This window comes from Clostridium simiarum, from assembly GCF_018919175.1.
Lineage (GTDB): Bacteria > Bacillota > Clostridia > Clostridiales > Clostridiaceae > Clostridium_L > Clostridium_L simiarum.
The window spans coordinates 1-57,671 of record NZ_JAHLQL010000001.1 but is presented as its reverse complement, the minus strand read 5'-3'; the positions used below and the strand labels follow the sequence as shown (position 1 = coordinate 57,671).

At 29.8% G+C, this 57,671-nt stretch carries 59 protein-coding genes, 1 pseudogene and 1 riboswitch (1 of these 61 running past the window's edge); of the genes and pseudogenes, 6 read left to right on the top strand and 54 right to left on the bottom strand.

What is annotated here, in order from left to right; genetic code table 11:
• The 18 genes from KQI89_RS00290 to KQI89_RS00205 form a co-directional block, all read right to left on the bottom strand.
• A protein-coding gene (locus tag KQI89_RS00290; RefSeq protein ID WP_216455449.1) for an ABC transporter ATP-binding protein crosses the window boundary here: on the bottom strand, positions 1 to 1,628 show its 5' portion. 97 nt of this gene lie to the left of the window's left edge; only the first 1,628 of its 1,725 coding nucleotides appear in the window; its start codon is at positions 1,626 to 1,628; its stop codon lies beyond the left edge, outside the window.
• A 582-nt stretch (positions 1,629 to 2,210) separates the two neighbouring features.
• Positions 2,211 to 3,482: a M14 family metallopeptidase gene (locus KQI89_RS00285; protein ID WP_216455448.1), complete on the bottom strand. Its 1,272-nt coding sequence runs from the start codon at positions 3,480 to 3,482 to the stop codon at positions 2,211 to 2,213.
• Between the two features lie 62 nt (positions 3,483 to 3,544).
• On the bottom strand, positions 3,545 to 4,051 hold the full coding sequence (locus tag KQI89_RS00280; protein ID WP_216455447.1) for a GNAT family N-acetyltransferase: 507 nt from the start codon (positions 4,049 to 4,051) through the stop codon (positions 3,545 to 3,547).
• A gap of 21 nt (positions 4,052 to 4,072) precedes the next feature.
• Complete coding sequence (locus KQI89_RS00275; RefSeq protein WP_216455446.1) at positions 4,073 to 4,513, bottom strand: hypothetical protein; 441 nt, start codon at positions 4,511 to 4,513, stop codon at positions 4,073 to 4,075.
• Positions 4,514 to 4,558: 45 nt separating this feature from the next.
• On the bottom strand, positions 4,559 to 6,361 hold the full coding sequence (abc-f, locus tag KQI89_RS00270; RefSeq protein ID WP_216455445.1) for a ribosomal protection-like ABC-F family protein: 1,803 nt from the start codon (positions 6,359 to 6,361) through the stop codon (positions 4,559 to 4,561).
• A 663-nt stretch (positions 6,362 to 7,024) separates the two neighbouring features.
• A complete protein-coding gene (locus KQI89_RS00265; RefSeq protein ID WP_216455444.1) occupies positions 7,025 to 7,675 on the bottom strand; it encodes a glycosyltransferase in 651 nt (216 codons plus the stop codon).
• Positions 7,676 to 7,765: 90 nt separating this feature from the next.
• Positions 7,766 to 8,161 carry a ribosomal maturation YjgA family protein gene (locus KQI89_RS00260; RefSeq protein ID WP_246582924.1) on the bottom strand — a complete coding sequence of 132 codons (396 nt, stop codon included), beginning with the start codon at positions 8,159 to 8,161 and terminating at the stop codon, positions 7,766 to 7,768.
• A gap of 81 nt (positions 8,162 to 8,242) precedes the next feature.
• A complete protein-coding gene (locus KQI89_RS00255) occupies positions 8,243 to 8,815 on the bottom strand; it encodes a xanthine phosphoribosyltransferase (protein ID WP_032121188.1) in 573 nt (190 codons plus the stop codon).
• A 92-nt stretch (positions 8,816 to 8,907) separates the two neighbouring features.
• Positions 8,908 to 9,008, bottom strand: a riboswitch (purine riboswitch).
• A 73-nt stretch (positions 9,009 to 9,081) separates the two neighbouring features.
• The gene (locus tag KQI89_RS00250) at positions 9,082 to 10,467 is read right to left on the bottom strand and encodes an MATE family efflux transporter (RefSeq protein WP_216455443.1); all 1,386 of its coding nucleotides are present in this window, start codon (positions 10,465 to 10,467) and stop codon (positions 9,082 to 9,084) included.
• A gap of 300 nt (positions 10,468 to 10,767) precedes the next feature.
• Positions 10,768 to 12,111: an ABC transporter permease gene (locus KQI89_RS00245; RefSeq protein WP_216455442.1), complete on the bottom strand. Its 1,344-nt coding sequence runs from the start codon at positions 12,109 to 12,111 to the stop codon at positions 10,768 to 10,770.
• Positions 12,112 to 12,129: 18 nt separating this feature from the next.
• Positions 12,130 to 13,491: an ABC transporter permease gene (locus tag KQI89_RS00240; RefSeq protein ID WP_216455441.1), complete on the bottom strand. Its 1,362-nt coding sequence runs from the start codon at positions 13,489 to 13,491 to the stop codon at positions 12,130 to 12,132.
• On the bottom strand, positions 13,481 to 14,161 hold the full coding sequence (locus KQI89_RS00235; protein WP_216455440.1) for an ABC transporter ATP-binding protein: 681 nt from the start codon (positions 14,159 to 14,161) through the stop codon (positions 13,481 to 13,483). The genes KQI89_RS00240 and KQI89_RS00235 overlap by 11 nt, the downstream gene beginning before the upstream one ends.
• A gap of 330 nt (positions 14,162 to 14,491) precedes the next feature.
• Complete coding sequence (locus KQI89_RS00230; protein ID WP_216455439.1) at positions 14,492 to 15,517, bottom strand: ABC transporter substrate-binding protein; 1,026 nt, start codon at positions 15,515 to 15,517, stop codon at positions 14,492 to 14,494.
• Between the two features lie 31 nt (positions 15,518 to 15,548).
• Positions 15,549 to 16,364: an ABC transporter permease gene (locus tag KQI89_RS00225; RefSeq protein WP_032121182.1), complete on the bottom strand. Its 816-nt coding sequence runs from the start codon at positions 16,362 to 16,364 to the stop codon at positions 15,549 to 15,551.
• Complete coding sequence (locus KQI89_RS00220) at positions 16,354 to 17,103, bottom strand: ABC transporter ATP-binding protein (protein WP_032121181.1); 750 nt, start codon at positions 17,101 to 17,103, stop codon at positions 16,354 to 16,356. Before KQI89_RS00220 ends, KQI89_RS00225 begins: the two co-directional genes overlap by 11 nt.
• 450 nt (positions 17,104 to 17,553) lie before the next feature.
• Complete coding sequence (locus KQI89_RS00215; RefSeq protein WP_187117366.1) at positions 17,554 to 17,718, bottom strand: hypothetical protein; 165 nt, start codon at positions 17,716 to 17,718, stop codon at positions 17,554 to 17,556.
• 80 nt (positions 17,719 to 17,798) lie between these two features.
• Positions 17,799 to 18,029, bottom strand: coding sequence for a hypothetical protein (locus tag KQI89_RS00210; protein ID WP_216455438.1), 231 nt, complete (start codon positions 18,027 to 18,029; stop codon positions 17,799 to 17,801).
• A 204-nt stretch (positions 18,030 to 18,233) separates the two neighbouring features.
• Complete coding sequence (locus tag KQI89_RS00205) at positions 18,234 to 18,524, bottom strand: peptidase associated/transthyretin-like domain-containing protein (RefSeq protein WP_032121179.1); 291 nt, start codon at positions 18,522 to 18,524, stop codon at positions 18,234 to 18,236.
• Between the two features lie 317 nt (positions 18,525 to 18,841).
• Between KQI89_RS00205 and KQI89_RS00200 the strand changes: the two genes are divergently transcribed.
• Positions 18,842 to 19,708: a cation diffusion facilitator family transporter gene (locus tag KQI89_RS00200; protein ID WP_216455437.1), complete on the top strand. Its 867-nt coding sequence runs from the start codon at positions 18,842 to 18,844 to the stop codon at positions 19,706 to 19,708.
• 98 nt (positions 19,709 to 19,806) lie between these two features.
• Here KQI89_RS00200 and KQI89_RS00195 read toward each other — a convergent pair whose 3' ends face one another.
• From KQI89_RS00195 to KQI89_RS00140, 13 genes are all read right to left on the bottom strand, one after another.
• A complete protein-coding gene (locus KQI89_RS00195) occupies positions 19,807 to 20,316 on the bottom strand; it encodes a GNAT family N-acetyltransferase (RefSeq protein ID WP_032121177.1) in 510 nt (169 codons plus the stop codon).
• Between the two features lie 259 nt (positions 20,317 to 20,575).
• Complete coding sequence (locus tag KQI89_RS18105; RefSeq protein ID WP_425514059.1) at positions 20,576 to 20,713, bottom strand: DUF1846 family C-terminal domain-containing protein; 138 nt, start codon at positions 20,711 to 20,713, stop codon at positions 20,576 to 20,578.
• Between the two features lie 165 nt (positions 20,714 to 20,878).
• Entirely contained in the window at positions 20,879 to 22,387 is a 1,509-nt protein-coding gene (locus KQI89_RS00190) for a DUF1846 domain-containing protein (protein WP_216455436.1), read from the bottom strand.
• 272 nt (positions 22,388 to 22,659) lie between these two features.
• On the bottom strand, positions 22,660 to 24,321 hold the full coding sequence (locus KQI89_RS00185) for a ribonuclease J (protein ID WP_216455435.1): 1,662 nt from the start codon (positions 24,319 to 24,321) through the stop codon (positions 22,660 to 22,662).
• A gap of 308 nt (positions 24,322 to 24,629) precedes the next feature.
• Positions 24,630 to 26,057 carry a serine hydrolase gene (locus KQI89_RS00180; RefSeq protein ID WP_216455434.1) on the bottom strand — a complete coding sequence of 476 codons (1,428 nt, stop codon included), beginning with the start codon at positions 26,055 to 26,057 and terminating at the stop codon, positions 24,630 to 24,632.
• An 809-nt stretch (positions 26,058 to 26,866) separates the two neighbouring features.
• A complete protein-coding gene (locus tag KQI89_RS00175; protein ID WP_216455433.1) occupies positions 26,867 to 27,349 on the bottom strand; it encodes a GNAT family N-acetyltransferase in 483 nt (160 codons plus the stop codon).
• A 523-nt stretch (positions 27,350 to 27,872) separates the two neighbouring features.
• Positions 27,873 to 28,151: a CD3324 family protein gene (locus KQI89_RS00170; RefSeq protein ID WP_246582923.1), complete on the bottom strand. Its 279-nt coding sequence runs from the start codon at positions 28,149 to 28,151 to the stop codon at positions 27,873 to 27,875.
• A gap of 480 nt (positions 28,152 to 28,631) precedes the next feature.
• The gene (locus KQI89_RS00165) at positions 28,632 to 29,525 is read right to left on the bottom strand and encodes a hypothetical protein (protein WP_216455431.1); all 894 of its coding nucleotides are present in this window, start codon (positions 29,523 to 29,525) and stop codon (positions 28,632 to 28,634) included.
• A gap of 19 nt (positions 29,526 to 29,544) precedes the next feature.
• Positions 29,545 to 30,141 carry a GNAT family N-acetyltransferase gene (locus KQI89_RS00160; protein WP_216455430.1) on the bottom strand — a complete coding sequence of 199 codons (597 nt, stop codon included), beginning with the start codon at positions 30,139 to 30,141 and terminating at the stop codon, positions 29,545 to 29,547.
• Between the two features lie 604 nt (positions 30,142 to 30,745).
• On the bottom strand, positions 30,746 to 32,122 hold the full coding sequence (locus KQI89_RS00155) for a sensor histidine kinase (protein WP_216455429.1): 1,377 nt from the start codon (positions 32,120 to 32,122) through the stop codon (positions 30,746 to 30,748).
• Complete coding sequence (locus KQI89_RS00150) at positions 32,106 to 32,795, bottom strand: response regulator transcription factor (RefSeq protein WP_216455428.1); 690 nt, start codon at positions 32,793 to 32,795, stop codon at positions 32,106 to 32,108. Before KQI89_RS00150 ends, KQI89_RS00155 begins: the two co-directional genes overlap by 17 nt.
• A 121-nt stretch (positions 32,796 to 32,916) precedes the next feature.
• Entirely contained in the window at positions 32,917 to 35,250 is a 2,334-nt protein-coding gene (locus tag KQI89_RS00145; RefSeq protein ID WP_216455427.1) for an ABC transporter permease, read from the bottom strand.
• On the bottom strand, positions 35,219 to 35,905 hold the full coding sequence (locus tag KQI89_RS00140; protein ID WP_216455426.1) for an ABC transporter ATP-binding protein: 687 nt from the start codon (positions 35,903 to 35,905) through the stop codon (positions 35,219 to 35,221). Before KQI89_RS00140 ends, KQI89_RS00145 begins: the two co-directional genes overlap by 32 nt.
• Before the next feature lie 388 nt (positions 35,906 to 36,293).
• Here KQI89_RS00140 and KQI89_RS00135 point away from each other — a divergent pair, with 388 nt between their 5' ends.
• On the top strand, positions 36,294 to 36,764 hold the full coding sequence (locus tag KQI89_RS00135; RefSeq protein ID WP_032121165.1) for a pyridoxamine 5'-phosphate oxidase family protein: 471 nt from the start codon (positions 36,294 to 36,296) through the stop codon (positions 36,762 to 36,764).
• Between the two features lie 178 nt (positions 36,765 to 36,942).
• Here the strand turns inward: KQI89_RS00135 and pfkB are convergent, their stop codons facing one another.
• Positions 36,943 to 37,848: a 1-phosphofructokinase gene (gene pfkB, locus KQI89_RS00130; RefSeq protein WP_216455425.1), complete on the bottom strand. Its 906-nt coding sequence runs from the start codon at positions 37,846 to 37,848 to the stop codon at positions 36,943 to 36,945.
• A 380-nt stretch (positions 37,849 to 38,228) separates the two neighbouring features.
• Between pfkB and KQI89_RS00125 the strand changes: the two genes are divergently transcribed.
• Complete coding sequence (locus tag KQI89_RS00125; RefSeq protein WP_216455424.1) at positions 38,229 to 38,576, top strand: four-helix bundle copper-binding protein; 348 nt, start codon at positions 38,229 to 38,231, stop codon at positions 38,574 to 38,576.
• A 158-nt stretch (positions 38,577 to 38,734) separates the two neighbouring features.
• Here the strand turns inward: KQI89_RS00125 and KQI89_RS00120 are convergent, their stop codons facing one another.
• Both KQI89_RS00120 and KQI89_RS00115 read right to left on the bottom strand, forming a co-directional pair.
• Positions 38,735 to 39,136, bottom strand: coding sequence for an SRPBCC family protein (locus KQI89_RS00120; protein ID WP_216455423.1), 402 nt, complete (start codon positions 39,134 to 39,136; stop codon positions 38,735 to 38,737).
• A 14-nt stretch (positions 39,137 to 39,150) separates the two neighbouring features.
• Complete coding sequence (locus tag KQI89_RS00115) at positions 39,151 to 39,621, bottom strand: pyridoxamine 5'-phosphate oxidase family protein (protein WP_216455422.1); 471 nt, start codon at positions 39,619 to 39,621, stop codon at positions 39,151 to 39,153.
• 218 nt (positions 39,622 to 39,839) lie between these two features.
• Here KQI89_RS00115 and KQI89_RS17980 point away from each other — a divergent pair, with 218 nt between their 5' ends.
• Positions 39,840 to 39,923, top strand: a complete 84-nt coding sequence (locus KQI89_RS17980; protein ID WP_343216338.1) for a putative holin-like toxin — start codon at positions 39,840 to 39,842, stop codon at positions 39,921 to 39,923.
• Between the two features lie 264 nt (positions 39,924 to 40,187).
• On the opposite strand, the gene KQI89_RS17870 is transcribed toward KQI89_RS17980, so the two are convergent.
• The 5 genes and pseudogenes from KQI89_RS17870 to KQI89_RS00090 form a co-directional block, all read right to left on the bottom strand.
• Complete coding sequence (locus KQI89_RS17870; RefSeq protein WP_281418263.1) at positions 40,188 to 40,322, bottom strand: hypothetical protein; 135 nt, start codon at positions 40,320 to 40,322, stop codon at positions 40,188 to 40,190.
• A gap of 128 nt (positions 40,323 to 40,450) precedes the next feature.
• Positions 40,451 to 41,029: a hypothetical protein gene (locus tag KQI89_RS00110; RefSeq protein WP_216455421.1), complete on the bottom strand. Its 579-nt coding sequence runs from the start codon at positions 41,027 to 41,029 to the stop codon at positions 40,451 to 40,453.
• A 248-nt stretch (positions 41,030 to 41,277) separates the two neighbouring features.
• Positions 41,278 to 41,913 carry an HAD family hydrolase gene (locus tag KQI89_RS00105; RefSeq protein WP_216455420.1) on the bottom strand — a complete coding sequence of 212 codons (636 nt, stop codon included), beginning with the start codon at positions 41,911 to 41,913 and terminating at the stop codon, positions 41,278 to 41,280.
• Positions 41,914 to 42,369: 456 nt separating this feature from the next.
• Positions 42,370 to 42,966, bottom strand: a pseudogene (locus KQI89_RS00095) (DJ-1/PfpI family protein).
• Positions 42,967 to 42,994: 28 nt separating this feature from the next.
• Positions 42,995 to 43,522 (bottom strand): flavodoxin domain-containing protein, encoded by a 528-nt coding sequence (locus KQI89_RS00090; protein WP_216455419.1) that lies wholly within the window; start codon positions 43,520 to 43,522, stop codon positions 42,995 to 42,997.
• Positions 43,523 to 44,168: 646 nt separating this feature from the next.
• Here KQI89_RS00090 and KQI89_RS00085 point away from each other — a divergent pair.
• Entirely contained in the window at positions 44,169 to 45,119 is a 951-nt protein-coding gene (locus KQI89_RS00085) for a ketopantoate reductase family protein (RefSeq protein WP_216455418.1), read from the top strand.
• 97 nt (positions 45,120 to 45,216) lie between these two features.
• On the opposite strand, the gene KQI89_RS00080 is transcribed toward KQI89_RS00085, so the two are convergent.
• From KQI89_RS00080 to KQI89_RS00010, 15 genes are all read right to left on the bottom strand, one after another.
• Positions 45,217 to 45,381 (bottom strand): dTMP kinase, encoded by a 165-nt coding sequence (locus tag KQI89_RS00080; RefSeq protein WP_216455417.1) that lies wholly within the window; start codon positions 45,379 to 45,381, stop codon positions 45,217 to 45,219.
• Positions 45,382 to 45,602: 221 nt separating this feature from the next.
• Positions 45,603 to 46,067, bottom strand: coding sequence for a GNAT family N-acetyltransferase (locus KQI89_RS00075; RefSeq protein WP_216455416.1), 465 nt, complete (start codon positions 46,065 to 46,067; stop codon positions 45,603 to 45,605).
• Positions 46,068 to 46,685: 618 nt separating this feature from the next.
• Entirely contained in the window at positions 46,686 to 47,150 is a 465-nt protein-coding gene (locus KQI89_RS00070; protein ID WP_216455415.1) for a YbaK/EbsC family protein, read from the bottom strand.
• Positions 47,151 to 47,273: 123 nt separating this feature from the next.
• Complete coding sequence (locus KQI89_RS00065; protein ID WP_246582922.1) at positions 47,274 to 47,723, bottom strand: NUDIX domain-containing protein; 450 nt, start codon at positions 47,721 to 47,723, stop codon at positions 47,274 to 47,276.
• Positions 47,724 to 48,006: 283 nt separating this feature from the next.
• Positions 48,007 to 48,855 carry a PhzF family phenazine biosynthesis protein gene (locus KQI89_RS00060; protein WP_216455414.1) on the bottom strand — a complete coding sequence of 283 codons (849 nt, stop codon included), beginning with the start codon at positions 48,853 to 48,855 and terminating at the stop codon, positions 48,007 to 48,009.
• A 248-nt stretch (positions 48,856 to 49,103) separates the two neighbouring features.
• Complete coding sequence (locus KQI89_RS00055) at positions 49,104 to 49,583, bottom strand: GNAT family N-acetyltransferase (protein ID WP_216455413.1); 480 nt, start codon at positions 49,581 to 49,583, stop codon at positions 49,104 to 49,106.
• 132 nt (positions 49,584 to 49,715) lie between these two features.
• The gene (locus KQI89_RS00050; RefSeq protein WP_216455412.1) at positions 49,716 to 50,399 is read right to left on the bottom strand and encodes a DinB family protein; all 684 of its coding nucleotides are present in this window, start codon (positions 50,397 to 50,399) and stop codon (positions 49,716 to 49,718) included.
• Between the two features lie 304 nt (positions 50,400 to 50,703).
• On the bottom strand, positions 50,704 to 51,129 hold the full coding sequence (locus KQI89_RS00045; RefSeq protein ID WP_216455411.1) for a GNAT family N-acetyltransferase: 426 nt from the start codon (positions 51,127 to 51,129) through the stop codon (positions 50,704 to 50,706).
• Positions 51,130 to 51,509: 380 nt separating this feature from the next.
• Positions 51,510 to 51,899: a VOC family protein gene (locus tag KQI89_RS00040; RefSeq protein WP_216455410.1), complete on the bottom strand. Its 390-nt coding sequence runs from the start codon at positions 51,897 to 51,899 to the stop codon at positions 51,510 to 51,512.
• Between the two features lie 870 nt (positions 51,900 to 52,769).
• Positions 52,770 to 53,234 carry a glyoxalase/bleomycin resistance/dioxygenase family protein gene (locus KQI89_RS00035; RefSeq protein ID WP_216455409.1) on the bottom strand — a complete coding sequence of 155 codons (465 nt, stop codon included), beginning with the start codon at positions 53,232 to 53,234 and terminating at the stop codon, positions 52,770 to 52,772.
• A gap of 88 nt (positions 53,235 to 53,322) precedes the next feature.
• Positions 53,323 to 53,823: a hypothetical protein gene (locus tag KQI89_RS00030; protein WP_216455408.1), complete on the bottom strand. Its 501-nt coding sequence runs from the start codon at positions 53,821 to 53,823 to the stop codon at positions 53,323 to 53,325.
• A gap of 302 nt (positions 53,824 to 54,125) precedes the next feature.
• Positions 54,126 to 54,677 (bottom strand): DUF7010 family protein, encoded by a 552-nt coding sequence (locus tag KQI89_RS00025; RefSeq protein ID WP_216455407.1) that lies wholly within the window; start codon positions 54,675 to 54,677, stop codon positions 54,126 to 54,128.
• A gap of 225 nt (positions 54,678 to 54,902) precedes the next feature.
• Positions 54,903 to 55,304, bottom strand: a complete 402-nt coding sequence (locus KQI89_RS00020) for a GNAT family N-acetyltransferase (protein WP_216455406.1) — start codon at positions 55,302 to 55,304, stop codon at positions 54,903 to 54,905.
• A 182-nt stretch (positions 55,305 to 55,486) separates the two neighbouring features.
• A complete protein-coding gene (locus tag KQI89_RS00015; protein WP_216455405.1) occupies positions 55,487 to 56,233 on the bottom strand; it encodes an aminoglycoside phosphotransferase family protein in 747 nt (248 codons plus the stop codon).
• Positions 56,234 to 56,396: 163 nt separating this feature from the next.
• Positions 56,397 to 56,882, bottom strand: a complete 486-nt coding sequence (locus KQI89_RS00010) for a GNAT family N-acetyltransferase (protein ID WP_216455404.1) — start codon at positions 56,880 to 56,882, stop codon at positions 56,397 to 56,399.
• A 495-nt stretch (positions 56,883 to 57,377) separates the two neighbouring features.
• On the opposite strand from KQI89_RS00010, the gene KQI89_RS00005 reads away from it, so the two are divergent.
• Positions 57,378 to 57,650, top strand: coding sequence for a hypothetical protein (locus KQI89_RS00005; protein ID WP_216455403.1), 273 nt, complete (start codon positions 57,378 to 57,380; stop codon positions 57,648 to 57,650).
• Positions 57,651 to 57,671 lie beyond the last annotated feature (21 nt).

Here is a 57,671-nt window from a genome sequence, read left to right as displayed (position 1 = left end):
CCATTATCCAAAACTATTATCCTATCTGCTGACATAACAGAGGTTATACGTTGAGCAATTAATATACAGGTAATATCTTTTAAATAGCTTTTCATCTCTTTTCTTATGTCAGATTCTGTAGTTACATCTACAGCACTGGTGCAATCATCAAGTATAAGGATTTTAGGTTTTCGAACCAAAGCTCGAGCAATAGAAAGCCTCTGTTTTTGTCCTCCTGAAAGATTTACTCCTCCTTGACCTAATATTGTATCATAGCCTTCAGGGAAAGATGATATAAATTCATGAGCTTTAGAAACCTTTGCTACCCTTTTAACTTCATCTATGGTAGCATTTTTATCTCCCCACCTTATATTGTCTAATATACTTCCTGAAAATAGGGTAGTTTTCTGCGGAACTATAGCTATAATTTCTCTTAAACTTTTTATATCCATATCTCTTACATCTATTCCATCCACCTTTACGGTTCCTGAAGTAACATCATAAAACCTAGGTATTAAATTAACTAAACTACTCTTTCCTGAACCTGTAGATCCTATGATTCCTATGGTTTCTCCAGCTTCACAATGAAAGGTTATATCCTTTAGTACTGGCTTTCCATTATCATCATAGGAGAAATATACCTCTTCAAAATCCACTGTTCCTAAGGCCCTTTCTAAATTCACAGGGGACTCCTTAATCATTAAGCTGCTTTCTTCTGAAAAAACCTCACCTATACGCTCTGCAGAAGCTTTTGCTCTAATAAACATTGTAAATACATGGGATAACATCATAAGAGAAAATAAAATTTGAGTCATATAATTAATAAAAGCAATTATTTGACCTACCTTCATATTACCCACATTAACTTTTATCCCTCCAAACCAGAGTACTAAAACTATACCTATATTTACAGTTAAAGTTATGCTTGGATTTAAAATAGACATTACCCTCATACCTTTAGTGGATGCTTCAGCAAGTTCGCCATTTACCCCTTCAAAACGTTCTATCTCGAAACTAAAGCGATTAAAGGCCTTAACAAGCCTTATGCCTGCTAAATATTCTCTCATTACACCATTTACTTTGTCTAATGCCTTTTGTACTTTAATAAAAAATGGATAGCTAAATTTCATATTAATAAATATTAATGCTGCAACAATTGGTACTACTCCTATAAGTATTAAAGACATAGAAGGATTAATTAAACTAGCCATAACTATACTTCCAATACACAAAATAGGAGCCTTTATAAATATCCTCATCATTCCATGAGCAAAATTCTGCACTTGAGTAACGTCACTGGTTAATCTAGTCATAAGGGATGCTCCATGGAATTTGTCAACATTATCAAAAGAAAAACTTTGTATCTTTTTAAAAAGATCAAACCGAAGCTCTCTTCCAAATTTTTGTGATACATTACTAGATATAATATTACGAACCACAGCAGATATAGCCCCAATTCCTGTTATTAAAAGCATTAATCCTCCAAGCTTTAGTACATAATTTATATCTTTTCCCCCTACTCCCTTATCTATAATTTTTGACATTATGGTAGGTTGGAGGAGATCACAGGTTGCCTCAGCAGTTAAAAATATAAATACAACTATGTACTTTTTCCAATACATATTTATATATTTCTTTAAATAATCCATATGGTCACCTCTTAAAAGCTGAATATTTTAACTTAAAAATTCACAATCTTATTAATTTTAATACTAAGTAAGATTATACCATAAAAATAGTAATAATCCCTCTTTTAATAACTCTATATATGGCTTCTTTTTCATTACAATTAATTAAACTCCTATTAACATGGCTTTAATGGAACTTTTATCCCTAGGTTCATAGGGGTAAGTTACACTTACCAAATATCAATTATTTCAAAGATTCAGGTATATTTTGATTATGGTAAATACCTCTCTTAATCTGATATCTAGAATAACTTATCCAAGCTCACTTAAAAAATGAAACTCTATTCACTATGTTTATAGCAAAATATAAGACTTGGAGTCCCCCTTAATTGTAAAACCCTATGCTAAAGCACAGGGTTTTTTATCATATAATTTTATTTAGGGTTTTAATATCTCTTAACTCCCTAATATAAGATTCATTGATTTAATCAAAATCTCATACACTATTTTGCTTATATAAAGACCTTTATTTTCATATAAGGCCATCATGTGATAAAGCATAGAATCAATGTGTATAATTAATATTCAGCTTAATCCCTTCTCTCACACAAGTGGAGCTAGAAGAAGAATCTCTATATTATCATTATATATTTTATCGAACTGGGATATAGGCAGTGGATTTTTTCCCTTACCTACCTCTATGGTAAAGCCTGGTCTGTTAAACTTTTCTATAAACCAATCTTTATATCCAGCATAAGAAGTTATGCCTGTGGGTTCTGCCAATGCATATCCGCTAGCTTTAGAGAATAACTCTCCAATTCTTCTTGAATCTGGCGGTACTATATTTAGGTAAGTCCAATATATTACCTCTCCTTGGCTGTGATATGCTATTACTAGTCTAAAATCATGACTTTTAGTAAAGTCGACAACAGCTTTACTCTCCGGTTCTGATTCAGGATATGGTCCAGAATACCTAGTAGGTCCAGGTCCATAAACTCCATATCTTGCTTCCGCTTCTTTCGATAAATTCCATGAAGCATCATAATTATGATTTAAATCAACACCTCTTATGTTAGCCTCCCAGGTCTTAGAAAAATCTGTGCTACCTTTATTCCACTGTATTAGCTGAGAATAGTAAGGATTATCCCTACTTAGACCATCAATAACTAAATCCACCCCATCAGGGTTTACCATAGGAATTATATAAATGGTGCTTTTATTCCATATATCCCTTATATTATAGCCCCTTATGGTTCCTCCTGCTGCATAGGCTTTAGAAAAATCTTCAGTAAACTTCATAAGAAGAGGTGAAGTAATCCATTCTAGGGCATGATGAGATCCGTTATAAAAAACTTGGTTTGGTCCATTACCTAACTTAATATAATAAAGCTTTTTTCCTAGCACACTTTCTCCTGCAACTCCTGTTTCGATAAATGGATATCTTGCCTTTAAACCCTCTAGGTCTCTTTCCATAACTTCATAGGTGTAATTTACATTAGTATCCACTACAGGAATTCCAAAAGGTACTATTATCTTTTGTCCTATCATTAAATTATTTACTTGTACATTAGGATTTGCTGTAATTATACTATTTACACTGGTGTAGTGTCTCCTTGCTATATCATATAAGTTATCTCCAGGTTTTATAGTATAAGTATTATAGCCTAATAAAAAAGGCTCTAGAGCTTTATGAGTCTCCTCTCCTACAATTCCATCCACAGTTAATCCATTATTCCTTTGAAAATTTTTAACTGCCTCTTCTGTAGCACCTCCAAAAATACCGTCTACAGCACCAGGATTATATCCTATTTTCTTTAAAACAGCTTGAAGCTTCATTACATCAGATCCTCTAGATCCTACTTTTAAAGTCCTCATAATAACACCTCCTGTTATTATATGGCACTTAAAGCTTCTTTATGATAGTAAATACTTGATTTTTAAAACTTTTTGGCTAGGTTTTCTAAAGCCTCATCATGCACCCTGTATACAGTCCACTGATCCATAGGAGTTGCTCCTAATTTTTTATAAAACTTAATGGATGGTTCATTCCAATCAAGGCACCACCATTCAAACCTTTCACAATTTCTTTCAACAGCAAGCTTGGCTAAAAAAGATAGTATTATACCTCCAAGTCCTTTGCCTCTCATTTCAGGTTTTATATATAAATCTTCTAAGTAAATTCCCTCTTTACCTAGAAATGTTGAAAAGTTATGGAAAAACAGCGCAAATCCCACAGGTTTACCCTGGTACTCTCCAATTATAACTTCTGCTGATTTACGATGAAATAAGGATTCCTCCAGAACTTTCTCTGTGGCAACTACCTCACTTAACAAACCTTCATATTCTGCTAATTCTTTAATAAAATCTAAAATTAAGGTTACATCTTCCTTTTCTGCAAATCTTAATTTAAAATCCTCTAACCTTGTATCAATTAACTCTTTCATATCTTACCTCTCATATAAAAATTATTCTTTACATCCGTATCTTAATTCTTCTCCCATCCACTCACTTCTATTACGCCATTTTATGCCCTTTGAAGAGATCCACATAGCTTCATTAGTAGGACTATCTATGTTAAAGTTATCCTCATCTGACCAGTAATATAATCCATCTTTATAGCTTAAAGTGGCTTCAAATATACTATACCAATAATTTGAAGGGGTTGAAACTATATTCATCCTTTGAACCTGAGTGAAATAAACTTCTATAGCTGAAGGGCTTTCTAGCTGCCTTTGAAATATTACTTTAGCATTTAAATTACCTTCACCAGAGCCCATACATAAATCCTCATCAATAAAATAGCTATTCCAAAGATGCATCTCCCTTAAACAGCCATCATGAAAACCTCCAAATACCTCTAATAACTTTTTCATATCCTTTTCTGTATTAACTTCTATCCAATGCACCTTAGTCTCTCCTTACATCTATAAATAGAGTGTTTTTTAATAGCATCACTGATCTAACTTTCTTTTTTTATCAATTAACTCTTTGAATCTAATATCCATTTTATCATATTCTAAAGTACCTTTAGAAAACTTACTTAATTCTCCAAGCACATAAGCAATTTCATTTTCAATTAGCATTTTCTCTTCCTTTAGCTGTCTTTTATTATCTTTTTCATTATGGATTTTAGTATGATTACTATTTTTTTCTTTGGTAAATAGTCCATCTAAGTACTCTTTAGGGGTACCTACTATTTTACTAATTTTCTTTTCTTTAAAAACCAAAAGAAAGCCACAAAGATTTTCCAGCATATATCTATCATGAGATACTAAAATAATAGTGCCATCATAGGCTCTTAGGGCCTCCTCTAATTTTTCTCTACTATAAAGGTCCAAATGATTTAAAGGTTCATCCAGCACCAATAAATCCTGATTTTTTCTAATTAACCTTGCCATTCTAATTCTAGTAAGCTCCCCATGGCTTAATGTGGACATGGGCTGTGTTATCATCTTTTCATTAAAACCCATATTTGCAAGTAAGGTTCTCACTGTACCTTCTTCCTCTCTAGAATCAATATTGAAAATATCTATAACAGACTGTTCTGTGTCAATATCCAAAGTCTCTTGACTTAAGTATCCAATGGTTATAGATTTACTTGTAAAAATCTCCCCTTCATCTAAATCCTCTTTACCTAAAATTACTTTTAAAAGAGTAGTTTTACCACAACCATTAGGCCCAAATATCCCAACCCTATCTCCTCTCATTATATAAAAAGAACTTTCTTTAAATAATAGATTTGATTCAAAACTCTTTTTTATATTCCTTGCTTCTATAACTCTTGTGCCCTTTAAATTAGCTTCATTAAATTTAAAATCAACTTTTTTATCTTCTTCTGGCCTTTTAACTCCTTCAAAAACCATTTTTTCTAGCTTTTTCACTTTAGATTTTATCTGTTTATCCCTCTTCTTAGCTTTTAATCTGAAATATTCTTTTTTACCAAGTCCAGCCTTCTGCTTTTTTGTTGAATCCCTATGAGCTTTAGAAGACCAATTCTTTAATCTATTTATTTCTTCTTGAATCTTTGCTTTACTACTTTCTTGAATTTCATATTGATGAAGCTGACTTTCGTATTTTTTTCTCTTTTCCTCTCTATAAAAGCTGTAGTTTCCACTATAACTGTAGGCTTTACCTTTATTTATTTCAATTATTTCATTTACTGCATTATCTAAAAAATATCTGTCATGGGATATTATTAGTATAGTTCCTCTGTATTTTTTAAGCTCTTTTATAAGCCACTCTACTCCTTCATAATCAACATGATTAGTAGGTTCATCTAATATAAGAAAGTCAGGATTTAAAGACCATATATTAGCTAAAGCAACCTTCATTTTTTCTCCACCACTTAAATTGCTAAAGCTTTCTTCTTCTAAAACATCTACTCTTTTCATACCTAGATACGCTGAGGCTTGAAGAAAATCCTTTATATATTCTTCCCCTCCCACATCTAAGTCTTCTCCAGTCCATGTTCTTTGGGTATAAAAGCTATCCTGCTTCAAATACCCAATTTCAATATCTTTCTTATGCCAAAGTATACTTCCCTTATCAGGTTTAAACTTTCCATAAATAATATTTGCTAAGGTACTTTTTCCAGCTCCATTTAGTCCTACTAGTCCAACCCTATGACCTAAAGTAATATGAAAATTCACATCATCTAAAATAGTTACTTCCCCAAATTCCTTATTTATTCCCTGTAAACTAAGCAATACTGCCATAAATGTCACCTCATTTTCATAAATATAATAATTTTTCACCCATTGAACCTCGTCTTATACTACTTTTTTTAGAGTAAATAAAGGTTCATCCCTGGATAAGAATTTCTAAACTTCAGAAATAATGAAAACTATCTCTGAAACCAAAAACTCTATTTATAATAAGGTTTAACTTATGAGCTAAGAATTTAAAAAACAAAAAGTCAGCTAATGAACAAAGTTCACTAGCTGACTTTAAAATCAATAACTAAATAAAGTTTATCTGTTACCCTTCAGCTTTTAGAAGAGGGGTATCTATAACTTTTACAAAATGTATTGTAGTTATATAATAAAAAATTGCATAAAAAAACCGTGCTGAAAAACACAGTAAATAATAGGCTATTTTATATTTCACTAATGTTCTTAACTCATAATAATGTGTTTAGAAGCTCTCTTAAAAAGGTACATAAATACCTTAAAAATATCCTTCAAACACCAATATTCAATTAAATTATCTAGTTAAGAACTCTATCTTCATTTCTTTCTCCTTAATAACTATAAATTATTATAATTTTCTTGTAATAACTTCATATTATCATAATATCTAACAAAAGTAAAGCTTTCTAATAAATCATATTCCCATCATATAGGTTAAATCAGTTTCTTCTAAACTTTAAAGAGAATAAAATTCCACTCTAAAGTTTAGAATACTGTTATTATAAGCTTTTATTTAAACTTATCTGGAAATTGCTCTATTATTCCTTTTGAAATTACATCAGCAAATTTTAACATATGATCTTGGCCCTTATCATAGGCATCTATATCTGCCTTCCAATCTTTATTTAATCTAGCCACAGTCTGATCAGTAATAAATTGTAAGTGTTTATACATAAAATCCTTTAACTCCTTTTTTGACCACTTAGGATTTAAGCTGCTTAATGCATTTACAATTTGGTCTGCATTTTCGTACCATAGCTTATTGTACTTATCCAAGTCTTCCTTATTTGAGCTTTTAGCTGCATCAACCACTTGACCTGCAAGAGAGATGTGTTCTCTTAATAAACTAGCTAATTTATTTGAAGCTTCTTCTCCATAATAAGGTTTAATAGAGGCTCCAATCTCATCTTGATTTCTAAGAAGCCTTTCTAATACTTTATCCTTATCTTCTAATTCCGCTATATCACTTACTATAAAACTCCTAGTCCATAAAACATGATCCTGCCAAAGCTTTCTCTGATTTATCCTTAAATCTACTGCAGATTCACTAGAACATTTCTTTGTTGTAATGTTTTTTGCAAATACCTCTACCTTATAGCTATTTAAAAACATTATAGAAAATAATAGTACTGCTAATATGGTTGAGATTCTTTTTTTCATTATTACCTACTCCTTTATTTTTGAAATTCAAGTATATTGTTCTCAAAAATAAAGAATTTATCCCCCTATTAGTCTACAATACTTTCTTTATTAATTAATATTAAATTTTCTAATAATCTTATCTAATATTATTCCAATAGCCACTCCAATTGTATAACACAAGATGTCACTCCATAAAAATCCATATCCTAACACTAATCCTCCTAGGGCTGTTCTTCTTATAGCGTCAATCCATGGTTTATGATACAATTGACTGATTTCAATTAAGTATGAAAAGCTAATAGCCACTATGCCCACAAAATAGGTAGACTTTTTAATTAATATAAATCTAAATCCAAAGAATACCATTAATGCCCAAAGCACATCTCCTGCATAGTTTGCTAAAAACTTTGGTAGTAAGTATGAAAATTTTCTTGAGGCTATCCCTAAAATCATAATACTAACTGTTATGAAAGCATAAATTACCCTCATCAAAACTTTCTTCATATTTTATCTATACTCCCTTAATAATTAATTGGTTAGATAGATATAGCATTTGATTACCTTCTATTTATTATATTGTTAAATTTACTTAAAATAAACTCTATCCTCTTCCATTTTGTCAACAATAGCTAAAGATTCAACTTTAACTCCTAAATTGTTTATAGCCTCTCTTCCTCCTTGGAAGCCCTTTTCGATAACTATGCCTACTCCAATTACCTCTGCTTTTGCTTGTGTTGCTATATCAATCAATCCACAGGCTGCACAGCCACTGGCTAGAAAATCATCTATAATAAGTATCTTTTCATTTTCTTTTATAAAACTTTTACTTACCATTACATTGTAAGTTTTATTTTTGGTATAAGAATGTACTGGTGATTTATAAAGATCATTATCTATATTTAAACTTTCAGTTTTCTTTGCAAATACCACAGGAGCATAATCAAAGTATTGAGAAGCCACTGCCGCTATACCTATACCTGAGGCTTCAATAGTAAGTATTTTATCTACCTTTTCTCCTTGAAATCTTTTTTTAAATTCTTTTCCTATTTCATTTAATAACCTTATATCCATCTGATGGTTTAAAAAGCTATCAACCTTTAATATCCTTCCCTCTCTTACCTTACCATCTTTTATTATTCTCTCTTTTAATAAATTCATAAAACCTTTTCCTTTCCCCTAAATTAAATCATCAATTAAAAAAAATTCCTGAGCATATGCTGCCCAGGAATATATAATCACATTTAAAATAGTTATAGTAACTATACATTCGTAGTCAGGTAGTTTAAGGCCCCCTGTAGAAACGCTAGATCCATATTATCCAGCATATACGAAATTATATTATTTAATTAGATTTCTTTAAATTTCATATATGTATGTTATCCCATTAATCATAAAAAATCAATACTTAAAAGGCATTATACATACTATATGGCATTTTCATAATTATAATCTTCAATTTTATATAACTTATTTGCCTTAAGTAATATTAAAAAAACAAGGGTTAAAACTATGCCTTTCATTACACTACTTATACTTATACTCCACCATATTCCATTTAAACCCAATATATCCTTAGAGGATAAAATTTTAGCTGCTGGAACTCTTAAGCCTGTAAATAATATACTTATTATAGATGGAAATAAAGTTTTTCCAAGGCCATTAAAAGCACCTGCCGTTGTTATTTCAATACACATAAATAGCTGGGAATATCCAAGAATTCTTAAGTAAACTACTCCATATTCTATAGCTTCCTTCTCTGGTATAAAGAATCCGAATATATATTTTCCTCCAAAGACTAAAAGCATTGTGGCTAGTATTCCCACTAAAGAGGCCATCGCTAAGGTATAGAAATATCCTCTGCGAATTCTATCATATTTTTTCGCCCCATAATTTTGTCCAACAAAGGCACTTAAAGCTGTAGAAAATCCCCCTGCTGTCATCCATGATATAGCTTCTATTTGCGATCCAACCTTTTGAACGGCTATAGGGGTTGGTCCCCATACAGCTATTATTCTTGCTATTAACATAGAAAATAAAGTGAATAATCCATTTTGAAAAGCTACTGGTATTCCAATTTTCACTATATCCCTAACATATTTAAAGTCTATTTTAGAAAATATATTTACTTTGAAGGCTCTCTCTTCACTTTTATACATGGCAAATAAAAAACAACCTGTAACAACAGCTTGAGCTAACACTGTAGCTACGGCAGCGCCCTTTACTCCCATTTTTGGAAATGGTCCTACTCCAAATATCAATACTGGGTCAAAGATTATGTTAAAAATGAGCCCTAAAGTATTTATTAAAAATGGTATTTTGCTATTTCCTGTACCATTAAATATTGCTGTAAATACAGGGTTTAAAAAGCTAAATATAATTCCAATGCCTACTACTGAAAGGTAAGTTTCAGCCATAGATATTACTTCAATATCTCCAAGATTAAAGAAGCTAATAAGACTACTTTTAAAAATCACAAGTACAAAAGTATATATTATAGCAAGAATTATATTTATTTGAAGACTTGTAACTATATATTTTTTTACTGACTTTTCATCTTTTTTTCCTGTAAATTGAGATACTAAAACCTCTGCTCCTATCTTGGATATTAATACAAAAGCCATAGAAAGCCAAGTGAAAAACCCGGCAGTTCCAACTGCGGCCACGGATTTACTACCTACTCTTCCTATCCATATCATATCTGTCATGTTATAAGCCATCTGTATAAAAGATGTGCCCATAATAGGTAGGGCTAATCTTATAAGACTTGTCCCTATATTCCCTTCTATAAGATCTATTTTCTTCAATAACATCACTCACTTCTTATAAATTTAATTTCTTAACAGATTTAAGTATATATTCAATAAGGAATTTAATCAATATATAATATTTCTTTTTACCTTAGGCTCTCTTAGATTAAGGTGTTGATTTATCACATGAGTATAAGACAGAAAAAGAGATGATTCCTATTCAATATAGAAATCATCTCTTTGGTTTAACATAAAGTCTTTCTAACATATTATAATTTAAACTTCATCCATGGCTATTACATTTTTTTAATTAGTTTAATGGATTCTATTTCTAAATATATTACTAAAAGCTTGTTTTATATACTATTCATATCTTAATGAATCCACTGGATTTAATTTTCCTGCTCTTTTAGCTGGAACTATACCTGCTATTAAACATACTAATATTGAAAATCCTATGGAAGCTAATATAGCCCATATTGGAGTGTAAAATAGTTTTTCTATGCTATCTGCTGCTCCCTTTTTAGCAAGTTGTTCAATAACAAACTTGTCTAATCCCTTAGCTGCTACAACTGCTAATATACTTCCTAGTATTCCACCTAGAAAACCTAAGACTCCTGATTGAGCTAAGAACATAACATTTATATGTCCTCTTGATGCCCCCTGTGCCTTCATTATGCCTATTGATTTAGTTTTTTCATAAACTGTCATAGTCATAGTGTTAACAACACCTATTGCTGAAACAAGAAGAACTATTATTCCTGCTGCTACAAATATGCCTTTTACTACTGAAAAAATCTTATTCATATCTTCTGAACGATCAGTTGATGCAAAAGTTCCATATACAAGTTTTGTATTAATCTCATCATTAACCTTTTTTACATCTTCTAACGTATTACACTCAACGGATAGACTTGAATAACCATTTTTATTAAAGTAATCTTTTTCCCCAGTATAATATTCTTGGAATTTAGAAACCAATTCTACTGATCCTATTATTTTATAACTCTCTTCATAATCTCCATTTATTATTCCTGCTATCTTGGCTTTTATAATAAATGGCTCTTTATTGATACTTCCCTCTACCTTTGGAAGATCTACCACTAGTTCTATTTCTTTGCCTATTAAACTGTCATAATCTTTAATACCCATTTTTTCTAAATACTTTTCACCAACTAAAACTGAATTAATGTCGCCTTTTTCTAGATTTTTTCCTGCAATAATTGGCTCATTATTATCTTTATTGTTTTTCTTATTACTATTTTTTACTTTATTTATTGCTGCTTCACTAAAGATAGTATAATTCACATCTCTGCCTATGATTGTAGCTTTTTTCCCTACCTTATCTCCAATTTTTGCTTCTGTAATCTGACTGGATGTTTCAGCAACTATTCCCTTCACTCCATCTATTTTATTTATATTTTCAAGAGTATCTTTATCTATCTTCTTATCTTTACCTTCTTCAAAGCTAAGATTTCCATCACTATCTTTCACTTCTTTTCCTGGCTCTCGGTTTACCACTGTAATAATTTTAAAACTTTCCATCTTTTTAACATTGTCCTCATATATCTTTTGAACTCCTTCGCCTAAACCAAACATAACAATTAGAAGCATTGTTCCTATGGCTATAGAAAAAGCTGTTAATATTGTACGAAATTTTCTCTTTTTTAAATCACTAAAACCCATTTTTATGCTATCTATTAACATTTTACTCCTCCTTCTATATTATGAATTTAATGCTTCTATTGCATCTAAGCTTGAAGCCTTTCTAGCTGGATAAATTCCAGAAAGCACTGAAAGTATTATTGCAAAAACTAATGCACCTCCAACTAGCCATACTGGCATTGAAAAGCTTATTGTTTCATTAACACCTTTTCCTTCTAAAAACATCTTAAGTGCAAATTCTATAATAGCACCATTTATAAAGCTAAATATTATTCCCATTACTCCACCAATAAATCCTATGACAGCTGCTTGTGTTAAGAATATATTATGTATATCTTTTCTAGTAGCTCCAACTGATTTCATAATACCTATCGATTTTGTTCTTTCATGTATTGCCATAGTCATTGTATTTATAGTTCCTAATGCTGCTACAAACAAAACAATAACACCAAGTACTGATAATATTTGTTCTACTACTATAAAAGCACTTTTTATTTGCTTTGCTATTTCTTCATTTGACATAAAGGCATATCCCATATTCTTTATAGCCTCATCTATCTCTTTAACCTTTCCTTGATCTTTAGCATATACCTGAATAGATCCATAGCCTTTTTCACTGAGGTAATCCTTGGTTAAAGTATAATAGGATTTTATATTAGTTGCTGTTTTTAAAGATGTAATAACTGAGCTAACATACTTTTTATCAAATGCTTCATTTACCACTCCAACTATCTGTACCTTTACTTCTAATGGTTTAACCTTAACATTTTCATTTTCAACCTTATCTTGAATCAATATAGCCTCTTTGCCTATTACACTATTATAATCTGTGATTCCCATATGTTTAAGTAAGTTTTCATTTATAAGAATTCCATTTTCATCTTTATCTGTTAAATTTCTTCCTGCAATTATAACTTCTAAATCTTTATTATCTTTTTTATTTTTCATTGCTTCAATTTCATCTTTAGTGTAAATATTATTATTATCATTATATCCAGCTACCTGAATATGCTTTTTCCCTGTTTCTTTACCTTCTAATTTTAAATTTGATATTGGTGATTCAATGGATGCTCTAACAAAATCAACTCCATCAATCTTTTCCATATTATTTATAGTGCTTTCATCAATTTTTTTAAAAGCCTTTTGTTGAGCTTCTTCTCTCTCTTCATCAGTCATATCCCCAGAATATAACTTTTCAAGCTCTTCTTTGCTCATATATTTTTGTGGCGCTACTTCTATGAGTTTAGCACTTACTTCCTTATTAAGTTGTTTTAAAATAAACCCTTCAGCTGTTGTTCCAAGACCAACCATTGTAACAATAAGCATTGACCCTATGGCAACAGCAAGTGAAGTTAAAAATGTTCTTCCTTTTCTCCTGCCTAAATCCCTAAAGGCCATTTTCAAAACGTCTTTAAATATCATCTGCTGTTACCTCCTGAATTTGACCATCTCTTATTTTTATTATTCTCTTTGCTTCTCTAGCATCTTCATTATTATGAGTAACCATTATTATTGTATATCCTTTTTTATTTAAATCTTTTAAAAGATCCATTACATTTCTACCATTTTTAGAATCAAGGTTACCTGTTGGTTCATCTGCAAATATTATTTTAGGGGAATTAACAAGAGCTCTTGCTATACTTACCCTTTGTCTTTGCCCACCTGACATTTCCATTGGCTTATTTTTAGCTTTATCCTCTAAATCAACTAATTTTAAAGCACTCATAGCTTTAACTTTTCTTTCTCTTCCACTAACTCCAGCAAATATTAATGGCATCATTACATTTTCAAGAGCTGTTTGCGTATTCTCTAAATTAAAAGCTTGAAATACAAAACCTATTTCACTGTTTCTATACTTGGACATCTGCTTATCTTTTAACTTACTAATATCTTTTCCATTCATATATATACTTCCTGTGGTTGGGGTATCAAGTCCACCTATAAGGTGCATTAAAGTTGACTTACCTGAACCTGATGGTCCAACAATAGACATAAAATCACCTTCATTAATTGTTAAACTTACATTGTTTAAGGCTGCAAATTCTTCTTTACCCATTTTATAAATCTTAGAAACATTCTTTACTTCTATCATTAATTGTTACCTCCCAATAAACTTCATAATTTTATTAATTTTCCCTACTGTTAAAGTTTACTATACTTAATCATTTAGAACCATTTTTTAATCTTTCATTTTTTGTATTTTACCTTACATTATTGTAAGTTTTCTAGTTGCCATTGTGGCTATGGGCACAGAAAAGAAGATGATTCCTGTTCAATACAGAAATCATCTTCTTAGTTTAACATAGTATTTTTATAATGTGACTTATCTATGGTAGATTTTATTAAATTCAGATGTTTTTTAACTAATATTTAACACTATAGATAGCTATAAAGCTTAAAATATAGTGATGGTAGGACAGATTTATTCTTTAATATTTTTTATAGCCTCTTCTGCGTATTTGGTGGTTACAATCTTATCATATGGAGCTTCTTTATCTAATTCTCCAGCCAAACTCATTACTTTCATTAGGCTATTTAAGCTAGCTTCCTTTAGTACTGGATTTTGGCACCAAGCGTCTATGGATTTATATCTATTTACTACTACTATTAAATCTTCCATTTTAATATCTGTAAAAAATGGAGCTATGGATTTTGCTATATCTTCAGCACTATGGTTTTGAACATATAATTGACCTTTATATATAGCGTTCGTAAACTTTTGTATAACTTCAGGGTTTTTATCTATATATGTGTTAGTTGCGGAGTAAGCTGTATATGGAATCTCTCCTGACACTTCTCCTATAGAAGAGAGTATATAACCTTTCCCATCCTTTTCAACTGCTGTAGCTGCTGGTTCAAATAAGGTTACGTAATCTCCTTCCCCTGCTATGAAGGCTCCACCCATTACATTAAATTGTACATCTGTTCTTACATTTACCTCTCCATTTTTAGTATTTTGACCTATGGTTAGTCCCTTTTCCTTAATGACATACTCTAAGGTCATTTCAGGAACTCCACCTTTTCTTCCACCAATTACTTCTTTTCCTTTTAAGTTTTCATATTTAAAGTTATCTTCCTTTTCTCTTCCAACTAAAAAGCTTCCATCTCTTTTAGTAACTTGAGCAAAATTTATAGCATAATCCTTGCTTTTTTGATTATAAATATATATGGAAGCCTCTGGCCCCATAAGTCCTATCTGAACTTCACCTGAAACTAGAGCTGCCATGGTTTTGTCTGCTCCTTGAGCTGCTATAAGTTCTACCTTTAATCCCTCTTCTTCAAAGAAACCTTCATTAATAGCTACATACTGAGGTGCATAAAAAACTGAATGGGTAACCTCTGCAATTTTTAACTTAGTTATTTCTCCTTTCTTAGTGCATCCATTAAAAATTAAAGCAATCATTGAAGCACAAGCTAAAATTGATGCTATTTTTTTTATACTCTTCATAAATTCACCACCTAAATAAACTTTTATATAATCAGTTGTTCTCTAAATTTCTTCTTTCTTTATAAAGCTTTTCTATCACATTTATAACTTGATACATAATTAAAGCACAAACCGCCAAAACAACAACGCCCATCATAACTAAATCTAACTTAAATACTTGACCACCATAAACAATCAAATACCCTATACCATATCTAGATACTAAAAACTCTCCAACTATAACCCCCACCCAAGACATACCTATATTTATCTTTACTATGTTTATGATATTTCCAATGTTTGAGGGTAGTATAAGTTTTGTTAAAATTTGCCCTTTAGTAGCTCCAAAACTTTGTAGCATCTTTATTTTCTCTTCATCTGCATTTATAAAATAGTTATAGGCAGATAAAATTGTTGTAACTAAGGATATGGTTACAGCAATTACAACTATACCTTTAATTCCTGCACCTGCCCAAACAATAAGGATTGGAGCTAATGCGGTTTTAGGTAAAGCGTTTAAAACTACCAAAAAAGGATCTAAAATTTTTGCGGCGGTTTTAGACCACCAAAGCATTATAGCTATTAAAATACCCAAAACAGTACCTATGGTAAACCCCAGTACAGTTTCTAAGACAGATATTCCTATATGTTTAAATAGTTCACCACTTTGTACATATCTTGTAAAAAGCACATGTATATCTGTTGGTTTACTAAATAAAAAAGTATCTATAACATTAACTCTAGCTAAAACTTCCCATAAAATTAAAAACAATATAAGAATAAATATTTGCCAAAATACAATAGCCCTTTTTTCTTTTTTCTTATTTTTTAAAAATTTTTCATAAGGAGTTAAGGATTTAGTCTTCATAAATATCAAGCTCCTTCCATAAAGCATTGAAATAATCTTTAAACTCTGGTGCCTTCCTAGCAGATAAAGGAGTCTTCTCTTCTTCAATTGTAAGATTAATATTGTGTATGCCCTTTATTGTGGCAGGCCTTTTAGATAAAACCAAAACAAAATCAGCCATAGATATGGCCTCAGATATATCATGAGTAACCAATATAGTTGTCTTTTTTTCATTTTTTATAATTTTATAAATATCATCACTTACCAAAAGTCTAGTTTGATAATCCAAAGCTGAAAAAGCTTCATCTAAAAGCAAAATATCTGGATCAACAGAAAGAGTCCTAATTAATGCAACCCTTTGTCTCATTCCCCCAGATAATTCCCTTGGGTATCTATTTCTAAAGTCCCAAAGTCCATAAGTCTTTAAAAGACTTTCTATTTTTTGTCTTGCCTCTTCATTAAGCTTTTTTTGTATCTCAAGTCCAATAGTTATATTATCCATTATAGTTCGCCATTCCAAAAGATGATCTCTTTGAAACATATAACCAAGCTTACCATCAATACGAACTTGTCCAGAGGTTGGCTTTAAGAGGCCACTTAAAATATTAAGCATTGTAGATTTACCACAACCAGAAGGCCCTAAAAGAGCCAAAATCTTTCCCTCTTCAAGAGAAAAATTTAAATCATAAAGAACTTGAAGTTCACCCTCTAAGGTATAAAAATTCATATTAACATCCTTAACTTCAACAATAGCTGCCATGAACCCACCTCCCAATAAAAATACTCTTCATAGTAGCATAATTAGCAAAATTACCCTTATACTATATTATCTAATCCCCCTGTATTTTGTGATGAATGAATAAAAAATATTTATATGATTTGTACATGCTTTAATTTTCTATAGGTTTTAATTTTCTATAGACTTTAATACTTACACTTTTACAATTAAGATATAAAAAAAACTTTGTAATTTTTATATCCTTTTCTAAGTGTCAGATTTTTAAAATGCTTTCTCAATATTTATAAGTTCTTGTAAAACTCAGATTCGAAAATACTCTTACATAAATAAAATACTCTTATATAAATAAACTCCCCTTTCCAGCAACAGATTTTTATTTTTTAATCTGTCTACTTTAAGGGGAGCATATCACTACTTTATAAAGGGTGTTTTTAGTAAATCCTATATTATATTTATATAAATTAAATTTAATTATTTAAATTGGCTCTTTGGTTCCTCCTCCTTTTTAAGCTCTTTGTCTACCTTTTCTAGATAATCCTTTTGATTTACTATATTATTTTCAAAACTCTCTATAGCGTTTTTTGTATAATGTCCTATCCTAATAGCACCTTTACCATCTGTATTTAATTTACTCATTTTATCCACTCCTTTGTATATAGTTTTTACTTCTTCTCTGTAAAAAATACTGGGAAATACACCCCCGGGGGTGTATTTCCCTATGGATTAGAAATGATAACTTCAATATATAATTCATTTCCATTTAAAAACTTTAAATCTTCATCTATGGAATTTAAGTGAGTTCCATTTAAAGCCAAACCATATACATCAGCTTCTTTAAGAAGTTTTTCATCTATATTATCCATTACAGTATTCTCTTCCTCTAATACATACACCAAGGTTTCTCTTTGATTATTTTTCTCCTGATTTAAATCGATAGGTTTATACATTAAATATTCCTCCATTTGCTATCTAGTATAAAAATAGCTACACTAGATTCCTATATTTTTTCTATCTTCTCCCTATGTGTATTATTTAAAAATTACTTAAATAAGGATTTTATTCATGAAGGCACTGGTAGTATTATAAAAATCTTTAAGTTTTCATTTTTATATTAAATACGGAACAGTCAAAAACTGTTCCGTCTATATTAACTATACTAGTGGATACCAATATATTTTTATTCTGTAAGTTCCACCTATATCAGCAATACCAAAAAGGAATTGACCTTCAGCGTCTGTGTATTGGAAATCGATTGGTTCAAAAACACCATTTATAAGTTTGAATAGCTTAACTACTGCATTAGCAGCTACAGTGTTATTAGGTAACCTTACAACACCATGAATAGCAGATCTAGTTTCTGCTTCTAAGGTTATATTATAATCATATTCTACACCTGGCTGAAAGCCGCTTAAATTCTGACTATATAATCTTGCAGTTGACATAATCAACTCTCCTTTTAATTTATTACAACCTATCCAATACTCGTTGTATAACTTGACTTAAAAATAGGGCTCTAAATCCCTATTAATCCATAAAATATTCAATTTATGTGGAATAGCTTGTATTATATTATATGATATAAACTAAGAATGTGACATTTTTTTGATATACTACCTTTGTAAATTTTTAAATATTGCACTTCGATTTTATTATCATTTGATAATATATATCTGATAATATCACCCTAGAAGATGTTATCAACTTAGGATTTATAGCATAGTATATAAACATATAACATTATCAATTAGGAGAGAATGAATTGGAAAACTCTAAAATTGGCACAAAAGCCTCATTAATTACCATTACAGCTAATATATTTCTTTGTGTATTTAAAATGCTAGCAGCTTTTATAGGTAAAAGTAGCGCAATGCTAGCTGATGCATTTCATAGTCTTGCTGATATATTAACTACTGTTATTGTTATAATAGGACTTAAAGTATCAAGCAAGGGCGCTGATGAGAGCCATCCTTATGGTCATGAAAAATTTGAACCTGTATTTGCAAAACTTATGAGCTTAATATTAATATTTACTGGTGCTTCTATTGGATATAAATCATTTATGGATTTGATATCAGGAAATTTAAATTCACCTCACAAAATCGCCTTAATTGCTGCTGGGGTTTCTATTTTTGTGAAGGAAGCTATGTACTGGTATACCATAATAATAGCTAAAAGGATAAAGAGTATAGCCATGGAAACCGATGCGTGGCACCACCGTTCCGATGCCCTTTCATCTATAGGTACTTTTTTAGGCATTCTAGGTGCTAGATTAGGTATAAAGATTTTAGATCCTATAGCAGGACTTTTGGTGAGCCTTCTTATTATAAAGATTGGAATAGAATACTACTTTAAAGCCATAAAAGAATTAGTTGATCACTGCGCTAATAATGAAATAATCGAGAAAATAAAAGACATTACCTTTAATATAAAGGGAGTCACTAATATTATTAATTTAAAAACCAGAACCTTTGGAAATAAAATATATGCAGATATTGAAATATCTGTAGATGGGGATTTAACCATAAGTGAAGGGCACAAAATAGCTCAAAAGGTACATGATTCTATTGAAGAAAATATTGTTGATATAAAACACTGCTTAGTAAAACTAGAACCTGAAAAGAAATAGGGAAATAGAGCGGGAAATACACCCCCGGGGGTGTATTTCCCGCTCTATTTCCCGTTGTATTTCACATCTTAAATAACTATAAATAACTATATAAATAACTATGCGGCTATTTCTAAAAATTCTTCCATGGAAATGGAGTATTGCATCTCTCTTGGTAGCTCCTTATCTTCTGTAAAACCGATCTTTTTAAATGCTTTTTTAGAACGCTCATTTTTAAAGTTAATTTTTGCAATTACTTCATCAACTCTCCACTGAAAAAAAGCATGCTTTAATCCTTCAAATATGGCTTCAGGCCCTAATCCTTGTCCCCATTTTTCTCTATCTCCAATTACTATTACCATTTCTGCTCCTTTTTTCTTAGGAACTAATCTTAAAAAACCGATGGGCTCCTTGTCCTTTGTTGTTAGCATAAAAAAGCTTCCATCTTGGTTAAATAAATGGGTAAGAATGGGCATATTAGTTCTATGTATTACCTGTTTAATACTTTTACAGACATTTTGTCCCTCATTTAAATATTGTATTACCTCATCATCCTCTAGCCAATCAATAATCTTCCATGCGTCATCTACAAAAACCTCCTGACGCAATTTAATATTATTATCCCTCATTAGTATAACCCTCCACAAAATAATAAAACCCTATTATTAGGACACTTCTCCCCTAATAATAGGTTTTAAATCAAACTATTGTAGATTATACCATCCTAATCCATTTAATACAAACGCTGTATATTGGTAATAAAGAGGGGAATCTGGGGTTACTAGGGTTTACAGGAGAATGCCAATTAAAAAATGCATTTACCTTACCTTTCCTCCATAATCAGCATGTACTTGGCAAATCTAAGCTTTATTCACTTACATATTATAGTTAATTGCTATAATAAGGATTTTTTAACGAATATTCAGTATCATAAGTTACATCTATTCCAAGTTTTATAAAGGTATTTTCACTATTTCTACATAAATTTGTAGTTGAATGGATTTGACCCCCCTTTAACAAAGACATAGATATATTTATTAGATTTTTATCATTTCAATATTATGGTTAATTTTCTTTCTATAAAAAACACCTGATGTATTTCTTAGCCTTTTTCATTTCTATATTATGATTAATTTATCTTCTATAAATATATATGATACGTTTTAACCTTTATTCACTTACATATTATAGTTAATTGCTATAATAAAGATTTTCTGATGGATATTCAGCATCACAAGTTACATCTATTCCAAGCTTTCTAAAGGTCTGTTCACTATTTCTGCTTAAAATTGTAGTTGAATGGGCTTGACATCCCTTTAACATTGATAATTTTTCAAGTGCTAATTGCGCTGTTGGATTTGTAACTGCACATATGCTAAGAGCCATTAGAATCTCTTCACAGTCTAAAGCTGTATTTCTACTGCTTAATGTTTTTGATTTTAAATTTATAATTGGTTCAATTATAACTGGAGAAATAAGATGAATTTCATCAGATATATTTGCAAAATGCTTAATAGCATTTAAAACTACTGCTGCTGTTCCATCCATTAAATTTGAACTCTTACCAGTTAGCATTGTTCCATCACTAAGTTCTATTGCAACCACTGGGCAAACTTCATTTTTATTAGCTATTTGCTTTAATTTAGCTGAATGCTCTCTTGCAGCAATGACAATTTTTCTATCCTCTGGTTTAAGATTAAGTTCCTCCATTATAAGTTTTACCCTTTGGAAAGTTTCTTTATCTACATACCCTTTTTTGTACTCACAGCTTGTTTTAAAATATCTTCTGATTATCTCTTGTCTAGAGGCTTCTTTAACTACCTCGTCATCAACTATTCCAAAGCCTACTCTATTAACACCCATATCTGTAGGTGATTTATAAACAGAATCTTCACCTGTTATCTTCTCTATAATCCTTTTAATTACAGGGAACATTTCGATGTCACGATTATAATTTACAGCTACCTTATTATAGGCATCAAAATGAAAAGAATCAAGCATATTTACATCCTTAAGGTCTGCTGTGGCTGCTTCATAAGCTATATTTAAAGGGTGTTTTAAAGGTACATTCCATACTGGGAATGTTTCAAACTTTGAATATCCAGCTACTTTGCCCTTTCTATATTCATGGTAAAGCTGGCTAAGACAAGTAGCTAATTTACCACTACCTGGTCCTGGTGCTGTTACAACTACAATAGGTTTTGTTGTTTCAATATATGGATTTTTACCGTATCCTTCATCACTAACAATGGTATCAACATCTGTAGGATATCCCTTAGTTGCTTCATGTTTATATACCTTTATTCCTCTACGTTCAAGCTTATTTATGAAAACTGTTGCTGCTGGCTGTCCGCTATATCTAGTAATTACAACACTATTTACATCAAGCTCATAATTCCTTAAGTCGTCAATTAGTCTTAGAACATCTATGTCATAGGTAATTCCAAAGTCTCCTCTTATTTTATTTCTCTCAATATCTCCTGCGTATACACAAATAATTATTTCAACTTTTTCTTTTAATTTATGCAATAATTTGATTTTTGCATTTTCATCAAATCCAGGTAAAACTCTTTTTCCATGAAGATCGAACAAAAGCTTTCCACCAAATTCTAGATATAGTTTGTCATAATTATTAACCCTTTCTAGAATATATTTTGATTGTTCTTCAAGATATTTTTCATGATCAAATCCTATTTTCATCTTTTCTACCTCACTAACTACTAAAGTGAACTTTGCATCAAATAGACTCTAAGCTATTTAATGCTTAGTTTAATGAATCTATGAGCTAACCTAGCCTATTTATACTACTTATAAATGTTAATCTTTGTTAGCCATTAGATAAACACCTTTTATATTATTACACAATTTTAATCTTTAGTAAAACACTATTAACATGCTATTTTTTCATAAATAATAAAAGCCGCAGAAAACGCGACTTTTATCCATGGTATGCTTATGATTATACCATAAATTCAAATTTCCATAATAATAGGTAGCACAATTGGTCTTCTTTTTGTTTTTTCATATAAATACTTTTCCATAGCTTTTTTCATATTAACTTTTAAGACATACCATTCAACAATTTTATTTTCTAAGCAGTTTTCCAATTCTTTTCTTGCAATCTCTTTTGTCTCATTAATTAAAATATCTGATTCCTTCGCATATACAAAGCCTCTAGTTATTATATCAGGACCTGCAATAATGCTATAGGATTCTTTTTCTATAGTAACCACCACTGTAAGCATTCCATCCTGAGCTAAGTATTTCCTGTCCCTAAGCACTATATTTCCAACATCTCCTACGCCAAGGCCATCTACAAACACAGATCCAGTATGAACTCTGCCTGATACCTTAGCTTCCTTAGTTGATAATTCTAAAACTTCACCTGTATCTAAAGTAAAAATATTTTCACTTTCCATGCCTAACTCTTTAGCCAGGTTAGCATGATGCCTCAAATGCCTATATTCACCATGAACAGGCATAAAATACTTAGGATGAACTAATCTATGAATTAATTTTAATTCTTCTCTGCAGGCGTGACCTGATACATGCACTTCCTCTAAATCTTCATAAATTACATCTGCACCTTTTTTAAATAATTGATTAATTACTCTAGATATCATTTTTCCATTTCCAGGTATTGGTGATGCAGAAATAATGAATAAATCCTTTGGTTCAATCTTAATTTTTCTATGATTTGAAAAAGCTATCCTAGCAAGAGCTGCCATAGGTTCTCCTTGACTTCCAGTGGTTATTAATGTGATTTGTTCATTAGGGTAGTTTTCCATTTCATCTACACTTATAACTTTACCTTCAGGTATATGAAGATACCCAAGATCCATAGCCACCTTAGATATGTTTTCCATACTTCTTCCACTAAAAACTACTTTCCTTCCATAGTCTATAGAGGAATTTACTATCTGCTGCATTCTATGTATATTGGAAGCAAAGGTTGCCACAATAACTCTACCCTTAGCATTAGAAAGTATTCTAGTTAAAGTTTCTCCTATGGATTTTTCTGAAATTGTATACCCAGGTCGCTCTACATTGGTACTATCCCCCATAAGTAGCATTACTCCCTGCTTCCCTAATTGAGAAATACGTTCTAAATCCATAACTAATCCATCTATAGGTGTATAATCTATCTTAAAATCCCCAGTATGAAATATTACACCCACAGGTGTATGAATGGCAATACAGCAAGAATCTGCTATACTATGAGTGTTTCTTATAAATTCAATCTTTAAATTTTCTGTTTCTATTATATCTCCAGCTTCTACACCATGAAGCTCACAGTCTGAAAGTATATTGTGCTCTTTTAATTTGTTTTCAACTATGCCTAAGGTTAGTCTTGTACCGTAAACAGGAACATTTAATTGCTTTAAAATATAAGGTAAGGCTCCAATATGATCCTCATGACCATGGGTTAAAAAAATCCCCCTCACCTTATCCGAATTGTCTAAAAGGTATCTTATATCAGGTATTACTAGATCTACCCCATACATCTCTTCTTCTGGAAAAGACACCCCACAATCTATAACAATAATTTCATCTTTATACTGAATAGCTGTTATATTCTTTCCTATTTCTCCAAGACCACCTAGTGGAATAACTTTCACATTATTCTCCTTCATTCCATCCACTGGTTATGAAAATCGTAACAAAACATAACCCTCTCCTTTCTTTGTATTTTTTATTTTACGACTATTTTTAAAATCCATATATTTAATTTTCATTTTTATCTATACTACACTTTTCTTATTTTGCCTTATAATGATGAAATTAATTCTTTTTCTTTTGAAAATTTTAATGCCTCTGTATAAAAATAAAAGCTCTCCAATGTAAAAAATATTTTTACATTGGAGAGCTAACTTTATATTATCCTTCTAATACATTATATTCTACAATATAGTCTTCTTAAAGTTGGTTTCAAATTATCTAATTATACGCTTAATTCCTCTATCATTTTTTTCCCATTCTCATTATTTGGGTCCAGCTCCACAGATTTTTTGTAGCTTTCTAAAGCTAGCTTCTTATTACCTTCACATAAATACATTTCACCTAGACTATCATAAAGATTAGCTGATTCTTTGAAAATTTCAATTGATATTTTAAGCACATCAATTGCCTCTTTAACTCTTTTTCGCTCTAGAAGTTGATAGGCAATGGCATTAAACTCATCTTCATAAACAAGATATCTTTCAATAGAGTTTTGCTTTATCTTATCATATTCCTTTAAAGCTATTTCAGAATTGTTATTAAACATTGTTCTTATTATGTGCTGTGCAAGTGATGTTTTTATATAATGAACTTCTTCACCTAAAAGTATATCTAAAATACTTGTGCATAAAATTTTAGTTCCAATATAATATGCATTTATCATAACAACAACTGCAATGCCTCTTTCAGGTAAGATTATTAAATTACTTCTAAAGCCTGTGTCCATACCACTATGAGACATAACCTTATTTCCTTTGTATTGTCCTAAAAACCATGAAAGTCCAATTTTTGAAGTATAGCCTCCCCATTCTGTAGAGGCATATTCTCTCCAAAGCTCTGAATAGCTAGTATTCTTTAGTATCTTATCTCCTTGAAACCTTCCTTCATTAATATTAGCAATGGCATAGTTACACATTTCAACTACATTAGAACATAAAGTAGAGCTTGGCCCATGTGCACGGTTATAAGGAAAAACTTCACTAACCGTAGCTCCATAACCATTTTTCACATCCAAAATATGAGGACTTGTAAGTAAATCCTTTGAAACTAAAGGCTTTAAAAAGTTGCTTTCTTTCATTTTTACAACATCTAGAATATTTTCTTTCATATATTCTTCAAAGGACATACCTGAAACTTTCTCAATAACATGTCCTAAAATTTCATAGGCTATATTACTATAAGCAAACTTTTCTCCTGGCTCCCACATAAGTTCCCTTCCATCAACGCTTCTAACATACCTTTCTAAAGCCTTATCATCATACTTTGGCTTATCCCACTCATAATCCTCTTCATCTGGCATACCTGATGTATGATTTAATATTTGCCTTATAGTTATGTTTTTATATCTTTCATCTTTAAGCTTAAAATAAGGTAAATACTCTATTAAACATTTATCTAAGTTAATTTTCCCTTGTTCAACTAACTGCATTATTCCTGTAGCAACAAAAGTTTTTGATACTGATGCCATGTGAAAAAGAGAATTTTCATCAACAGGTTCTTTTGTATCTATATTTTTTACTCCAAAGCCCTTTGTGTAAATAACTTCATTATTATATACTACACCTACTGCGAGTCCTGGTACAAATTCTGCCTTTATATATTCATTTATTATCCTATCTAAATCTTTTATTATTTTTTCTTTAATCTCCATAATATCCTCTCCTTTTAAGTATTCTTTACTGTTTAATGCCTATACAAAATTTATAAATTCATATCAAACTCTGAATTACTTAATTAAGTTTTTTATGAGAAACTCATATTCATAGCTTCATAATAGAAAAGCAAAATCTATTATCTTTTCTCAATGGCTTACTCATCTTAAATTGTTAAGATGAGTTTCCTTTCAGTAATGAAAGAGTAAAGCTATACCATTAAACTGTAGATCTTAGGCTCTACTTAAGTCACTATGATAAAGTCTAAGATTTATTATATCTCTCAATAGAACAAAAAAGACTGTAGGAAGTTTTTGCTCCTTACAGTCTAAAATAAACATTATTTTACATTGCAAAATACTTTTAAGAGAGTATATTCTAATTAAAGCCAAAGAAACTTCTAGAATAATATTAGGTTAACATCATTCTAAAAAATATCACAACTTTAAAGCATGCATTAAATACATCCCTATCAATATCTTATGTAAAATTAAGATTTAATTCTAGTTCTATAAAATGACCACTTCTACTTACTAAATTTCAAAAGAAGCATACCAAAAAAACCTAATTGTATAGGCATTTAAAATCTTCCTTGAATAAAATTTTCAATTTAGAAAATTAATTAGCAAGTAGCTATTACCATTTCATCAAACCTCCTTAATTTTACTAATACAATTATATCCAATATATTAAAATAAAGCAAGTAAATAAATACTTATTACCCTAGTATGTTTCATTAAGATTGATTCCTCATAAAATAACAAAACAAATATATAATAGTTGAAGTTAAATATTATTTCCCCCTAATTTAATTATCCTTAAACTTTTTAGCCATTATTATAAATTTATATTTATTGCCTCTAATCTCATTATATATTTCATCAATCTTTTTAAAACCTATTTTTTCATAAACCTTTCTTGCTCTAGTGTTGAAATCCGCCACTGATAATTCTAAATAGTCATATTTTAGCCTCTCTCTTCCTTCTTCAATAATTGCCATGGAAAATTCTGTTCCATACCCTCTTCCAGTTAAACTAGGTTCCATTTGAATACCAACAGCAAGAATTTCTTCTTCTTCATTGTCTGAAACATCGTAAAACTCACAGTTTCCAACAAGTTCACCTTCTTCATTTACCACTGAAAAGGCCCTATCAGATCCTGTTAAACTAATAATATTATCAATTTTTTCTTGTTGAATATTATTATCGTAAAATGAATATATGCCTTCATAGCACCAGTTTAAAATTTTTTTAGTATCCTCTTCTGTTCTAACTTTCAAAGAAAATTTCATTATTACCCCTCCCCCAATACCATATGTTTAATTATGTTTCTAATAATATTCTAACAAGAATATTATTATATAAAAACCTCCAAAAGGGTTCTGAACGAACCTTGAGCCAGGAGATACATATTTTAACTTTCCCCAGATTACTCAATGACAACTTAAATATATTTAAATAAAACTTACCTAACCTAAAAAGGATGATTTATTATCAAAAATTGTTCTGATAATAAATCATCCTCTTCTATTATTAATATAATAACTTTTCCTAATCAGATATCCCAAATCTATGATTTGGTGATAGCCAGTTAAGCAAATAACAAGACCTATGGCTTGTCGGTAGTCCCTTAAGCAGAGAACCAAGATCTAAAATCTTGTGTAAATCGCTTACTCTTTGAGTACTCATCTTAAGTCATGAAGATGAGTTTCTTAAGCAGATATCCCAAATCTTCGATTTGGTGATAGTCGGTTAAGCAGATACCAAGCCTATGGCTTGTTGGTAGTCGCTTACTCTTTGAGTACTCATCTGAAGTCATGAAGATGAGTTTCTTATTACTCTTATTATCCTTCTTATACTTTTTTCTGAAAGATAGTATTCATTAGCTAATTCAGTAACAGTAATTCCTCTAAGGTATTTTTTTAAGATCTCATTATTTCTCTCTTTTAGGATACTTCTTGTACCATTTTTTTCACCCCAAGATTTTTCATTGCCATTTTTTCTTGGAATGTATAAATACTCTCCATCTACATATTCTTGAATTAACTTTATTATTTCTTCTGGTAACACATTTTGTGCTTTAATATATGCCATATCTTTGCTCCTCCTTATAAAAATATAAAGATTTAAGCAAAGACTACTCATAAAGTTACTCCATGCATTAAGCAGATATCCCAAATCTTTGATTTGGTGATAGTCACTTACTCTTCGAGCACTCATCTAAACTTGTAAAGATGAGTATTATTTAAAACCATCATTAATGGTTTCTGTTAGACAAATTATAATTTAATTCATTAATATACCTTACTCAAAACAAAGCATAGCTCATTTCTTTATAGCAGTCTTTGCTATGAGCAGGATTTAAATATTTTAAAAGCAGTTAGTGGAACAGTTCTCATAAATACCCCTCCTGTGAATGTGATTTCTAGCATAAAATACTTACAATTTATATCATATACTTCATTATATCACTTTTCTACCATAGTAAGGAGAAATAACTGCTAAATTTCTAAGCCTGTTTTTCCTTTAAAGAAGTGTTAAGGATACTATACATGGGGTTAAATACTATAATTATTATAAACTCAATTTCATAACTAACATCTCACAATCAAATTTATATCCTTGATCCATAAGAGCCTTTTCCAATGGGAAATTTTTCACATCAATATCAGCAATAATCTTCGTTATATTATTTTCACTTAAGATTCTAGTACCTTCTATTAATAAGTCATTTATATATCCATTACCTCTTCTTTTAGGTACAACTCCAATATAGTTAATAGCACCTGTATCTTCATTAAACCTTTGTGGTACTACTAACCCTAAAAGATCATTATCTCCTGTATAAGCAAGTTTCCACCATTTCTTATTAAAATCAATATCTTTTAATTCATTGAAGTACTTCTCTGCTGCTTTCTTATATCCTATCTCTTTTATAGAACTTAAATCATCTTCATCTAAGGTACCTTCTGTTACTTCTTTTATAGCCTCTATATACTCCATCTGGCCAGTATCTTCTAAGCTTTTAAAAATCAGCCTTTTAGAGGATTCCTTAATGTAATTTTGGGTCCATGTAAAACTTCTCTTTTCTTGAGTAATTTTAAACCCTATTTTAAGCAATATGTCTTTGTACTCCTTAAAATTATTTTTATCAGAATAAAGGTGGTTTATTATTTTGCTGAATCCTTTTAAACCCATCTCTTTTACACTATGACATAAAAGTTTTTCCATGGCTTCTTTAGGAGCATCTATAAAATCTATATTTAAAATATCCAAATCATCATCAAATACTCCATATATTATTCTACCTAAAAATTTATTATTATCTTCAATTACAAAACACCAGTCTAGCCTTGTTATTCCCTTTTCTAACCAAGAAGATAATATATCTTTAAGTCTACTCCCTTCGTAAGGTAGCATATTTGTATATAAGTCTATTTCTGTATAATTTATATTTCTTACCCTCATAAATCTCTCTCCCTTGTTTCTATAAAAATTCCCTTAATGACTTCTCACTATCTATATATTTTGCCCTGAACTCATCTTCTAAAATGCTCATGGTAACTAAATCGTAATATTTGTGATTAAAGAAGATTCCCTCTCTTCGAATTCCCTCTCTTTTGAAACCTATTTTTTCATAAACATGGATTGCCCTTTCATTAAACTCTAGTGCTTCTAACTCAATTCTATGTAAATTAAGCATTCCAAATCCATAATTTAATGCCAATATAATAGCTTCACTACCATAACCCTTACTAAAATCTTCTTTTCTATTTATTAGAACTCTCATACTAGCACTTCTATTATTTCTATAAATATCGTTAATGACAACTTCCCCAACAACTTTATTAGACTCCTTTGAAAATATTAAAAAGTCCATTCTGCTTCTATCTGATGATACATCTTCTAGATACCCTTCTATATCTGATTTGTTAAACACTTGTTGAGTTCCTGTAAAAATAATTGACTCAATACTGCAGTCATCAATGCCTTGAAAATATTCTTCAATATATTCTTTATCTAGTTTTTTTAAGTAAACTAAATCTCCTTTTAACTCTAAAAAACTTCTTGTACTCTTAATCATCTCAAGTCCCCCTTAAGCTATTTTTTATTTTGTATAGGTAACATAGGTTTAATATTAAATATATAACCTTTATCACCCTTCATTGTATCCAATTATACAATAGGTTAAAGGATTTACTCAATCTCATTCATGACTCTGTAAAGAATTTAAGAAGGGTTTCTTCTTCCTTATGGTTTTAACCAAGTATACTTGGATAATAGTAGCTCCTTTTAATGCTTAGTGTTTCATCTACCTTCTTCTATTAGCTTTCCTTTCACATGAAAACATCTTTTCCCTAAGTCTCATACCTTTTAATTATCTTCATAACTCATGTAGTACTCAAAGAGTAAGAAATTCACTCAAGATCTATGGTCTTGCCTCTCTGCTTAAGCCACTATGACCAAATCACAAATTTGAGATATCTGCTTAGGTAGAAGACATTAAACTTTAAATTTTAGTTACTTAAATTTCTTATGTTATGCATAAGAACTGCTAGTTAACTTTATAAGTTCAGCTAACCTTCATATAGAGTTACAACCTCTATATGAAGTTATGAAGATGAGCTTCAATTTCCTATAAAACTACTATAAGTGTTAGACCCTAGATAAATATAGTTAGACTTCCTTTAAAGTTGTTCTTCTTTTATAGCAACTAACCCTATTAAAAACTCTATTCCATCATTTATCTTATTAGCATTTATAAATCCATTATGGCATTTAACTATTTCTTGGCATATTGCTAAACCTAATCCACTGCCCCCTTCAGACCTTGCTACATCATTTTTATATAACCTTTTAAATAACTTATCAATTTCCTCCTCTGATAAAAACTCCTTAGGAATATTAAAAACTGAAAATATCCCATAGATATTTCCATTTATTCTTTCTTCACTTAGCTTTATTGTTACCTTAGAATCTTCCTTAGAATACTTTAAAGAATTACTTATTAAATTTTCTAATGCCCTTGCAATTAACATGGGATCTCCATAGGTGTAAATTGGTTTTTTCTCTAATATCACATCTAATTCTAAGTTTCTCTCCTTAAAATAAATTTCCTCTCCATCTAAAAGCTGCAATATACTTTCATTGATATTTATAACTTCCTCCTCCATTTTTATATCCATTGATGAAAGCTTTGCATAGTCAAAAAAATCCTCTAATAAAGTTTTTAGGTGCATACCTTTTCTATTTAATATGGAAACATATCTTTCTAATTCATATTCATTTGAATAACTTTTTTCCTCTATCATTTTTGAGTAACCAAGCATTGTAGTTAATGGAGTTCTTAAATCATGAGAGATATTTGTTATAAACCTTTTTTGATTTAAGTCCTGTTCCATAAGCTCTTGTGCCATATAATTAATATCTTCAGCTAATTGTGTTAATTCATTTCTATATTTTAAATCTACTCTTTTAGTCATATCACCTTTAGCTATTAATCTTACATTAGTGGCAATGCTATTTATGTATTTAATTCTTCCACTAACTAAAACTAAGAAGATTAATATAGCTACAATTATCCAAACTTCCATGGAAACTAAATCCCCTTCACTAAAGCCATCATTTATAAATACAACATATCTATTTTCATTTAACTTAATGATGTTTTTAGCTGTAAAAGTAGCACCTTCTACAGTTACATCCTCATACTTTTCTAAATCTAAATCAAGTTGTTTTACACCTAAATTACCCGTTGACTGTATAACAAATCCATCATGGTCAACTAAAAATATTCTCTTAACCCCACCCCTTTTTAGATCCTTCTCTATTCTTTTCATATTTTCAATAACAGTATTTTCATCTGAACTTTCAATATCTAAATCTTCTATGATCCTCTTAACAGAGGCTCTATTTCTTTCTACTGCTGATAACCTTAGTCTTTCTTTTCCTGAATTACTTTTTCTATAAGAATTAACTAAATTAGTTCCTGTTATTAAGCCTAAAATTACTGCTATAATTGCAAAAAGAATTAGTTCCCCTTTTAGCTTAACTATCTTTTTCAACTTTATATCCAACTCCCCATATAGTCTTAATGTATATTCCTTCTTTTACTCTATCTCCTATTTTTTCTCTTAAATTTCTCATATGAGTTATTATAGAATTATCATTATCTAAATATGGTTCATTCCAAATCTGTTCATACAACATTTTAGGGCTATATATCCGCCCTGGATTCCATACCAGAAGTGCCAATATATCAAATTCCTTTTTTGTAAGCTTTAGGTCTATTCCTGATTTTATAACACTATACTCTTCTTTGTTTATCTTTAAATCCTTATACACTTTTACTGAATCATTTGAAACTATATTAATATTTCCTCTTCTTAGTATTGCTTTAATTCTAAGAGTTAGCTCTATTAAATCAAAGGGTTTAACTATATAATCATCACAGCCTTTTTTAAACCCTATAACCTTATCAAATTGTTGCCCCTTTGCTGTTAACATTATAACTGGAACATTGGAAAACTCTCTTATTTTAGAAAGAGTTTCATGACCATCCATAATTGGCATCATTACATCCAAAAGTATAAGGTCAATGTGATTTTCTCCTAAAATCTTTAATGCTTCTTGTCCATTATTTGCAGTTAAAACCTCATACCCCTCTTTACTTAAATACTCCTTAAGCATTAAAGCTATATCGCTATCGTCTTCCACCACTAAAAGTCTTTCACACATAATGTTCTCCTATCTCTATTTAGTAATAGGCCTATTCAAAAATAATATTTTACCCTTGAATAGACCTTTATTTTTTACCAACATAATCCTTAAATTACTATATATAATTATAATATTAGTTCTATTCCCTAAGCAAATTAATATCTCTCTTATTTATTATATTTCTAATAGGCAAATTAAAAGCTATTAAAGAAAGCACAAAGGCATTAATTAAAGTTATACCTACAGTGATTAATCCTACTTCTACATTACTTTTAAACATAGCTGAAATAAATAATTGAATGCTTAAATAATATACTCCTAAGAATAAAGCTGAACTAAGTATTATAAAGAAGAAAATTTTAACCCCTTGAGATTTAAGCAAAAAGCTATTTCCAAGTCCTAAGGCTCTTATTATCTCATCATCCTTTTCTCCTTGGCTGTAATTCATATAAAGCATATTTATATTAAATAAAACTGTTGATAAAACACATATTACAGAGAGTATTCTAAATATCTTCAAAAACTTTCCAAGTCCTGAACTTAAACTTTCACCTATTGAATTAATATTTATAACTGTACTGTCTTTTAATTTGTCTATAAACTTATCACTTTTAGATTTAACCATATAGTTTATACTTTCACCAATTTCTACCTTCTCTTTTAGTATACTAAGAGAATTTATACCCCCACAATCATATACTCCCTTTATTTTATACTGAAAAGTTCCCTTTTTTGTTTCAACAGAAAGCATATCTCCTATTTCCAAGTTATTTTTCTCTTTCATCTCACTACTTATAATTATGCCATTATCTCCCTGAAAAAGATCCTCACCTTCTTTAATTTTAAATTTCACATTGTAATCTTCCTTATTAACCTCATCTATGCTAACTGATTTATACATATTATTATTAAGAGTATTTTGTACCTTTCCAGATATACCAAAGGTTTTAGTATATGCTTCTACATCACTTTCATTATTCAAAATATTTTCTAACCCTTCATTATCTTTGCTTTCTGCTATATAATTGTAGGGCAATATTTTACTTAGAGAATTATTAAAGTTATCTTTTATAGAATCTTGAAGACTAAATCCAATTAATATAAACCACAAAGTTAGTGTTAAGCTTAATAAAACTAATATAAATGAGAAAAAGTTGTTTTTAATAGACTTTATACTGTACATTAAAACTGAATTTCTAAAATGTATTAATGATAACAACTTCACTACTAATGCTACTATGACTAAAAAAATCATAATCAAAAGAATTATAATTAAGCTGCTTCCAAGGGTTCCTATTGATCCAGAATAAATTGAATATGCTCCTAGAAATAATGGTAAACAAATACTTGTTATAATTACTATTTTTTTAGTACTTTTCTTTATAAGTTTCTCATCTTCTCTAATTATAGCTAGTGGCTTTATACTTTTAATTAGCATAAGTGCAATATTTATAAGCATGAAAAATATAATAATATTAAAAATAACACCCTTTAGTATTAGTGATATATTTTCCATTGTTATATTTCCTGTTTCTATTCCAACATAATTTAAAATAAATTTAGATACCCTATAACTTATGAGGCCTCCTAAAAATATTGGTACCGCAAGCCATAAAGAAATCTCTAGATTTAAAGCTCTTTTTATATCCTTAATATTCACTGATATCATTCTTAAAATAGCTATGTCTCTTTTTCTTTTAAGTATAAGCATTATGGTTGTACTTATTATAGCTAAAGCTGAAACAATATACCCAACTGTACTTAAAGTTCCTAAAACTGCACTTTGAATAGCCACTTGCCTTTCCATTCCACTTTTTTTATCCTTTATGGAAGTATAGATATTACTATGATCATATTTCATTAATTCCTCTTTTAATATCTCTCCATCTTGTCCACTTATATACATCATGTTTCTAGCCTTACTAATATTTAGTTTTTCATTTTGTTGTACCTTTCCATAGCCAAGAAGCTCTGCATCAGCATCTACTCCCATAGACATAGGTTCAATATCTTTAACTTTATATTTTAATACTCCACTTCCCAGGGTATCTAGCTCAACAAAATCACCCTTTTTCAAATTTAAACTATTTGCCAGTGTACTTTGAAGAATTATTTCATCCCTTTCTAAGGAATAATCTCCAGAAACCATGGTTCCTATAATTTTGTTAGACTGTTTTTTATAGTAGCAGGTGTTAAAACTAGAAGTTTTTATTTCTAAACCCTTTGTTTTAAGTTCCTGAATTTTGTCTTGAAACTCCTTGGTTTGTTCCCCTCTTAAAGATATATTTAAATCCCCACCATTTATTTTTCTTATATTATTTTCAAGATATCTTGTATTCTCTAAATTTATCTGTGGAATTACTAGAGAAATAGTTATGGTAATTAATATTGATAAAGTTGTAAAGAGAAATAGCAGCCTTTCCTTTTTTAATAGCTTAAGGTTATATATTTTGAATATTTCTATCCATCTCATGAAGTTCACCATCTTTCAAGTAGATTTTTCTCTCTCCAAGTTCCCCTATGCTTTCATCATGAGTAACTATTATAAGAGTGCATTTTCTCTCTTTTCTTATATTAATAAGTAGTTCAATAACCTTCTTTCCATTCACTGAATCTAATGCACCTGTTGGCTCATCACATAATATTACTTTAGGATTATTTACAAGGGCTCTAACTACTGAAACCCTTTGAGCTTCACCACCTGATAGTGAGCTTACCTTGCTATTATATTTATGTGAAAGTCCTACTTTATCTAAAAGCTCTTTACATTTCTTCTTTTTAGAGCTATAGCTTTCTTTACTATTCATAGCTATAATTAGATTTTCCAGCGGTGATAAGCAAGATATAAGATTAGAATTTTGAAAGATTAATCCTATATTATCTCTTCTATAGTTGTCCAATGCCTTTTCATCCTTAAAATTCAGCTTATTATTGTTGTAATAAACCTCCCCTGTTGTTGGCTCTATAAGAAGAGCCATTATATGCAGCATTGTAGATTTCCCTCCACCTGAGGGCCCCATAATAGTTAAAAAATCTCCACCTTCTATTTCTAAATTAATATTTTTCAGTACAGTTTGCTTTAACTCTCCACTGTAAAAATCTCTACTTAAATTTCTTATACTTATCATAATTTCACTCCATTTCTTTTGGCTACTAAATTTATAAAAGCTTCATTCTTCTCCTTATATAAGTAGCTTTCTTAAAATTTCTTATTGCTACTAAAGCTTATAAAAATTTCTTATTAGCCTACACTTTTAACAATAACTATGAAAGCTATAGAATTAATTAAGTAAAAATAAAGAAAAAATAAAGTTGAAAAACTCCTATGTATTTTAATAATAATATCTTATTAAGTATGTATAATATTTCTATGGCTTTTACTTAGCAAAAGGGCATTGAACTATGATTTTTCATGGATTATTCAAGTACAGTGGATACATAAAATATACTATTTTGAAAAATTTATGGTATAATATGTTATAGGTTATAAAAAATATAATTAATTTAGGGGGGCTTATGTTTAGAGAATTAAGAAATTCAAAAAGGCAATTAGAAGATCATCATTTAGAAAGAATACTAAATGAAGGAGAGTACGGAGTGCTAGCCACCATAGGAGAAAATCAATATCCCTATGCTACACCTTTAAGCTATGTGTATATAAACAATGCCCTATATTTTCATGGTGCTTCAGTAGGGCATAAACTTGATAATATTAAATTTAGTGACAAGGTTTCCTTTTCTGTGGTGCAAAACACAGAAGTTTTACCTGCAAAATTTACCACAAGATATGAAAGTGTTATTGTATTTGGAAAAGCTTCAACTGTAGCAGATGAAGAAGAAAAGAAAGTAGCTCTTATGGCATTTATAGATAAATATTCTCCTGAATTTAAAAAAGAAGGATCAGAATATATAAATAGAGCAGCTTCAAAGACTAATATTGTAAAAATAACTATTGATAGGGCAACAGCTAAAGGAAATTTAAAATAGATCAAGTGATTACTGTACTGAATTTAAAAAAGATAATGATAAAAGGATAATAGGTTCTGTTGGTTTTACTGACCCTTACTTTGTAGATCTTATTTTAAAGAAAGTTATACATAATGACTGGTGGTGCATGGCATCACCAGTTATTATTATCTCCCTTTTATGTAGCTAAGGCGATTTTTTATATAATTTGCTTTAATAATTCTTCTATAAATTCCTTTTTAGCTAAACCTTCTGAAAATGCACTGGCACTGCCTGTAGCAACTCCCATCTTAAAGGCTTCCTCTAGTTTATTATTCTTTAAATATCCTGCTATAAAGCCTGCCACCATAGAGTCTCCAGCTCCTACAGAATTTTTCAACACACCCTTAGGTGCATAACTTCTTATTACATCCCCTGTAGAACTTATAAATATGGCTCCCTTTGAAGCCATTGAAATAAGAACATTCTCTCCGCCCATTTCCTGAAGTTTTTTTCCGTAATATATTATTTCCTCTTCATTTTTAAATTCTACATTAAACAACTCTGCCAGCTCATGATGATTTGGCTTAATTAAAAAGGGCTTATATTTTAGTACATTTAATAAAAGTTCTCCTGTAGCATCTACCACAAATCTTATGTTTTTTCCCTTAAGTCTCTCCATTATACTTTCATAAATATTCTTTGGAAGAGTATTTGGTATACTTCCCGCAAGCACTAAGAAGTCCCCTTCTCTAAGAGCACCTAGCTTATTAAATAATATGTCCAGTGCCTCCTTATATATCTCAGGTCCTCTTCCATTTATCTCGGATTCCTCACTTGATTTTAACTTTATATTTATTCTAGATATGCCCCTATTTAACTTAATGAAATCTGTTTTACATCCAAAGGCTTTAACTCTTTTCTCTATTTCATCACCTGTAAAGCCCGCTATATATCCAAGAGCTATGTTTTCTATATCTAAATTATTTAGAATCATAGAAACATTAATTCCCTTTCCCCCTGCATAAACCTGTTCATAACATGTTCTATTTACATCTCCCAGCTTAAAATCCTCAACCTTAACTACATAATCTAAAGCTGGGTTAAAGGTAATAGTATAAATCACCTATAGCCACCTCCAATATTTCTCTTAACTCTTTAATCAATTGTCTATCTATTATATTACGACTATTTTAAAAACAAATTAATCACTTTCATTAAGAAACATTCCTTTATTATCATAGTAATTTAACATATAGTCAATTTTATTTTCTTCCTGTCAATGACTAATTATAATTTTTAGTTCATAGAATAAAAGTATAACTATTTAAATATCCTATGTGAAAGTTTAAATCTATCATTTAACTTTATCATGGAAATATTTAACTTTGCACATAATATATAGTATGACTAGTTTATTTAGTAAAAGGTGATTTTGATGTTACCTTAATTTTACATATAATATATAATATAAAAGTTTAAAAAATTATAAAATGGGGTGTGAAAATGAGAGTAGCAACTATGACCACAAACAATTATCAAAGATGTATTGATGAATGTAATAGATGTGCAAAGGTCTGTTATGAATGTTTTGAGGCCTGTGTTAATGAACCTGATTTAAACACAAAAGGAAATTTGGTGAAAACCCTTATGGAATGTGCAAAAATGTGTGAAATGTTAGCAGAGCTTATGTCCATCAATGATCAATTTGCAAAAGAACATTGCAGATTCTGTGCTAGCATTTGTGATAAATGTGCACAAGAATGTGGAATCTTTAAAGATGACCATTACCAAAAATGTGCACAAGAATGTAGTGCTTGCGCTAAAGAATGTAGAAAAATATCTGATATGTAATACTCTTTAATAATTTAGTAAATTTTATTTTCTTAGGGAAATATGCTTTCATTGAATTTACCACAATCTATGGCAGTTAGTAACTTTATTATATTACTAACTGCTTATTTATATTGTATTTAATAAAACAATGTTATTTATTTCTACTTCGTAATTAATTACATATCCTCCAATAATCTCTTTAAATCACTTACATATGTTGATTGTTGTTTTTTCAAATATAATCCTACAAAAGGTTTCATAATCATTTTCTTTGGTGTCACATTTTCCGTAAAGTCAATGATGGTTTTACCATTTGATTTTGAAAACACTCCTATCCAATTACCATGCATATTTTCATTGTCCATATCAAACTCATATCTGTTTAAAGGTTCAAATTTAGTAATAGTAAAAGTGGTTGAATATCCGTTTTTTGTATATTCTATAAATTTCTTTCCAGCCTCTAAAACTTCAACCTTACTTAAATCAGAACGCCATGTATAATCTTCAAGAGAAGTAACAATACCCCAAACAGTTTGGATATCTCCATTTAACTCAAGTTTTATATTTGCAACTGCCATACTTAATCCACCTTTTAAACTACTGGTTCAATATCCAAATCAAAGGGAAATTCTTTAGCCTCTTTTAGTTGAAAATTTACTTTATATCCTATTCCATCTTTATAGAAAAATCCTTCTTTAAGGTCAATTTTTACGTAACACATATTTTCATCATTTTCATTATTGTGTGCAAAATACCATGGTTCAAATACTTTAATTAATTTTTCTCTTATCTCTGTATTTTCTAATAATAATGGATGTCCAATATTATAAGCATTACCACTGAAACGATAAAATTCATTGCATAGTGAAACTTGACTATTATCCTCTAATTCTCGAACCTTTTGTGAATTTGAGTACGTAACTACATAAAATGAACCATCCTCAAAAAAAGTATCAACAAATCGAACTGATGGTGTATTATCCTTCACAGTAGCCATTGCAAAATGACAATCCTTTGCAAATAATTCATTCATAGTATATAAAGCCTTTTCATAAATTCCCATTTTAATCCCCCTACAACTTTCTATTTATTAAGTAAATTTCCAATAACTCACTAACATAATTATAACATAAGTTAATAATACTTTTATATCCTTTCCTTATGTTACAGATTAATTTTTTCTAATTATTTTGGTTCTGCACATATACGGTTCTCCGTAACTACTCTAAATGAGGTTTTTCCATTTTATTTTTCTATATATATTTTACATAAGAGGTTTTAATGTTACTATTTACTGGTGGTTTGTTTTTATTAGCACTATTAACATTTATACTGTTACTTATAGATAAAATATCAAAAAAATAGTAACCCCCACTGGCAATTGGATGCTACTATTTTTTATTCCTATAAAATATACTGATACCAGTTGCCTAAGCAACTAGAATTGTATATCAGTAGAGTGTGGACCACCCTACTTTTTTATTATCTCCATTTCTTACTAGAATTCTTAGAAACTTGTTTCTTTAGAATTCTGTACTCCGCAGCTTGCCTGTGGAGTTTCCTTAATAATATTATATTAATTTTTTATAAAAAATAAACATATATAATTTTTATATTTAAAGACTTCCTTCAACTAACTACAAATTTGGTAGAATTTCGCTCCACATCCCACGCATAATATCCTTGTATACACATTCCTTCAATATTTATCCATAATTGATATACACTATCATAATCCTCAATAGACATCAATTTTATTTTCATATTTTTTCTCCTTCTTAATTAATATGAATTGCGACATAAAAAATATTTGTTTTTTATTGCTGATTCGTCTATTTTGAAACATTGCGAAGTAAAATAACTTCTAATTATGTTTATTAGTGGAAACTGTATCAATTAAACTCAAAAACAAATTCACATGGTTTTTCACCTCCACTGTTAATCGGAGACGAAATAATTTTCTTTGTTTTCAGTTTAACATCCAACATTAATTGTAAATGGCGGCGAAATGACCCAGCACAACATAAACAGTATGATAAAGGCATATCACGGTCATCAGAATTGCTTTTTGATAGAGCAAGGTCTGAAACTTTCACATCTTTACAAACGTTGGCTGAACAAACGCATGAATACTTATCATTGTTTTTATAAACCATTACCGCATTCAAAGTACCGTCATTATTTAAGGCCACACTTTCGGAAGCAAAGATCTTACTATTGAGATGGAGTATTTTTTCATTTAATGATTTGCCAGTCAATTTTTTACCGATTTTTTCACATTTTTTTAGATATTCTTTGCCGCCCAAACAGGCACAAGAATCTAGAATTTCATACATCATATCAGAATCAAGTAAAGTTTCCATCCGTGTAATGACTTCTACTAAATCTTCGTTTCCAATAATTTCCCTTATAAGTTTTTTGTCAATATTATTTTGTTCTAATCGCTTTCTAATTCCATAAACTCTTGCCACTTTATTTCCCCCCTGAATTATATAAATAATCTGCAATTTGACTTATTTTACAATTTCGATATAACTTAAGGATAATTATAGCACGTATTACATATAATCTTAATTATAATCAGACATGTACTTATACCTTAATTTATTTTATAAATACCGTATTATTCAGTTTCCAAAGAACATTATTCGCATTTTCAATTTCAAATGTTACTTCGCAATATTTTCAAATCCTGAATTATACACGCTTTGTATTATCCTCATAATATGTATTTAAGAATGTCTGTTAAATCCTCTGTATCAACTGCATACATTGCACTCATCTGAACTTTGGTAGAACTATTAATAGCAATAGACTTTCCGCAGTATCCAAAAATCGGAATATCTGTTAAGCCATCGCCTACAGCAATACATTCTTCAGGTTTTATATCGTTATTTCTACAAAAATATTGTAAGCATTCAATTTTTTGTTCAGCCCCAACGTAACTAAGAATTTTCCCTGTAAATACTCCTTCAACCACTTCGTAATCACTACCAAAATAATCATCAAACCCCCAAATGTTACAAACGACTTTAGCTACTTGTTTTGGACCCACAGTAATAACAATGCACTTAATACTTCGTTTATGTAATGCCTCAACTACACTCTTGATATTTTTTAGAGGTTTTGCAATCTCTAAAAAAGATTCAGCGATTTCACGCTCTTCAAGACCTAAAAGTAATTCTGCTCTAAGATAATCTGCTGATATGTAGTCGATAATTCCTTTCTCTTCCTGTTCTTGAATGAAAGAGTGCTCTTTTTCTTTTCCATTTAAAATGCATGGTAACATAACAGAATGTATTTCTCTAATCAGAGTATCATCCAAATCAAAGCAAACAAGTTTCAATTTTCCCATTCTATATACCCCCTAATCCAATATAAATCATCTTAAACTTCGCAATATCCTACTGTTGCCACATATTCACTGCTATTAGCAAGAAACTTATACCCCCTGACCAAAGCCAGCTTTTTCATCCTACAAATTTGGTAGAATTTCGCTCCACATCCCACGCAGAATATCCTTGTATACGCCATTTTGTAGTAACATTATCCCAATGCGAGAAAACTCCTCAGTATTCAGATACAAACCACCTGAGCAGGATGTATGCCCATGCTGGCAGGTATTCCATTGAGGATTCACAATTTCCAACATATCAAATATACGAGGCTTTAAATAATCCAGCATTATTTTGCCACTCACTTTTTCTACAATCCGACCAAGCATGTAAGTACATAAATCCTCATAATAGAAATCTGAACCTGCTTCTTTTTTCATTTCTGTGATAAAAAAAGCTCTGCTCTACCTTTGGAATTATTTAGAAAATGGATCATATTTGCTATCTTCATTCCAAAAATATTCAATTCCTTGACTAATCTCCACTGCTTTTTCCTTTCCAATAAGGTCTTCTATAAAACCTAAGGCCATGTCCATTCCAGCAGATACACCTGAGGATGTATATATGTTGCCGTCCTTTACCCATCTTGCTTCTTTTACCCACAATACATTTTAACCTTGCTCTGTAACCCATTTAAATGCCCTTTTGTTTGTTGTTGCTCTTTTTCCATTTAGTATTCCAGTTTTAGCAAGTAAAGCGGAACCTGTACATATACTAATTGTATATTTTGATTCCTTGGAAATGTTTTTAATGAAATTTATAAAATCATTATCATGAACTTTTTCCCTTGTTCCACGGCCTCCTGGCACAAGTAAGATTTTCTCTATCCCCTCTTCATTCATATATAAATTAGTATCTACTCTTACATTTTGAGAACTTTCAACAAGTCCTCCATTTACAGATATAAAATTTAATTTAAAAATATCTGGTAAACTCCCAAGTATTTCAACAGGACCAAATACATCTAAGGTTTCAAATTTATCAAATAAAAGTACATCCACTCTGTAGACCATAACATCCCCTCCATAAATGTTTTGTGTATTATAGAGATTTCACATATTTTAGCAATGGATCAATCTGCTGGCGGCTTGAATAATCATAAGAATTTTTGATTGCTTCTTCAGTTCCTCGTTCTACATCAGACTTGTTTTTTGACATTTTTAACATAATTTTCAATATGCCCATCAGCATTTTATCTGCACCTTTCATTTTTTCATAGTTCATACCACTTTGAAAATAGAAAAATGGTAGATTTTCATTTTCTGGAACATTATTTTTCCTGAATTTCTCTACTTCTTCAGGAATAGGCGCCGTTCCACCTGTTGCAAAGATAACAATTTGTTTATCTTTAAATGCAGAAAGGTTGTCCTTAATAAATTTTATACCATTTATTTTACCGGCGTGCATACCGCCGCCAAAAATAATGATATCATACTGGTTTAAATTCAAAGAGTTAGTCTCACTTAAGGATATTGCTGTGCAACCCAAAGCCTCACTAATCCACTCTGAATATTTTTGTGTAAATCCTGTATTAGATTTGTAAATAACAACAACTTTTTTATCGTTCATAATGCCACTCTCCCATACTAAGAAAATATACATTGTCTTCGTTAAATTTAAGTTTACCTTGGCTTTATTTACCTATTATAAGTAAATTATAACATATTTTTCTAATATCCTATTACTAAATTTTCAAATAATATTATTTATATTTCTAATTTCAATAGTTAGTTTGTGCTCTTTCTGAAGTATAAATTAAACTCTATCTAAGCATCTGTAATAAATAAAATATTACTGTATTTTCATTAAACTTTTGTATTTCATTATCTTCAAACTTTAAAATTGCTTAATAACAAGATATTCTAGCACTATCTTTAATAGCTCACCCTTTCGACCTATAAATTACTTGTAAAATCTTTTTTCTTTGCCTTCATTATCCAATAATGTAGATTTAATGATATAATCATTAGTATAATGTTATAATATAATTATTAATCATATTAAGGTGAAATTCTTTACATAGCAAACTTAAAAGTTAGATGTATAGATTTAAAGAGATATCTATGAAATTCTTATCAAACTATATGGTTTGTTATAAATCACTTGAAAACTTTAATAATCATAAAGAAATGGTTGCTACATTTGTATAACAATTCTGTGCATAAAATTGTATATTATTAATAATAAAAAATAAATATGGTGATAAGGAGATATTATGAGGATATTAATTTATGGTGCCGGAGTAATAGGAAGTATTTTTGCTGGAAAACTCTTTTCTGCTGGAAATGATGTTACCCTCCTTGCAAGGAATAACCGATTTAAAATGCTGAAAAATGATGGACTTAAAATAAAAAATATAAAGAAAGGAAAAATTGAACATTATCCTATAAAAGTTATAGATACTTTACAAACTAACGATATTTATGATTATATTCTAGTTACTATGCAATTTAAGCAGGTAGAAAATGTCCTGCCCATATTGTCTAAGAATAATAGTGATAATGTTGTTTTATTTGTAAATAATCCATGTGGTTATGATAAATGGAAAGAATATCTTGGCAAAAGGTTAATGGTAGGATTCCCTGCCTGTGGTGGGGAAGTTATAAATAATGTTACAGAATATTATATAAGTAAGGGATTAACAAGAGGATTTCAAACTACAACCTTTGGAGAAATTGATGGAATTTATACTAATAGATTACATACAATAGTAAATCTTTTCTCTAAGTCTAGTATTCCATCTGTTATTTCAGATAATATGGATAATTGGCAAAAATGCCATTTAGCAATTGTTTCTCCTATTGCTAATGCAATTTATAAAAATAATGGAAATATAAAAGCATTAGCAGCCAATAAATCTGATATTGAATTAATGATTAAGGCTACAAGAGAAGGTTTAAATGCACTAAAAGAATTAGGTTTAAAAATTGAACCAAGAAAAATAAACTTCTACTATATGCCTATATTATTATTAAAATTTATTTTTGCAATTGGACTAAAAACTAAAATTGCTGATTTTAGTATGGCCAAACACGCTAATAACGCCAAGGAAGAAATGATGGAGTTACAAAAAACATTTGAAGCATTAATAAAGGATACTATGACCTACAAAGATGATATATATTTATTAAGCAAGTATATTAACCCATACTTAATTAATTCATAATATATATCATATTAACCCTTTTTCTTTAAGTAAAGTATCAATTAGTTTAATGCAATCAGAACTTACTTCTTCAACACTCTTATTAGCATCTACTACTTTAATTGATATTTCTTATTTGTTCTGAAATATTCACTCCTCCGGGTTCTCTTGTAACAATATATTTAAGACCTTTCTCCTTTAAGTATTTTTCAGTCTCTTTTATGATAGTTGATTTTCCGCCCCCATCTATACCTTCTTTAGAAATTATAAAACCTCTATTCATAACAGACCCTCCTATAAAACTTGATTAATAATCTCCCTTCATATCTGTTGCATATAATATGCTCTACTTGAATTATGTAATATAGTCAACAAAATTTAAAATTGGTATAGATGTAGCTAAGTAAAATGCCACAGAATTCAGCCTTTGAATAATACGGTATTATGAATAAATTATTTAATTGTATATTGATTTCATCATTTAAAAATATTGAGAACTAAATGCTATTCACTTATCTGTTCTAAAATTACTCTTCTTTTATAAAAACCATATCTTTTATAAAATTCTAAAGCATTTTCATTTCCTTCTGCTACTCCAATTATCTTTGTTTTTACTTGGTTGCTGTTTAGCCAATCTAATGCTCTATTCATCAACTTATCCCCTAAGCCGTACTTACGATATTCTTTTTCAACAAAAAGAGAATCAATTTCCCCAACTAATTCTTTATTAACTGTGCTAATACAATAAGCAATATTTAAGTCTTTTTCTACATCTTTAATTAAATCTACTTTGACTTCTAAATTGTTATCATTAACAAACTTATTTTTTCTAACCTCAAACTCAAGGTTTATGAATCTACTTTGGAAATAATTTGAGTTAACTTCATGGTGTTTATTTAATTTTTCCCATAAAGGTTGTACAAAATCAAGTAATTCTATACCTCCAGTTACAAATTCAAAATTATTCATATTTAATTCCCCTTTATATCCAGAATATTATACATTTATGTATTAACTAATAAGAAAAGTCTAGTATACTTACTAGTATATTGTATTAATTTTCAATATACTAGAGATAATTTTTTATAATATTGAGATAGCCATACCCCCTTCGCCTATAGCTCCTAACCCCACAAATACATGTAAAGCAAATAATAAGTTATATACTTTTTTCATTTCTATTTACCTCTTAAATTATTATATAATTATATCAATATTCTACTATTGCTTACTTTATGAAAATACTAACTAATAATCCTAAATTAATTATAACATATTTTGTAAATGATCCATTACTCAATTTTCAAAGAATATTATTTACATTTCTAATTTTAATAGTTAGGTTATTCTTTTTCTGAAAGAGTATATAAAAAATACTGTAAATTCAAATTTATGAATAATACAGTATCTTAAATAGTTATTGGTTTTTTCTACTTGAGCTATCTAATAAGAATGCTATTTTTTTCTATTGTACCAAGCTTCTCTATATTTAAATATAGCTAATGTTACAGTATGAAAATCTATATAATTTAATAAGATGTACTTCCTCCTTTTTATGAGTATTAAAAAACTGGATACAAGATTAATTTATTTTCTTACCCGAACTACTTGCCCTTTATTTACCTGTTGTAATATTTTTGTTGAAATTTTTGTTAAAGAATAAGGAGAGCCTCCCCCAGTATAAACAAACTCTACTTCCATAACCTTTGGGTCAATTAAAAATATTGCTTCATATCCAAAGGATGGTACTCCACCACATATGTATCCAGTATTAACCAGTATTTCTTCAGGAGTTGCAACTCTTGGAGCTTCTATATTTAATGCTTTTGCTACCCTTGATGTACTTGCCCTATCTTCCCCTTTAACAATAGCAACAATAAGATTTCCTTGATTATCTATCATACATATATTTTTTACGAAATCTTTTGGAGATGCATTAGCTGCTGATGCTGCTTCTTCTATAGAATGACAAGTACTCTCAAAAATATATTGTTCTGCATTTATGCCATTCTCCAATAAATATTGCTTTAATTTTTCTTCGAATTCTTTCAAGCTTATCCCTCCAATGAATTTTAGATATATTATACAATAATATTTCCTCACATACTACCAATAAAACGTATTTTAAGGACAATGTGGATTTGTCTAACTAAGAATTATTCTAATTCTATGAGATTATTCCATGCTTTCGTTTCCCAGATAAACCTCTGTTTTCCTATTATTAAAAAGATTAATTATTTGCAGGCGAAGTTTTGACGGATACAGAGGTTCGTTAATTAAGTTTTCAATAGAAAGCCACTGAAATCCTATTTGGTTTTTATCTCCATGTATTTCTGCACCCTCTATTTCTCTAACATAATCACATAAGAATACTAAATCAACTCTGTGAAATGATTCTCCATATAAGCCTTCTACTACAAACACCAGTGATTTCGGCTCTACAATTATACCCATTTCCTCTGCACATTCACGTTTTAGTGTCTCAGGAAGCAATTCTTCTACTTCCTGACCACCACCTGGCATAATATAAAAAATATCACCATTGTCATTGATTTTTGATACTAATATTTTTCCCTCTTTAATAATCAATGCCTTGGCAGAATTACGTATTTTTCTTTCCATCATCTTTCTCCCTCAATATTTTTAATATAAATATACTTAACTTTGAAATATTTTAAAGTTATATCTTAGCTTATATAAAAATCATAGCATATTTACATTTTATTGCATTATCTCTTTATATTAATTATAGAAACTATTTTTTATTTTGTAATATACCATTATTTAATTTTCAAAGAATATTATTTATAATTCTAATTTCAATAGTTACGTTGTAATCCTTTTGGATTGCGCAATAAAAAAATCGCAAACTCAATACCTTGAATAATGCGATTTTTTACGTTTATTATTATAGTAAAATAGTTCCCTTTGCCAAAATAGCTACCTCTCCAGACACTAACATTTCTTTTTCAGAAATGCTCATAGAAACCTTAATCTTACTGGGTCTACCGACAAATCTTCCTTGATTTATTATAATCTCATGACCTACATTAAAAATATTATGCTTATATAAATATGCACCTAATGGTCCAGCTGCACTTCCTGTTGCAACATCCTCAACGTTTCCTTGATTATCCCAGGTCCGTCCTTCTATATAATTCACATCAAATATATAAGCAAATTTAGCACCTACTTCTTTTAACATTTCTTCAAATTTAGAAATAATTATTTTTGCATTCTCTATTCCTGAAGTTAATGGTACTAATAAGTATGGTAATCCTGTTGATACAACTTCCATAGGAAATTCTTCGCTTAAATTCTCTTCTGACAAGTTCAATGCATGTACATATTTATTTCTCTTCTCTTTTGAAACTTCACAGAGGAATTCCGCTTTTCCTTGATTCATTTGTACTTCATAATACTCCTCTTTCTTTTTTGAATTAACTATAATTGTTTTTTGATTTAATTGAAATGTAATTGCTATATCTTCTTCATCTCTAAAAATATGACTATGAATAGTAGCAGCTGCTCCCAAAATAGGATGCCCCGCAAAATCCAATTCTTCATCTACTGTAAAAATTCTTGCATTAAATATACTATCATCTATTCTTCTCACAAAAATTGTTTCAAATTGCTTAAACTCTTGTGTTAATTTCAACATAAGATTATCTTCTAATTCCTCATTACAAAAAACAACAGTTAATCCATTGCCAGATAAAATTTCATTGCTAAAAACATCAACATGAAAATATTCCATTTTAATTCCTCCTTATATAAAAAATATAATTAACATTTATTTTACCTAAAATTATAACATATAGTGTAAATACCGTACTATTCAATTTTCAAAGATCTGTTTCTATTAATTAGTTCGAAATAATTTCAAATTACGTTATATATTTAAAGTGCAACATAAAAACACCCCAAAATTCAATTCTGAATAATGCGGTATTTTAATACGTTATCTATTTTTCACTTAATAATTCCTAACTGATGAATTAGAATTTATCGTTGTAAATAATTTATCATAATATATTCTTCTTCGTTTTCACAGAAAACTTCAAACCCTACTTTCTGATACATCTTTACTGCATAATTGGCTTTTTGCACTGAAAGAGAGACTTGCTCGTATCCACTTGCTTTCAGTATAGAAATCATTTTTCTCATCATAGCTGTTCCTATTCCTAATCCACGATATTCTTTATACAGAGAGATAGCAAATGATGGTGTTTCATCATTGATGTGTCCATAGTCATTCATAATACGCACCCAAACCACACCTATTACTTTTCCGTCCGTCTCTGCAATCAAGGCTCTATCATGTTTCCAGCTTCCAAAATCTGAAACATAAACTTGAAATTCAGGAATATTTATTATAGACTTGGGTGGTGCTTCTATGCCTTCTGGTATAAAAATTGATTCATACAAAAAATCACTTAGCAAGGAATATTCAGATTTTTTTATTTCTCTTATTATATAGTCCATATTCAACCTCCAAATTCCAATTTATTCAACCTAAATAAATTATAACACATATTTCCATACCGCATTATTCAATTTTCAAAGATTCATTGTTCACGCTTTTAAAGTAAAACGTTATTTCGAAAATATTTCACATTATGACTTATTCACCTTAGATTTCTTTTTTGCACTTAAAGATTCATTTATATGAACCACCTGATGTCTTGTCACTGGCATTAATATAATTCCCGACACATTTTTTCTTCCCCAAAAATCAATAAGCCAATTAGAGGCTTCCACATCTAATACTGCTTCCTCATCTAATATACGTTGTAATCTATGTTTATCAAATTTTCTTTTCATATCCTGAGCGGAAAGACTTTTTATTATATCTCTTGTTCTTCTTCCTACTTCAATTCTATAATTTTTTAATTCCTGCACATTTATATCTTTGCTAAATTCCATTATTTCATTTTGAGACATTGCATTACCAGTATCTATAATTTTTGAGTTTATTCTTTCCTTCCAATTTCCCCCGTTAAATATCTGTTTATCTCCTGCAACCAATAAATTCATCGTTATGTCCTCTATTCTGGTGGAGTGCCAAATACCATATGCGATAGTACGACCTTTTTCATTTTTTAAAGTTTTGAATGCATTTTCATCTAGTCCTTCCCATAGTTCATCTTCAAAAGTTTTTTTATCTGTTCCCGACATAATTGACGAATGAACCATTGAATGTAAACTTAAAGACAGGCTTTTACTTTCTTCAATTCTATCTGGCCTTAAAATTATTTCTCTTAATTGCTTAATTTTATTATTCCATGGCTTTAAATCCATTTAATATTCTCCCCTTTTATTAGTTCGGAATCCCCTACTGCTCTGACTTGATTCTGTTCAAATTATAACATATATTTCATATTTTTACATAAACACTTTGCACAGCTTAATAATTATCCCTATTATTAAATCTTCAAAGACCATGGTTCCTAATACATTTTTAATAATTAGCAGGCATTTTTTCAAATTACGTTATACTTTTAAATTTGCAAATAAAAATACCCCATATTCAAGTTGAATAATAGGGCATTTAAAGAAATTGTTTAATTTTATAATGTTTTACCTGTCATAAAAAGATGTTAAACTATATATTCTTTTTCATATAATAACGCTTATGCTCTGATGGACAATCATCCAATACACCAAAAACCTCATATCCATGTTTCAAATAAAAATCTTTTGCTTGAAAATCAAAGGTATCTAAATGAACTAATTCACAACCTTTTTCCTTGGCAATCTTCTCCACTTCATTTAAAAGTGCCGAACCATACCCATCTTTTCTAGAATCTTCTTTTACCCACAAAACATCTATATATAGACAATTCCAGCAATATAATACACTATTTATTCCTGCTATTATATCTCCCTCTAAATTTTTTATAACCCTATTAATTGGTAAAAAGCTTGGTTCTTGGGTAAAAGGTACTTTTGAATAATTATATTCAACTATTCCATTATCAACTACTTGGCATCCTTCTCTTGTACTTTCTTCAATAACAAAATTATTCATTTGGTTCCCCCCTACTATAATCAAATTATACGAGACACATGGTGTAATGCCAAGGGGTTATTACACCATGTGTCTTACTTAACCTACATTCCTTAAATTAAAATCTATTCTATGGTGAAATATTATAAATTAGACTTTGAGTATTAATTCTGCTTTTACACCATATAACGCAATATATAAAAAAGTTCTTTATATGATTATTTAGTGGCAATAATATCAAAATTTTTTGAAACATATTTATTTCCTTTTTCTAATAAACAGTCTTTCCTCCTTATATAAAAAGTTGATTAAAGCCATATTCAGAGGTTATATGTGGCTCATGCTCTGCCCTTTTATCATTAATTTTAAATTTGCTACCCATAATCCATACACGCCTTTTATTAAGAGGTTATTTCAACCTTCATCCTATCTGGATCTTCAAAATACACCGCATAATGATCTGCTCCACCTGCATAAGGGTGCTTGTCTTCATATAATATTTTAACGCCCCTCTCTTTTAACTTTAGTGTAATTTCATCTACAAACTCTCTGCTTCCACCATGAAAAGCAAGATGATTTAACCCTGCTCTACATCTATGGTAAGGTATATCTAAGAACCTGTCCTCCACTTGGACAAACACAATGTAGGTTCCTCCTAAAATATAACTTATGCCTTGCTGCCAATTCTGATATTCTCTATACCCAAGTTTTTCTAATAACCACCCCCAGAACTCTTTGCTTTTATTTAAATCTTTTACATAAATCTCAATATGATGTAATGTTCCTTTCATAATTCCCTCCTATTTTTCTGCCTATATAAGAATATTATTACTGTTACTAAAATACCAACTAAACTCATGTATTCTTACTTTCTTTTTTATGGTCAACACATTCTTGTATTCCTAATTAACTTAGATTTTATAAATTTAAACTTTAATTTCAAATTCAATCATAGTGTATCCGTTTCCTCTAACACTTGATTTTTATCAACCTATTTTACTTCTACAATATTTCTTTATGCTAATTTTAATATGTTCCAGTATAATTTGCATAACTAATGAAATATGGTTATCTTTCTTTAAAGTCCTATATTTTCACAGTTTATCTTAATTATACTATATCTAAAGAAAAAGAGTTTTTATAATTAAAAGCGGCTGTTTTAAAATGATTCTTTAAATCATTACAAAATACAGTCACTTTTATTTTTATCCGAGCCCTACCATTGCTGATGTATTTATAGGAAACTCATCTTCATACCTTCAGATGAGTAAGCGATTCACACAAGATCACAGATCTTGGTTCTCTGCTTAGGAAACTCATCTTCATACCTTCAGATGAGTAAGCGATTCACACAAGATCACAGATCTTGGTTCTCTGCTTAGGAAACTCATCTTCATATCTTCAGATGATTACTGGAAGAGTAAGCGACTACCATCAAACCATAGGTCTTTGGTATCTGCTTAACCGATTCGCACAAGATCACAGATCTTGGTTCTCTGCTTAGGAAACTCATCTTCATACCTTCAGATGAGTACTGGAAGAGTAAGCGACTACCATCAAACCATAGGTCTTTGGTATCTGCTTAACCGATTCACACAAGATCACAGATCTTGGTTCTCTGCTTTTGCTCCATGACAATTTTTTATTTAAGATAATACTCATTATCCTTGTTTACACATTTCAACAAATTCAATGGGATGTTGAATAATTTTTGAGGTTTCGTCTATGGAATAACCCTCAGCAAGATAACGTCTTGCTATAACTGCCATAGATTCTCCTATCTCTATAATATGATGGTCTGGGTCATAAATACGAACAACACGTTGTTGCCACTGATATTTCTTAGGTTGATGGACATATTCAATGCTTCCGTAATCTTTAATTTTATCCATAAATCCATCAAAATCCTCTACCTCAAAATACAACTCCATGTTATTTGACTTCTCCATAACAGACTCAACAGGCAAATCTGTAAGCCATGCAAAATCCTCTTGTATTGCAAATCCTCCACTAAATGTCAGGTTTCGCCCTAAATCAAGAATAACCTTTTGATCAAAAAGTTCTTCATAGAACTCCTTGGAAACCTTAACATCTTTAACTGCTAATAGTGCCAATTTAAATTCCATATAAATCCCTCCTTTATATAAATAATATTTGTTCTATAATAATTTTACCCTGCCCTCATAATATAAGAAAATAGCGAAATAACTCAACTTACACTCCATAAAATTTCTTTTCTAATTTAGCTATAATCTTCAGAATAATACTTTCAGGAAATTTATCTTCTAACCTTTTTATAATATTGAGAATAATATTTGTAGGAAATAAATGCTGTTTAAACAATATAATAGTTGATAAAAAGGCTTCCACTAAACCTATTATAAAAAATATAACATGTAGATAAATAATCATTTCAAGCATTATGCATTGAACAATAATCCAGACTACTAAAGCCCAACTAATAATACTGCTTATATACCCCTGATATTTTGATTTAAAAATAATTGATACAGCACTAAATACATTTCCAAGTCCAATTACTGTAAATAAAATAATTCCAGGTATAAGGAAATTACTAAAAGGTGAATTTCTTAAAGTGTCAGTGGACATCCCCCCTGGCCCCTGTGGGTTAAGAATAGCCATCCCCCCTCCGCCTATAGCTCCTAACCCCACAAATACATGTAAAGCAAATAATAAGTTATATACTTTTTTCATTTCTATTTACCTCTTAAATTATTATATAATTATCTCAATATTCTACTATTGCTTACTTTATAAAATACTAACTAATAATTATAAATTAATTATAACATATTTTGTAAATATACCCATTAATCAATTTTTAAATAATATTATCTATATTTCTAATTTCAACAGTCAGGTTACGATCTATTTGAAATGCGTCATAATTTAAAATAAAAATACCGCATACTCATTTCTGAATAATGCGGTGCTTAAGTAATTTGTCCGTTTTTTCAGTTGTGGCATTAAATAAGAAAAGTATATAATAGGTGTGATTAAAGGTTACATTTAAAATCCGACATAAGTTTGTTGTTCTCAAATGTCAAGCTAATGCTAAACAAAACTTCTATTACCACCATCATAATTGCAAGCATATAAGGTTCGAAGTTTATACCAACTATAAGAGATAAAATCGGTATTAAAATAGCTAATACTGTATAAGACTTGGATTTATAAAGCCAACCATATGGCAACAGATGTGCTCCAAAAATTATTGCTATTACCATTAGCATTTTTTCAGGTATAGTTGGATATATCCACATGGCAATCAGTAAATATAGCATTTGATTTACGGAAAAAAGAACTCCCAAATTAGTTAACGGATTTTCTTTATTCTGAAAATCAACCTTTATTATTTTAGATATAAAAAATGCTAAAGGCATTAATGGCGCCGTAGCGCAAAATGTAAGTAAGTTCTTAGTTAAAATAGGTATTGATGTTAAATGAATAATTAGTACAACACACCAAATAATAATTGATGCTAATATAAAATGTAACCCTTTCTTTTGCTTAATAGCACAGCATAAACGTAATTCTTCTAAGCTCATATTCAATCCCCCATACAAGTAAAATATAGATATTCTTTATTGCACAATTCTACAATTATTTATTAACATATAGAAATTATAGCAGATTTTCCATATCATTAACATCGTATTATTTCACTTATAAGTTATAATTCCATTTTTAAACACCGTATTATTCAATTTTCAAAGAACATTATTCCTGTTATCAATTTTTATTGTTATGTCTTAATATAAGAATATTGCGAGCTACTCATATCTATAAAAACGGTTATTTTGATTATATGAAAACCCGAACTTTTTATAGAACTTATCAAGTCCACTTATAGCAATCAGTCCAATAATAGCACCTTCTGTACAATTATTATTAATATAATCTATAATCTTTTCCATAATTAATGTGCCAATTTTTTGTTTTTGATATGATGGATTTACCATTATATCCTGTATATAAAAAACTGTACCTCCATCTCCAATAATTCTTCCGAACCCGACTATATTGCCTTTGTCTTCTGCACAAACACAGTAAATTGAATTATCTAGACCTTTTTTTATTTTATCACGTTTTAATATCTTCCAACCAATAGAATTCCTTAATTGAATATACTCTTCAACTGTTGGTTCTTTTTCGATTATAGCAATATTCTTCATCTTCTTACTTTACCTCATTTCAAGTTATTAATATTCATAATTCGCAATTTAATACTATTCCGTCATAATATACGAATATTACAAATTAACCCTATCCCCTCATTATGCTCATTACCCATCAGTTAATCACTTACCATATTATTACTTGTTTTTAGAATATCAGAATTCTATCCTTCAACATTTCACCTTATATTTAGTTCCTCATTAGGGCATTCTCCCTTTCTAACGGTGATGATAACTGTTAGATAATCCTGTATCCTCTCTCTTGTAACATTCATTTGTATAAGATACAAATCTGCCAGGGTTTTCTTAAATTTTAAAAGCATTTCCCTATGCTCTAATTCCACTGGCACTGGTGTATATTCTATAAGGAATATAGTTCTTGCAACATCATACAAAAAGTCTCCATGACACAGATTCATAAAATCTATAACGACTGCATGTCCATTGGATATTAGTATATTACCTGGATGGAAATCACCATGGCAAAGTGCACTTCCATCTGGTAATTTATCTATACTTTGCAATACTTCTTCTTTACTCAAATTAACTGATGGTTCCTTTGGTATATGAAGTTTTAAAAAATCCTTGTAATGGGGTACATTATTAATGCTATTTTGAAGCATTGCCTTATGTAGCTTTGCCATATGTACTGCACATTTCTCTACATCACCAGTTTTTATAACCCAATCCAGTAGGGATTCACCTTCCACCCTATCATATATAATGCCCATTCTCTCTTTACAAGAGATTATTTCATACGCCTTTGGTTTTGCAAAATTCATATTTCTTATGGCCATTGCATTATGAAACTCTTTTTCTACGGATTTTTTAGGATATCCTTCATAGAAAAGCTTAAGAACTTTACCTTCTTCCCATTCATATACAGTTGCTGTATTACCTACACCAAGCATCTTGCCGCATTTCATTTATTTTTCTCCTAACCCTTTATTCTCTCATTAATCCTTATCATAATTATAAAATAACTTTTAATTCTGATTAATTTATTTATCACTCATAAGATAAGAAGACCATTCTTATACTTTCTCTAAATCATTAATTTAGAAAACATTGAATTAATGGATTTCTTTCTTAACATAGAGTCATAACCCAAAATTCAGTTTTCCCAATGTCTGATATTCTTTCAAAAGAACTAACTTTCTTGAAGCCTACCTCTTCATATACTTTTATTGCACGCTTATTAAAACTTGCTACAGTCAAACGAAAACCTTTTGCCCCTAGGTGATTTCGAGCAAAATCTAAACCATTATTAAAAAAATTAACTCCTAGCCCTTCACCACACAAATCTGGTTTCATCCCTAAACCAACATCAATAATATCTTTAGAGTCATAAACTCCAAATCCCTTTCCTGCTGGAACTTGAGCAGACTCATTAAAGCAATAGTAACCTATAAGATTGTTTTCCCTGTCCGAAGCTGAAAAATAATCACCATCAAGAAGTTCATTTATACATTCATCAGTTTCATCCATACTATAAAGTGAATATGGTTCATTATAAACCCACTTTGAAATTTGCTTTGCTTCATCATAATTCATTTGTTTTATATTTAGTTTCATATTACTCCCCCGTATATTAAAATTTTTATACTGCTTTATTAACATTAATCATAGGTAACAGTTTGGTCATATTATACAATAATTCATAATTATTTCCAGTATATCACTACTAATAGAATAAAAATAGAAGTTAATGACTTTAAATAAAAATATTTATGTAGCAAATATATGTTTGTATATTTTTCATTATCAATGCGAATTATATAGATAGGATTAATCTACAGTAGAAAGAAGATTTAGATATGGATTATAATAAAATAGAAGATTACGTACTAAAGAAGGCTATGGAATTTAAGTAAGTTCCCCAATTTTATATTTTGATAAACGAACTTACTCATTCCACGATGGAGAAGGAATTTCCTTTAAAAAGATCTATTAGAATAAGGAAACACTCTGTTAATAGGTGTAAGTTCCACTGACTAAAAAGAGTAAGGGACTACCATCAAATCGTAGATTTGGATACCTCCTTAATTGACTCACACAAGATCATAGATCTTGGTTCTCTACTTAGGAAAAGATCAATTAACAGGTGAGGATATTGTAAGCCTAAGTTTCATACCTTTGATGAATGGAAAAGAAAATAAAAGCAAAAGAACTCTAGATAGTATAAAGCTAGCTGGAAAAACTTCTGAAGGAAATGGCAAATTGCAGTGTTTAAGTTTACTATATGCTTTGTCGGACAAGTTTGGAGATGTAATAAGTAAAATTACATTTTTATATGGTTCTAATCTATTTGTCTTCTCTCCAATCATATTTACCGCTAGGTAAGTTTATCTTATGACCATTAAT

Coding starts and splice junctions, on each gene's coding strand:
- KQI89_RS00285 (WP_216455448.1), bottom strand. CDS start 3,482: ATGAGGACTTTAAAAGTAGGATCTAGAGGATCTGATGTAATGAAGCTT.
- KQI89_RS00280 (WP_216455447.1), bottom strand. CDS start 4,051: ATGAAAGAGTTAATTGATACAAGGTTAGAGGATTTTAAATTAAGATTT.
- KQI89_RS00265 (WP_216455444.1), bottom strand. CDS start 7,675: ATGAAAAAAAGAATCTCAACCATATTAGCAGTACTATTATTTTCTATA.
- KQI89_RS00260 (WP_246582924.1), bottom strand. CDS start 8,161: ATGAAGAAAGTTTTGATGAGGGTAATTTATGCTTTCATAACAGTTAGT.
- KQI89_RS00255 (WP_032121188.1), bottom strand. CDS start 8,815: ATGAATTTATTAAAAGAGAGAATAATAAAAGATGGTAAGGTAAGAGAG.
- KQI89_RS00250 (WP_216455443.1), bottom strand. CDS start 10,467: ATGTTATTGAAGAAAATAGATCTTATAGAAGGGAATATAGGGACAAGT.
- KQI89_RS00245 (WP_216455442.1), bottom strand. CDS start 12,111: ATGTTAATAGATAGCATAAAAATGGGTTTTAGTGATTTAAAAAAGAGA.
- KQI89_RS00240 (WP_216455441.1), bottom strand. CDS start 13,491: ATGATATTTAAAGACGTTTTGAAAATGGCCTTTAGGGATTTAGGCAGG.
- KQI89_RS00235 (WP_216455440.1), bottom strand. CDS start 14,161: ATGATAGAAGTAAAGAATGTTTCTAAGATTTATAAAATGGGTAAAGAA.
- KQI89_RS00230 (WP_216455439.1), bottom strand. CDS start 15,517: ATGAAGAGTATAAAAAAAATAGCATCAATTTTAGCTTGTGCTTCAATG.
- KQI89_RS00225 (WP_032121182.1), bottom strand. CDS start 16,364: ATGAAGACTAAATCCTTAACTCCTTATGAAAAATTTTTAAAAAATAAG.
- KQI89_RS00220 (WP_032121181.1), bottom strand. CDS start 17,103: ATGGCAGCTATTGTTGAAGTTAAGGATGTTAATATGAATTTTTATACC.
- KQI89_RS00215 (WP_187117366.1), bottom strand. CDS start 17,718: ATGAGTAAATTAAATACAGATGGTAAAGGTGCTATTAGGATAGGACAT.
- KQI89_RS00210 (WP_216455438.1), bottom strand. CDS start 18,029: ATGTATAAACCTATCGATTTAAATCAGGAGAAAAATAATCAAAGAGAA.
- KQI89_RS00205 (WP_032121179.1), bottom strand. CDS start 18,524: ATGTCAACTGCAAGATTATATAGTCAGAATTTAAGCGGCTTTCAGCCA.
- KQI89_RS00195 (WP_032121177.1), bottom strand. CDS start 20,316: ATGAGGGATAATAATATTAAATTGCGTCAGGAGGTTTTTGTAGATGAC.
- KQI89_RS18105 (WP_425514059.1), bottom strand. CDS start 20,713: ATGTCTTTGTTAAAGGGGGGTCAAATCCATTCAACTACAAATTTATGT.
- KQI89_RS00190 (WP_216455436.1), bottom strand. CDS start 22,387: ATGAAAATAGGATTTGATCATGAAAAATATCTTGAAGAACAATCAAAA.
- KQI89_RS00185 (WP_216455435.1), bottom strand. CDS start 24,321: ATGAAGGAGAATAATGTGAAAGTTATTCCACTAGGTGGTCTTGGAGAA.
- KQI89_RS00180 (WP_216455434.1), bottom strand. CDS start 26,057: ATGGAGATTAAAGAAAAAATAATAAAAGATTTAGATAGGATAATAAAT.
- KQI89_RS00175 (WP_216455433.1), bottom strand. CDS start 27,349: ATGAAATTTTCTTTGAAAGTTAGAACAGAAGAGGATACTAAAAAAATT.
- KQI89_RS00170 (WP_246582923.1), bottom strand. CDS start 28,151: ATGGCATATATTAAAGCACAAAATGTGTTACCAGAAGAAATAATAAAG.
- KQI89_RS00165 (WP_216455431.1), bottom strand. CDS start 29,525: ATGAGGGTAAGAAATATAAATTATACAGAAATAGACTTATATACAAAT.
- KQI89_RS00160 (WP_216455430.1), bottom strand. CDS start 30,141: ATGATTAAGAGTACAAGAAGTTTTTTAGAGTTAAAAGGAGATTTAGTT.
- KQI89_RS00150 (WP_216455428.1), bottom strand. CDS start 32,795: ATGTGTGAAAGACTTTTAGTGGTGGAAGACGATAGCGATATAGCTTTA.
- KQI89_RS00145 (WP_216455427.1), bottom strand. CDS start 35,250: ATGAGATGGATAGAAATATTCAAAATATATAACCTTAAGCTATTAAAA.
- KQI89_RS00140 (WP_216455426.1), bottom strand. CDS start 35,905: ATGATAAGTATAAGAAATTTAAGTAGAGATTTTTACAGTGGAGAGTTA.
- KQI89_RS00135 (WP_032121165.1), top strand. CDS start 36,294: ATGTTTAGAGAATTAAGAAATTCAAAAAGGCAATTAGAAGATCATCAT.
- KQI89_RS00125 (WP_216455424.1), top strand. CDS start 38,229: ATGAGAGTAGCAACTATGACCACAAACAATTATCAAAGATGTATTGAT.
- KQI89_RS00120 (WP_216455423.1), bottom strand. CDS start 39,136: ATGGCAGTTGCAAATATAAAACTTGAGTTAAATGGAGATATCCAAACT.
- KQI89_RS00115 (WP_216455422.1), bottom strand. CDS start 39,621: ATGGGAATTTATGAAAAGGCTTTATATACTATGAATGAATTATTTGCA.
- KQI89_RS17980 (WP_343216338.1), top strand. CDS start 39,840: ATGTTACTATTTACTGGTGGTTTGTTTTTATTAGCACTATTAACATTT.
- KQI89_RS17870 (WP_281418263.1), bottom strand. CDS start 40,322: ATGAAAATAAAATTGATGTCTATTGAGGATTATGATAGTGTATATCAA.
- KQI89_RS00105 (WP_216455420.1), bottom strand. CDS start 41,913: ATGGGAAAATTGAAACTTGTTTGCTTTGATTTGGATGATACTCTGATT.
- KQI89_RS00090 (WP_216455419.1), bottom strand. CDS start 43,522: ATGAACGATAAAAAAGTTGTTGTTATTTACAAATCTAATACAGGATTT.
- KQI89_RS00085 (WP_216455418.1), top strand. CDS start 44,169: ATGAGGATATTAATTTATGGTGCCGGAGTAATAGGAAGTATTTTTGCT.
- KQI89_RS00080 (WP_216455417.1), bottom strand. CDS start 45,381: ATGAATAGAGGTTTTATAATTTCTAAAGAAGGTATAGATGGGGGCGGA.
- KQI89_RS00075 (WP_216455416.1), bottom strand. CDS start 46,067: ATGAATAATTTTGAATTTGTAACTGGAGGTATAGAATTACTTGATTTT.
- KQI89_RS00065 (WP_246582922.1), bottom strand. CDS start 47,723: ATGATGGAAAGAAAAATACGTAATTCTGCCAAGGCATTGATTATTAAA.
- KQI89_RS00060 (WP_216455414.1), bottom strand. CDS start 48,855: ATGGAATATTTTCATGTTGATGTTTTTAGCAATGAAATTTTATCTGGC.
- KQI89_RS00055 (WP_216455413.1), bottom strand. CDS start 49,583: ATGGACTATATAATAAGAGAAATAAAAAAATCTGAATATTCCTTGCTA.
- KQI89_RS00050 (WP_216455412.1), bottom strand. CDS start 50,399: ATGGATTTAAAGCCATGGAATAATAAAATTAAGCAATTAAGAGAAATA.
- KQI89_RS00045 (WP_216455411.1), bottom strand. CDS start 51,129: ATGAATAATTTTGTTATTGAAGAAAGTACAAGAGAAGGATGCCAAGTA.
- KQI89_RS00040 (WP_216455410.1), bottom strand. CDS start 51,899: ATGAAAGGAACATTACATCATATTGAGATTTATGTAAAAGATTTAAAT.
- KQI89_RS00035 (WP_216455409.1), bottom strand. CDS start 53,234: ATGGAATTTAAATTGGCACTATTAGCAGTTAAAGATGTTAAGGTTTCC.
- KQI89_RS00030 (WP_216455408.1), bottom strand. CDS start 53,823: ATGAAAAAAGTATATAACTTATTATTTGCTTTACATGTATTTGTGGGG.
- KQI89_RS00025 (WP_216455407.1), bottom strand. CDS start 54,677: ATGAGCTTAGAAGAATTACGTTTATGCTGTGCTATTAAGCAAAAGAAA.
- KQI89_RS00020 (WP_216455406.1), bottom strand. CDS start 55,304: ATGAAGAATATTGCTATAATCGAAAAAGAACCAACAGTTGAAGAGTAT.
- KQI89_RS00015 (WP_216455405.1), bottom strand. CDS start 56,233: ATGAAATGCGGCAAGATGCTTGGTGTAGGTAATACAGCAACTGTATAT.
- KQI89_RS00010 (WP_216455404.1), bottom strand. CDS start 56,882: ATGAAACTAAATATAAAACAAATGAATTATGATGAAGCAAAGCAAATT.